Annotated in this window: 49 protein-coding genes and 6 tRNA genes (1 of these 55 running past the window's edge); 30 read left to right on the top strand and 25 right to left on the bottom strand. The window is 51.4% G+C overall.

The window, feature by feature from the left end; genetic code table 11:
• The first annotated feature begins 36 nt into the window (after positions 1 to 36).
• Positions 37 to 948, top strand: coding sequence for a cysteine synthase CysM (gene cysM, locus OGY06_RS10615; protein ID WP_003835014.1), 912 nt, complete (start codon positions 37 to 39; stop codon positions 946 to 948).
• Positions 949 to 1,039: 91 nt separating this feature from the next.
• On the opposite strand, the gene OGY06_RS10610 is transcribed toward cysM, so the two are convergent.
• On the bottom strand, positions 1,040 to 1,756 hold the full coding sequence (locus OGY06_RS10610) for a type 1 glutamine amidotransferase (RefSeq protein WP_063941683.1): 717 nt from the start codon (positions 1,754 to 1,756) through the stop codon (positions 1,040 to 1,042).
• A gap of 13 nt (positions 1,757 to 1,769) precedes the next feature.
• Positions 1,770 to 3,062 (bottom strand): MocR-like B6 salvage transcription factor PtsJ, encoded by a 1,293-nt coding sequence (gene ptsJ / locus OGY06_RS10605; protein WP_125112665.1) that lies wholly within the window; start codon positions 3,060 to 3,062, stop codon positions 1,770 to 1,772.
• An 82-nt stretch (positions 3,063 to 3,144) separates the two neighbouring features.
• On the opposite strand from ptsJ, the gene pdxK reads away from it, so the two are divergent.
• Together pdxK and OGY06_RS10595 are read left to right on the top strand one after the other, a co-directional pair.
• Complete coding sequence (pdxK, locus tag OGY06_RS10600; RefSeq protein WP_003835007.1) at positions 3,145 to 4,011, top strand: pyridoxine/pyridoxal/pyridoxamine kinase; 867 nt, start codon at positions 3,145 to 3,147, stop codon at positions 4,009 to 4,011.
• Positions 4,008 to 4,247 (top strand): hypothetical protein, encoded by a 240-nt coding sequence (locus tag OGY06_RS10595; protein WP_003835004.1) that lies wholly within the window; start codon positions 4,008 to 4,010, stop codon positions 4,245 to 4,247. Before pdxK ends, OGY06_RS10595 begins: the two co-directional genes overlap by 4 nt.
• A gap of 147 nt (positions 4,248 to 4,394) precedes the next feature.
• Here the strand turns inward: OGY06_RS10595 and crr are convergent, their stop codons facing one another.
• The 5 genes from crr to cysZ all read right to left on the bottom strand — a co-directional run bounded on the left by crr (position 4,395) and on the right by cysZ (position 9,255).
• Positions 4,395 to 4,904, bottom strand: coding sequence for a PTS glucose transporter subunit IIA (gene crr, locus OGY06_RS10590; protein WP_000522253.1), 510 nt, complete (start codon positions 4,902 to 4,904; stop codon positions 4,395 to 4,397).
• Positions 4,905 to 4,944: 40 nt separating this feature from the next.
• On the bottom strand, positions 4,945 to 6,672 hold the full coding sequence (ptsI, locus tag OGY06_RS10585; protein WP_003834993.1) for a phosphoenolpyruvate-protein phosphotransferase PtsI: 1,728 nt from the start codon (positions 6,670 to 6,672) through the stop codon (positions 4,945 to 4,947).
• 45 nt (positions 6,673 to 6,717) lie between these two features.
• Positions 6,718 to 6,975, bottom strand: a complete 258-nt coding sequence (gene ptsH / locus OGY06_RS10580; RefSeq protein WP_002913505.1) for a phosphocarrier protein Hpr — start codon at positions 6,973 to 6,975, stop codon at positions 6,718 to 6,720.
• Between the two features lie 383 nt (positions 6,976 to 7,358).
• Positions 7,359 to 8,330, bottom strand: a complete 972-nt coding sequence (gene cysK / locus OGY06_RS10575) for a cysteine synthase A (RefSeq protein WP_003038091.1) — start codon at positions 8,328 to 8,330, stop codon at positions 7,359 to 7,361.
• Positions 8,331 to 8,493: 163 nt separating this feature from the next.
• Positions 8,494 to 9,255 (bottom strand): sulfate transporter CysZ, encoded by a 762-nt coding sequence (gene cysZ / locus OGY06_RS10570; RefSeq protein ID WP_003834927.1) that lies wholly within the window; start codon positions 9,253 to 9,255, stop codon positions 8,494 to 8,496.
• Positions 9,256 to 9,485: 230 nt separating this feature from the next.
• Between cysZ and zipA the strand changes: the two genes are divergently transcribed.
• The 3 genes from zipA to OGY06_RS10555 all read left to right on the top strand — a co-directional run bounded on the left by zipA (position 9,486) and on the right by OGY06_RS10555 (position 12,806).
• The gene (zipA, locus tag OGY06_RS10565) at positions 9,486 to 10,499 is read left to right on the top strand and encodes a cell division protein ZipA (RefSeq protein ID WP_003834924.1); all 1,014 of its coding nucleotides are present in this window, start codon (positions 9,486 to 9,488) and stop codon (positions 10,497 to 10,499) included.
• Between the two features lie 71 nt (positions 10,500 to 10,570).
• Positions 10,571 to 12,586, top strand: a complete 2,016-nt coding sequence (gene ligA, locus OGY06_RS10560) for an NAD-dependent DNA ligase LigA (RefSeq protein ID WP_206159759.1) — start codon at positions 10,571 to 10,573, stop codon at positions 12,584 to 12,586.
• A 1-nt stretch (position 12,587) separates the two neighbouring features.
• Positions 12,588 to 12,806, top strand: coding sequence for a DUF3820 family protein (locus OGY06_RS10555; RefSeq protein WP_003038102.1), 219 nt, complete (start codon positions 12,588 to 12,590; stop codon positions 12,804 to 12,806).
• Here the strand turns inward: OGY06_RS10555 and OGY06_RS10550 are convergent.
• Positions 12,803 to 13,801, bottom strand: coding sequence for a bile acid:sodium symporter family protein (locus tag OGY06_RS10550; protein ID WP_003834916.1), 999 nt, complete (start codon positions 13,799 to 13,801; stop codon positions 12,803 to 12,805). The genes OGY06_RS10555 and OGY06_RS10550 overlap by 4 nt on opposite strands.
• An 89-nt stretch (positions 13,802 to 13,890) precedes the next feature.
• Here OGY06_RS10550 and OGY06_RS10545 point away from each other — a divergent pair, with 89 nt between their 5' ends.
• The 7 genes from OGY06_RS10545 to OGY06_RS10515 all read left to right on the top strand — a co-directional run bounded on the left by OGY06_RS10545 (position 13,891) and on the right by OGY06_RS10515 (position 20,765).
• Positions 13,891 to 14,817, top strand: coding sequence for a LysR family transcriptional regulator (locus OGY06_RS10545; RefSeq protein WP_003834913.1), 927 nt, complete (start codon positions 13,891 to 13,893; stop codon positions 14,815 to 14,817).
• Positions 14,818 to 15,245: 428 nt separating this feature from the next.
• Complete coding sequence (locus tag OGY06_RS10540; RefSeq protein ID WP_003834910.1) at positions 15,246 to 16,337, top strand: YVTN family beta-propeller repeat protein; 1,092 nt, start codon at positions 15,246 to 15,248, stop codon at positions 16,335 to 16,337.
• Positions 16,338 to 16,414: 77 nt separating this feature from the next.
• Positions 16,415 to 16,810 (top strand): DUF302 domain-containing protein, encoded by a 396-nt coding sequence (locus OGY06_RS10535; RefSeq protein ID WP_286605287.1) that lies wholly within the window; start codon positions 16,415 to 16,417, stop codon positions 16,808 to 16,810.
• 230 nt (positions 16,811 to 17,040) lie between these two features.
• Entirely contained in the window at positions 17,041 to 17,310 is a 270-nt protein-coding gene (locus OGY06_RS10530; RefSeq protein WP_003834906.1) for a YdgH/BhsA/McbA-like domain containing protein, read from the top strand.
• A 325-nt stretch (positions 17,311 to 17,635) separates the two neighbouring features.
• Positions 17,636 to 18,469 carry a xanthosine phosphorylase gene (xapA, locus tag OGY06_RS10525; protein WP_003834904.1) on the top strand — a complete coding sequence of 278 codons (834 nt, stop codon included), beginning with the start codon at positions 17,636 to 17,638 and terminating at the stop codon, positions 18,467 to 18,469.
• 56 nt (positions 18,470 to 18,525) lie between these two features.
• Positions 18,526 to 19,782 (top strand): nucleoside permease, encoded by a 1,257-nt coding sequence (locus OGY06_RS10520; protein WP_003834901.1) that lies wholly within the window; start codon positions 18,526 to 18,528, stop codon positions 19,780 to 19,782.
• Positions 19,783 to 19,880: 98 nt separating this feature from the next.
• A complete protein-coding gene (locus tag OGY06_RS10515; RefSeq protein ID WP_149335096.1) occupies positions 19,881 to 20,765 on the top strand; it encodes a LysR family transcriptional regulator in 885 nt (294 codons plus the stop codon).
• Between the two features lie 178 nt (positions 20,766 to 20,943).
• Here the strand turns inward: OGY06_RS10515 and OGY06_RS10510 are convergent.
• The 4 genes from OGY06_RS10510 to OGY06_RS10495 all read right to left on the bottom strand — a co-directional run bounded on the left by OGY06_RS10510 (position 20,944) and on the right by OGY06_RS10495 (position 21,344).
• Positions 20,944 to 21,019 (bottom strand) — tRNA-Lys (locus tag OGY06_RS10510).
• Between the two features lie 4 nt (positions 21,020 to 21,023).
• Positions 21,024 to 21,099, bottom strand: a tRNA-Val gene (locus OGY06_RS10505).
• Between the two features lie 47 nt (positions 21,100 to 21,146).
• A tRNA-Val gene (locus tag OGY06_RS10500) sits at positions 21,147 to 21,222 on the bottom strand.
• A 46-nt stretch (positions 21,223 to 21,268) separates the two neighbouring features.
• Positions 21,269 to 21,344, bottom strand: a tRNA-Val gene (locus tag OGY06_RS10495).
• Positions 21,345 to 21,602: 258 nt separating this feature from the next.
• Between OGY06_RS10495 and gltX the strand changes: the two genes are divergently transcribed.
• Positions 21,603 to 23,018, top strand: coding sequence for a glutamate--tRNA ligase (gene gltX, locus OGY06_RS10490; protein WP_003834898.1), 1,416 nt, complete (start codon positions 21,603 to 21,605; stop codon positions 23,016 to 23,018).
• 55 nt (positions 23,019 to 23,073) lie between these two features.
• On the opposite strand, the gene OGY06_RS10485 is transcribed toward gltX, so the two are convergent.
• Positions 23,074 to 23,466, bottom strand: coding sequence for a MerR family transcriptional regulator (locus tag OGY06_RS10485; protein ID WP_003834896.1), 393 nt, complete (start codon positions 23,464 to 23,466; stop codon positions 23,074 to 23,076).
• A gap of 1 nt (position 23,467) precedes the next feature.
• Positions 23,468 to 23,830, bottom strand: a complete 363-nt coding sequence (locus OGY06_RS10480; protein WP_003028277.1) for a YfeC-like transcriptional regulator — start codon at positions 23,828 to 23,830, stop codon at positions 23,468 to 23,470.
• A 221-nt stretch (positions 23,831 to 24,051) separates the two neighbouring features.
• On the opposite strand from OGY06_RS10480, the gene OGY06_RS10475 reads away from it, so the two are divergent.
• Positions 24,052 to 24,127: transfer RNA gene (locus tag OGY06_RS10475), tRNA-Ala, on the top strand.
• 42 nt (positions 24,128 to 24,169) lie between these two features.
• Positions 24,170 to 24,245, top strand: a tRNA-Ala gene (locus OGY06_RS10470).
• A gap of 150 nt (positions 24,246 to 24,395) precedes the next feature.
• On the opposite strand, the gene nupC is transcribed toward OGY06_RS10470, so the two are convergent.
• Entirely contained in the window at positions 24,396 to 25,598 is a 1,203-nt protein-coding gene (nupC, locus tag OGY06_RS10465; protein ID WP_003834893.1) for a nucleoside permease NupC, read from the bottom strand.
• A gap of 273 nt (positions 25,599 to 25,871) precedes the next feature.
• Between nupC and OGY06_RS23285 the strand changes: the two genes are divergently transcribed.
• Both OGY06_RS23285 and OGY06_RS10460 read left to right on the top strand, forming a co-directional pair.
• Positions 25,872 to 25,946, top strand: a complete 75-nt coding sequence (locus OGY06_RS23285; RefSeq protein WP_418219455.1) for a hypothetical protein — start codon at positions 25,872 to 25,874, stop codon at positions 25,944 to 25,946.
• Complete coding sequence (locus OGY06_RS10460; RefSeq protein WP_003834891.1) at positions 25,943 to 27,181, top strand: Nramp family divalent metal transporter; 1,239 nt, start codon at positions 25,943 to 25,945, stop codon at positions 27,179 to 27,181. The genes OGY06_RS23285 and OGY06_RS10460 overlap by 4 nt, the downstream gene beginning before the upstream one ends.
• A gap of 32 nt (positions 27,182 to 27,213) precedes the next feature.
• On the opposite strand, the gene ypeC is transcribed toward OGY06_RS10460, so the two are convergent.
• Both ypeC and mgrA read right to left on the bottom strand, forming a co-directional pair.
• Positions 27,214 to 27,540 carry a DUF2502 domain-containing protein YpeC gene (gene ypeC, locus OGY06_RS10455; RefSeq protein ID WP_003834889.1) on the bottom strand — a complete coding sequence of 109 codons (327 nt, stop codon included), beginning with the start codon at positions 27,538 to 27,540 and terminating at the stop codon, positions 27,214 to 27,216.
• Between the two features lie 137 nt (positions 27,541 to 27,677).
• Positions 27,678 to 28,667, bottom strand: coding sequence for an L-glyceraldehyde 3-phosphate reductase (gene mgrA, locus OGY06_RS10450; protein WP_286605285.1), 990 nt, complete (start codon positions 28,665 to 28,667; stop codon positions 27,678 to 27,680).
• Positions 28,668 to 28,849: 182 nt separating this feature from the next.
• On the opposite strand from mgrA, the gene OGY06_RS10445 reads away from it, so the two are divergent.
• A complete protein-coding gene (locus OGY06_RS10445) occupies positions 28,850 to 30,502 on the top strand; it encodes an alpha-keto acid decarboxylase family protein (protein ID WP_286605283.1) in 1,653 nt (550 codons plus the stop codon).
• On the opposite strand, the gene OGY06_RS10440 is transcribed toward OGY06_RS10445, so the two are convergent.
• Positions 30,503 to 31,738: an ion channel protein gene (locus OGY06_RS10440; RefSeq protein WP_003834884.1), complete on the bottom strand. Its 1,236-nt coding sequence runs from the start codon at positions 31,736 to 31,738 to the stop codon at positions 30,503 to 30,505.
• A gap of 204 nt (positions 31,739 to 31,942) precedes the next feature.
• Here OGY06_RS10440 and glk point away from each other — a divergent pair, with 204 nt between their 5' ends.
• The 6 genes from glk to ptsP all read left to right on the top strand — a co-directional run bounded on the left by glk (position 31,943) and on the right by ptsP (position 39,356).
• Positions 31,943 to 32,908 (top strand): glucokinase, encoded by a 966-nt coding sequence (gene glk, locus OGY06_RS10435; RefSeq protein ID WP_063942028.1) that lies wholly within the window; start codon positions 31,943 to 31,945, stop codon positions 32,906 to 32,908.
• Positions 32,909 to 33,099: 191 nt separating this feature from the next.
• Positions 33,100 to 33,426 (top strand): PTS fructose transporter subunit IIB, encoded by a 327-nt coding sequence (locus OGY06_RS10430; RefSeq protein WP_003028254.1) that lies wholly within the window; start codon positions 33,100 to 33,102, stop codon positions 33,424 to 33,426.
• Between the two features lie 20 nt (positions 33,427 to 33,446).
• Positions 33,447 to 34,694, top strand: a complete 1,248-nt coding sequence (locus tag OGY06_RS10425; RefSeq protein ID WP_003834874.1) for a PTS fructose transporter subunit IIC — start codon at positions 33,447 to 33,449, stop codon at positions 34,692 to 34,694.
• Between the two features lie 17 nt (positions 34,695 to 34,711).
• The gene (ypdF, locus tag OGY06_RS10420) at positions 34,712 to 35,797 is read left to right on the top strand and encodes an aminopeptidase (RefSeq protein ID WP_149335099.1); all 1,086 of its coding nucleotides are present in this window, start codon (positions 34,712 to 34,714) and stop codon (positions 35,795 to 35,797) included.
• Positions 35,797 to 36,837 carry an aminopeptidase gene (gene ypdE / locus OGY06_RS10415; RefSeq protein WP_003834871.1) on the top strand — a complete coding sequence of 347 codons (1,041 nt, stop codon included), beginning with the start codon at positions 35,797 to 35,799 and terminating at the stop codon, positions 36,835 to 36,837. The genes ypdF and ypdE overlap by 1 nt, the downstream gene beginning before the upstream one ends.
• 23 nt (positions 36,838 to 36,860) lie before the next feature.
• Entirely contained in the window at positions 36,861 to 39,356 is a 2,496-nt protein-coding gene (gene ptsP / locus OGY06_RS10410; protein ID WP_286605280.1) for a phosphoenolpyruvate--protein phosphotransferase, read from the top strand.
• Between the two features lie 77 nt (positions 39,357 to 39,433).
• On the opposite strand, the gene OGY06_RS10405 is transcribed toward ptsP, so the two are convergent.
• The 4 genes from OGY06_RS10405 to OGY06_RS10390 form a co-directional block, all read right to left on the bottom strand.
• Positions 39,434 to 39,622: a hypothetical protein gene (locus OGY06_RS10405; RefSeq protein WP_032934510.1), complete on the bottom strand. Its 189-nt coding sequence runs from the start codon at positions 39,620 to 39,622 to the stop codon at positions 39,434 to 39,436.
• Positions 39,623 to 39,723: 101 nt separating this feature from the next.
• Positions 39,724 to 40,587: an AraC family transcriptional regulator gene (locus OGY06_RS10400; RefSeq protein ID WP_003834867.1), complete on the bottom strand. Its 864-nt coding sequence runs from the start codon at positions 40,585 to 40,587 to the stop codon at positions 39,724 to 39,726.
• Between the two features lie 15 nt (positions 40,588 to 40,602).
• Positions 40,603 to 41,337, bottom strand: coding sequence for a LytR/AlgR family response regulator transcription factor (locus OGY06_RS10395; protein WP_003834866.1), 735 nt, complete (start codon positions 41,335 to 41,337; stop codon positions 40,603 to 40,605).
• Between the two features lie 14 nt (positions 41,338 to 41,351).
• Entirely contained in the window at positions 41,352 to 43,049 is a 1,698-nt protein-coding gene (locus OGY06_RS10390; RefSeq protein WP_136392189.1) for a sensor histidine kinase, read from the bottom strand.
• Between the two features lie 387 nt (positions 43,050 to 43,436).
• On the opposite strand from OGY06_RS10390, the gene alaC reads away from it, so the two are divergent.
• A complete protein-coding gene (gene alaC, locus OGY06_RS10385) occupies positions 43,437 to 44,675 on the top strand; it encodes an alanine transaminase (protein ID WP_003834862.1) in 1,239 nt (412 codons plus the stop codon).
• A 67-nt stretch (positions 44,676 to 44,742) separates the two neighbouring features.
• Here the strand turns inward: alaC and ypdK are convergent, their stop codons facing one another.
• The gene (gene ypdK / locus OGY06_RS10380; RefSeq protein WP_010723117.1) at positions 44,743 to 44,814 is read right to left on the bottom strand and encodes a membrane protein YpdK; all 72 of its coding nucleotides are present in this window, start codon (positions 44,812 to 44,814) and stop codon (positions 44,743 to 44,745) included.
• Between the two features lie 343 nt (positions 44,815 to 45,157).
• Between ypdK and OGY06_RS10375 the strand changes: the two genes are divergently transcribed.
• Positions 45,158 to 45,772, top strand: coding sequence for a lysozyme inhibitor LprI family protein (locus OGY06_RS10375; RefSeq protein ID WP_063942030.1), 615 nt, complete (start codon positions 45,158 to 45,160; stop codon positions 45,770 to 45,772).
• Between the two features lie 41 nt (positions 45,773 to 45,813).
• Here OGY06_RS10375 and lpxP read toward each other — a convergent pair whose 3' ends face one another.
• On the bottom strand, positions 45,814 to 46,734 hold the full coding sequence (gene lpxP / locus OGY06_RS10370) for a kdo(2)-lipid IV(A) palmitoleoyltransferase (protein ID WP_149385262.1): 921 nt from the start codon (positions 46,732 to 46,734) through the stop codon (positions 45,814 to 45,816).
• Between the two features lie 440 nt (positions 46,735 to 47,174).
• Here lpxP and OGY06_RS10365 point away from each other — a divergent pair, with 440 nt between their 5' ends.
• Positions 47,175 to 47,417 carry a DUF2545 family protein gene (locus tag OGY06_RS10365; protein WP_197385654.1) on the top strand — a complete coding sequence of 81 codons (243 nt, stop codon included), beginning with the start codon at positions 47,175 to 47,177 and terminating at the stop codon, positions 47,415 to 47,417.
• A 109-nt stretch (positions 47,418 to 47,526) separates the two neighbouring features.
• Here OGY06_RS10365 and pgtP read toward each other — a convergent pair whose 3' ends face one another.
• Complete coding sequence (gene pgtP, locus OGY06_RS10360; RefSeq protein WP_286605277.1) at positions 47,527 to 48,918, bottom strand: phosphoglycerate transporter PgtP; 1,392 nt, start codon at positions 48,916 to 48,918, stop codon at positions 47,527 to 47,529.
• A gap of 415 nt (positions 48,919 to 49,333) precedes the next feature.
• On the opposite strand from pgtP, the gene pgtC reads away from it, so the two are divergent.
• Positions 49,334 to 50,533, top strand: coding sequence for a phosphoglycerate transport regulator PgtC (gene pgtC / locus OGY06_RS10355; protein ID WP_370628590.1), 1,200 nt, complete (start codon positions 49,334 to 49,336; stop codon positions 50,531 to 50,533).
• Between the two features lie 11 nt (positions 50,534 to 50,544).
• Positions 50,545 to 50,890, top strand: partial view of a two-component system sensor histidine kinase PgtB gene (gene pgtB / locus OGY06_RS10350; protein WP_267397809.1) — the 5' end (the start) only. Its footprint extends 1,649 nt past the window's final position; only the first 346 of its 1,995 coding nucleotides appear in the window; the start codon lies at positions 50,545 to 50,547; the stop codon falls past the right edge of the window.

The following is a 50,890-nucleotide window of genomic DNA, read 5'->3' as shown; positions in this document are numbered from 1 at the left end:
CACAGCGCCACCCGGCATTTTTATTGAGCTGAAAACGTGAACACATTAGAACAAACAATTGGCAATACGCCTCTGGTGAAATTACAACGTCTGGCGCCGGATAACGGCAGTGAAATTTGGGTCAAGCTGGAAGGCAATAATCCCGCAGGTTCGGTGAAAGACCGCGCCGCGTTGTCGATGATCGTCGAAGCGGAAAAGCGCGGAGAAATTAAGCCAGGCGACGTGCTGATTGAGGCTACCAGCGGTAATACCGGAATCGCGCTGGCAATGATCGCCGCGCTGAAGGGCTACCGTATGAAGCTGCTGATGCCAGACAACATGAGTCAGGAGCGCCGTGCGGCGATGCGCGCCTATGGTGCCGAGCTGATTCTGGTCACCAAAGAGCAGGGGATGGAAGGCGCGCGCGATTTAGCCCTTGAAATGGCGCAGCGTGGAGAAGGCAAGCTGCTGGATCAGTTTAATAATCCGGATAACCCGTACGCGCATTACACCACCACCGGACCGGAAATCTGGCAGCAGACGTCAGGTCGTATTACCCACTTTGTCTCCAGTATGGGAACGACAGGCACCATTACCGGTGTGTCGCGTTTTCTGCGTGAGCAAGAAAAAGCGGTCACTATCGTTGGCCTGCAGCCGGAAGAGGGCAGTAGTATTCCGGGAATTCGCCGCTGGCCTGCGGAATATATGCCGGGCATTTTCAACGCCTCGCTGGTGGATGAGGTGCTGGATATTCACCAGAACGATGCGGAAAACACCATGCGTGAACTGGCCGTGCGCGAAGGGATTTTCTGTGGTGTCAGTTCTGGTGGCGCGGTAGCGGGGGCGTTACGTGTAGCGCGCGCGACACCGGGAGCGGTGGTGGTGGCGATCATCTGCGATCGCGGCGATCGCTACCTTTCAACCGGCGTGTTTGGCGAAGAGCACTTTAACCAGGGATTAGGGATTTAGTTTTCAGGCCTGATAATCATAGCACTATCAGGCAAACGTACGGCACGAGCGCCGGATGACGACGTAAAGCGTCTTATCCGGCCTGCCATAATCAATCGTTACGTTTTTCCACAAGCTTATCTAGGAATTGCCACAGCTTCTCATTCATCTGCTGATAATCCCATGCTCGCATCTCTTCAACGGAACGGATGAAGCGCTTGCCTTTAGCTTCCGCCAGTTCTTGTTCGGAGTGTTGAATAAGCCCTTCTATAGCATCAGCCGTAAACTCCATATGGCACTGAAAACCATAAACAAAATTACCGTATTGCACGATTTGTCGTGGGCAGCCCTCGCTGGCAGCAAGAATGGTCGCCTGGTCGGTTAATCCTGGCATGTCGTTGTGCCAGTGACCGACGGTAAGCGGTGAGCCGAAATGGCTGAACAGCGGGTGCTGTTGACCGGCTTCGGTCAGAACGATAGGGTAGTGACCAATCTCTTTTTCCGGACTCTGGCACACCTTCGCACCCAGCGCTTCGCCGATTAACTGTGAACCCAGGCAGATCCCCACCACAATTTTACGTGCTGTAATCGCCTGGTTGATCAGATGCTGCTCGGCCTGAGAATCAAAGTACGGGCACTCTGCCAGCGTGGTTCGTGGTGACTGCGGACCGCCAAACACCACCAACATATCAAAATCATCGGCGTTCGCAGGGACCGCTTCTCCGGCATAAACGCGCGACCAGGTGACGCTATAACCGCGTGATTCGGCCCATGGCAGATACGCGCCAGCAGATTCGAAAGACTCATGAATAACAAAATGAACTCGCACTTTTTCTCTCCTGTTAGCGTTTTAGCGCCTGATGAATATCAGCCGCCAGCTTATCAATGTCGCTGTCAGTTAAGGTTGACAGCGTAATACGCAGGCCGTGGGCAGGCGTATTGACGCCAAACACTTCGCCTTCCCGCACCAGCCAGCCGGACTTCGCCAGCGCAAAAGCGATTGCCTGGCTGTTATTTTCCAGCGGTAGCCACATATTCAGACCGTCACCAACGGGTAACTCAATGCCATGTCGCCGCAGTGCTACCGCCAACGTTTGCTGCTGGGCGGCGTAAAACTGCTGAGTTTGCACCAGTGTGTGTTGATAAGTCTCGTCACTCAGGCAGGCGCAGGCCAAATCCTGCAGCAGATGGCTGACCCACTGACTGCCGGAGTTGAGCCGTAAACGTAGCTTCCCTGAAGTGAGCGGATCGCTGGCCACAATGGCCAGGCGTAAATCCGGACCTAACGTTTTGGACATCGAACGGACAATCGCCCAGTGCGTGGTTTCCTTCGCAATCACCGGATACCAGTGGCAAGCAGATAGCAGCGCAAAGTGGTCGTCGACGATCACCAGCGTCTGCGGATAGCGGGCCAGGATTTCCTGCAATTGCGCCGCGCGGGATGCGTTCAGGCTGCATCCTGTGGGGTTATGCGCGCGCGGTGTCAGAATCACCGCCCGCGCACCTTTCTGTAGCGCGAGTTCCAGTTGGTCCGGCAGCATACCTTCGTGGTCAACATTGGCCGGACTGGCGGAGAAACCAGCATAACGCAGCATGTTGATGCTGCTCAAAAAGCACGGATCTTCTACGACAACGCTATCACCAGGCAGTAAATGGGCGCACAGTAGCCGTTCGATAGCATCAATGGCGCCGCTGGTGATATCAATTTCCCCTTTGCCGGGCATTGCATTTTGCATCCATTGTGATGCCCACGCCTTAAGTCCAGGTGATACAGCGGCATCGCCATACAACCGCGGACTCTTATTTATCTTTGCGAAATAACTACTCAGGTCAGGAAGACGCGAGGGCGCTGGGTTACCGCCGGAAAGATCGATAAGCGGGGTATTCGGATTACCACCCTCCAACGCAACGGGGGCAGTAATCCCCTTAATCACCGTGCCGTTGCGTCCCAGGCTCTGCGCCAACCCGGAGGTGACCAGGCGTTTGTAAGCCGCCGCGACAGTATTGCGGTTCACGTTTAATTCCGTTGCCAGTTCCCGCACTGGCGGCAACGTTTCGCCTGCTGCCAGCGTGCCTGTAGTGACATGTTGACGGATACTGTCAAAAATTTCGTTAGCGGTTTTTCCGTCGATCATTATTGACCTATGACAAAATGAATTTTAGCATATGACGATAATAGTGAGGCGTAGGCCCGCTGTCCAGAGAGAGGAGAAATTTATGGAGCAGGAGAGTGATATCCAGTCAGTGCTCTTTGACGACACGAATCGGGCGTTACAGACCGATATCGTCGCCGTCCAGTCACAGGTGGTGTATGGCAGCGTAGGCAACAGCATCGCCGTCCCGGCCATTAAAGCGCAGGGGTTACGCGTGACGGCAGTACCCACGGTGCTGTTCAGTAATACCCCGCATTATGAAACCTTTTACGGAGGCGTTATTCCGCCCGACTGGTTTAGCGGCTATCTCCGCGCCTTAAGCGAGCGTGATGCCTTGCGCGAGCTAAAGGCGGTGACTACAGGGTACATGGGCAGCGCGGAGCAAATCGCCTTGCTGGCACAGTGGCTGGAAACCGTTCGGGCCACGCATCCGGACCTGTGCATTTTGGTCGACCCCGTGATTGGCGATACGGATAGCGGTATGTATGTCAAAGCCGAAATCCCGGAGGCTTATCGTCAGCACCTGCTGCCGCTGGCTCAGGGGCTGACCCCGAACGTGTTCGAGCTGCAAATGCTGAGCGGAAAGCCGTGTCGTACGCTTGATGAAGCCATTACGGCGGCACAATCACTGCTCACTGACACCCTGAAATGGGTGGTAATTACCAGCGCACCGGGGGATACCGAAGAGATTATTAACGTTGCGGTGGTGACGGCTGAAACGGTTGAGGTGTTAGCCCATCAGCGAGTGAAAACGGATCTGAAGGGGACTGGCGATCTGTTTTGTGCAGAGCTGGTGAGCGGCCTTGTACTGGGGAAAACGCTGACGACTGCTACTCACGACGCCGCGCAGCGTGTACTGGACGTGATGACGTGGACGCACCTGTGCGGCTGTGATGAATTAATTCTGCCACCGGCAGGGGAGGCGCGATGAAGAGTTACCGGCTGGTAGTTCGCCAGAATGGGCGTATGGTTGGACATTTTGACACCAACGGGGCAGCAGCGCTGGAAGATATCTGCGTAGCGCGATCCATGTTTGGTATTGCGGGTGGCTACGACTGTGAATTGTTAGTGGCAGACTCGGAGCGACGGATGCTGGAAAGCGGGCCGGAAGGGATGAAAATCCTGATGCGCGAGGCGTGTTACCGACCAGTCACCTCACAAATTTAACGCCGGATGGCGGCGCATATGCCTTATCCGGCCTACGTTACGGAGTTTGTTGTAGGCCGGATAAGCGTAGCGCCATCCGGCAGGGTTTTGATAACCATCAGATAAAAAAATGGCGCCTGCTGGCGCCATTTTTCTCTGCAAAAAGAATTACTTCTTGATGCGGATAACCGGAGTCTCACCCACTGTCACGCTACCGGACAGTTTGATCAGCTCTTTGATTTCGTCCATGTTGGAGATAACAACCGGAGTCAGGGTAGACTTGGCTTTTTCTTCCAGCAGCGGCAGATCGAATTCAATAACCGGGTCGCCCACTTTCACGCGCTGACCTTCTTCAGCGATGCGTTTGAAGCCTTCGCCTTTCAGTTCAACGGTATCAATACCGAAGTGAACAAACAGCTCAATGCCGCTGTCGGATTCGATAGAGAAAGCGTGGTTGGTTTCAAAGATTTTGCCGATGGTGCCATCAACAGGAGCAACCATTTTGTTACCGGTTGGTTTGATAGCAATGCCATCACCAACGATTTTTTCAGCAAAAACTACATCCGGCACGTCTTCGATGTTGACGATCTCGCCAGAGAGCGGAGCAACGATCTCAATAGTTCCGGTGTCTTTCTTATCATCAGAAACCAGAGATTTCAGTTTATCGAACAAACCCATGATCTTCTCCTAAGCAGTAAATTGGGCCGCATCTCGTGGATTAGCAGATTGTTTTTTCTTCAATGAACTTGTTAACCAGCGTCATTAACTCGTCCGTTGTCGGTTGAGCAAGAGCCTGCTCTGCTAACACCTTCGCATCTTCGAAGTTCGTGTTACGGATAATCTTCTTAATGCGCGGGATAGAAATGGCGCTCATAGAGAATTCGTCCAGACCCATCCCCAGCAACAGAAGTGTAGCACGTTCGTCGCCTGCAAGCTCACCACACATGCCAGTCCATTTGCCTTCAGCATGAGAAGCATCAATAACTTGCTTGATCAGCGTCAGCACAGATGGCGACATCGGTTGGTAAAGGTGTGAAATCATATCATTACCACGGTCAACTGCCAGGGTGTACTGCGTTAAATCATTGGTGCCGATACTAAAGAAATCAACTTCTTTGGCTAAATGACGCGCAATTGTTGCCGCAGCTGGTGTTTCCACCATCACGCCAATCTCAATGCTCTCGTCAAATGCTTTACCTTCGTCGCGCAGTTCCTGTTTGTAGATTTCGATCTCTTTGCGCAGTGCACGCACTTCTTCAACAGAGATGATCATTGGGAACATGATACGCAGCTTGCCGAAAGCAGAGGCGCGCAGGATAGCGCGAACCTGGTCACGCAGGATCTCTTTACGATCCATGGCGATACGCACGGCACGCCAGCCCAGGAACGGGTTCTCTTCTTTCGGGAAGTTCATGTACGGCAGTTCTTTATCGCCGCCGATGTCCATGGTACGGACGATGACCGCCTGAGAGCCACAGGCTTCAGCAACGGCTTTATACGCAGCAAACTGTTCTTCTTCAGTTGGCAGCGATTCACGGTCCATGAACAGGAATTCGGTGCGGTACAGACCCACACCTTCAGCGCCGTTACGCTCAGCGCCTTCAACGTCACGAACGGTACCGATGTTGGCGCAAACTTCAACCTGATGTCCGTCCAGCGTGATAGCCGGCAGATCTTTCAGCTTAGCGAGTTCCGCTTTCTCGGTTGCAACCTGCTCCTGAACGGCACGCAGTTGATCAATAACGTCGTTGGTCGGATTGACGTAAACCTGATTGTTTACGGCATCCAGAATCAGATAGTCGTCGTTTTTCACCTGAGAGGTGACGTTACCCGTACCTACGATAGCAGGCAGTTCCAGAGAACGCGCCATGATTGAGGTATGGGAAGTACGTCCGCCCGCGTCAGTGATAAAACCCAGCACCTTGTTCAGGTTCAGCTGTGCGGTTTCTGACGGGGTCAGGTCTGCGGCAACCAGGATAACTTCGTCCTGGATAGCGCTTAGGTCAATAATTGCCAGACCCAGAATGTTACGCAGCAGGCGTTTACCGATGTCACGTACGTCAGCCGCACGTTCTTTCAGGTATTCATCATCCAGCTCTTCCAGGGCTGTGGCCTGACCTTCGATAACTTCATGCGCAGCTGCATCAGCCGTCATGTGCTTATCTTTAATCAGGGCTATGATTTCCTGCTCCAGCTCCTCATCTTCGAGCAGCATGATATGCCCTTCAAAGATGGCTTCTTTTTCTTCACCGAACGTTTCACCAGCTTTGGTTTTGATCGCTTCCAGTTGCGCAGATGCCTTGGCACGACCGCTCAGAAAACGTTCAACTTCCTGATCAACCTTGTCGGCAGAAATTTTTTTCCGGTCAATGACGATCTCGTCTTCTTTCAGCAGCAATGCTTTACCGAAAGCGATACCCGGGGATGCTAAAATGCCTGAAATCATAACCCTACCTTACTTGTGACTGATATTTAAAAGAACTCGTTGAACTTACTCGAGTTCAGCCATCAGTTTAACCAGATGCTCAACTGCTTTCTGCTCGTCTTCACCTTCTGCGGACAGGGTGACAACGGTACCCTGAGTCAGGCCCAGAGTCTGCAGTTTAAACAGGCTTTTGGCGCTAGCGCTTTTGCCGTTGGAAGTCACAGTAATTTCAGAAGTAAAGCCTTTTGCTTCTTTAACAAACTGAGCAGCAGGGCGAGTATGCAGACCGTTCGGAGCGGTAATGGTAACTTCTTGCTGGAACATTATATTTCCCCAACTTATAGGTTTAGTGTTGTGGAACTAAAGTCTAGCCTGGCGGCTCAACTTTAGCCTGTATTGTTAGCATCGGCGTAAACTGGACGCGACACAAAAGGAGTTCGGTGCAATCCGTTGCTGGCAACTTCTTGCCGCTGACGTTTCGTTCGTCATTAAACATTATGCCGCGAAAGGAAGAGTTGAACCAAATCATAAAATCGATTCAGCTAGCGCTTTTCCTGTAACGATTAATTTCGCGCATCAAAATAATTAGTTTGGTTAAATACCAGTTCCGGCGGGTTGAATCAATGCCAGGCGAGTTGAAACTTTGAAGCAGGCCACAAAAAAGCACCCAAAAGGGTGCTTTTTTACGCGTTTTTAACATGCTGGCACTACTGTTGCAGTTCTTTCTCTGTAAAGAGATCGGCAAACAGTGCTGTGCTCAGATAACGCTCACCCGATGACGGTAGAATAACCACTATATTCTTATTGGTAAAGGTTTCATCTTCCTGGAGCTTAAGCGCGGCAGCAACCGCAGCACCGGAAGAGATCCCAGCCAGAATACCTTCTTCTTCCATCAGACGACGCGCAGTAGAAATAGCTTCATCATTAGTGATGGCAACGACTTTATCGATAAGCTTCAGATCAAGGTTACCCGGAATGAAGCCAGCGCCGATGCCCTGAATTTTATGCGGGCCTGGTTTGAGTTCTTCACCTGCCAGCGCCTGGGCGATAACAGGGGAGTCGGTAGGTTCAACCGCGACGGTGATCAGATCGGTTTTGCCTTTAGTGCCTTTAATGTAACGGGTCACACCAGTCAACGTACCGCCGGTACCAACGCCAGAAATAAAGACATCAACCTGGCCATCGGTATCTTCCCAGATTTCCGGGCCGGTAGTTTTTTCGTGGATTTCCGGGTTTGCCGGGTTGCTGAACTGCTGCAGCAGCAGGAATTTTTCCGGATCGCTGGCCACAATTTCTTCCGCTTTCTGAATCGCGCCCTTCATACCTTTTGCGCCTTCGGTCAGCACCAGGTTCGCGCCCAGCGCTTTTAAGAGCTTGCGGCGCTCAATGCTCATGGTTTCAGGCATGGTCAGAGTCAGTTTGTAACCGCGAGCTGCGGCAACGTAGGCCAGCGCAATCCCTGTGTTGCCGCTGGTTGGTTCGACCAGCTCTACACCCGGTTTAAGTACACCTCGTTTTTCGGCATCCCAAATCATGTTGGCACCGATACGGCATTTGACGCTAAAGCTTGGGTTGCGTGATTCCACCTTCGCCAGAATGCGTCCGTTACCGATACGGTTCAGTCGAACCAGCGGCGTATGACCGATAGTCAGCGAGTTGTCTTCAAAAATCTTACTCATGGCCTGTCCTTAACTGTATGAAATTGGGATACCGCTTCAGCATACCTGTTGAGAAAGTATGGGGAAGTAAGGAATTCGTATATCTATATGCCACCAGGAAATAATGCGTTGCAGTATGGAATAAGAGCAGGCATAAGCCAGCCCGCTTTTACACATTTTTGCATTACTTCCATAACGCGTGCTTAGCACGATAGCAGTCTACCCACATCGCCGTGGCACCACAAACCGCAACTGGCATGATGAACAGATTGAGCACCGGAATCATGGTGAACAGGCTGGTCAATGCGCCAAATTGCATATTGGTGACCTTGCGTGTGCGCAGCGCGACGCGCATCTCCTTAAAAGGCACCTTATGGTTATCAAACGGATAATCGCAGTACTGAATGGCCAGCATCCACGCGCTGAACAGGAACCACAGCACCGGGGCTACGGTCTGACCAATACCCGGAATGAAATAGAGGATCAGCAACACGACGGCGCGCGGGAGATACCACGCCAGCTTTTGCCATTCACGTTTCATAATACGGGGAACATCTTTCATGATGCCGAGAACGCCGGTGTCAGGCGGTGTTGCGCCCGTTAAGCGCGCTTCCAGTTGTTCAGCCAGCAGACCGTTAAACGGCGCTGCAATCCAGTTGGCTATGGTGGAAAACAGGTAGCCGAACACCAGTAGTACGGAGATAGTGACAATCGGCCACAGCAAGTAGCTGAGCCACTGAAGCCAGTCAGGGACGTGACTCATCAGCGCGGGGATCCAGCTATCGAGTTGTGTGAATAGCCACCAGAATGCGCCGCCCATCAGCAGGATATTCACCAGCAAAGGCAGGATGACAAAGCGACGAATGCCCGGTAGGGTGATGAGCTTCCATCCCTGTGAAAAGTAATAAAGGCCGCTGCGAGGTACGACTGCAGATGATGAAACCATGGTCAGGACATACTCCTTGTTATATAAGCTCTGGTAAACTTTGCGTATCTTACCGGGTTGTTGAGCGTTAAGCTGTTCAGAAATGTTCGAAAAAACAGCAAAAAGCACAATTTTGTTCATCTTTATGCCGTGAAAGCCAAGAGTGCACTTGCACTTGGCGTAATCGACAAATACTCTTAGTGAGTAAATGTTTGCCGTGGTGGCAAGGTGTTAGAACAACAGAGAATATAATGATGCAGGATTTGCGTCTGATATTAATCATTGTTGGCGCGATCGCCATAATCGCTTTACTGGTACATGGTTTTTGGACTAGCCGTAAAGAGCGGTCTTCTATATTCCGCGATCGCCCACTGAAACGCATGAAGTCTAAACGTGAAGACGAGGATTCGTTCGACGACAACGTCGAGGAAGACGAAGGCGTGGGCGAAGTTCGCGTCCATCGTGTGAATCATGCTCCCGGTAACGCGCAGGAACATGGTGTTCCTCCTCAGTCGCCGCAACACCAGTACCAGCCGCCTTATGCGTCTGCTCAGCCGCGTCAACCCGCGCCGCAGCCTGCACAAGCGCCGGTACCGCCGCCGCATGCTCAGCAGCAGCCGCAGCCTGTACAACCGCAGCAGCCGGTGCAGCATCAGCCTGTTCAGCAACAACCTGCGCAGCAGCCGATGCAGCATCAGCCCGTTGCTCCGCAGGTTCAGCAGCCCGTGCAGCAAGCACCGCAACCTGCGCCGCAGGCTTTCCAGCCCGCAGAGCCTGCCGTTGAACATCAACCTCAGCCTGAGCCGGTAGTTGAAGAAGCGCCTGTTGCTGAAAAACCGCAGCGTAAAGAAGCGGTCATTATTATGAACGTTGCGGCGCATCACGGTAGTGAGCTCAACGGTGAAGTGCTGCTCAACAGCATTCAGCAAGCCGGTTTTAAATTTGGCGACATGAATATTTTCCATCGTCATTTGAGTCCGGATGGCAGCGGTCCTTCGCTGTTCAGCCTTGCCAATATGGTTAACCCAGGAACGTTTGACCCCGAAATGACGGGTGATTTCAGCACCCCTGGCGTGACTATTTTTATGCAGGTTCCGTCCTACGGTGACGAGCTGCAAAACTTTAAGCTGATGCTGCAGTCCGCACAGCACATTGCCGATGAAGTGGGTGGTGTGGTGCTCGACGATCAACGTCGTATGATGACGCCGCAGAAACTGCGCGAGTATCAGGACCGCATCCGCGAAGTTAAAGAATCTCACGCCTGATTCTCCTCTGGCGTGACATATCCTTGCTAAACCCCCGCCTGTCGGGGGTTTTTTATCATTGATGGTGCGATATGGAATCAATCGAACAACAACTGACAGAACTGCGAACCACGCTTCGCCATCATGAGTATCTCTACCATGTGATGGATGCGCCGGAAATTCCCGATGCGGAATACGATCGCCTGATGCGTGAACTGCGCGAGCTGGAAGCGCAGCATCCGGAACTTATCACCCCCGACTCGCCAACCCAGCGCGTAGGCGCCGCCCCGTTAGCAGCGTTCAGCCAGATTCGCCATGAAGTGCCAATGCTGTCGCTGGATAACGTGTTTGATGAAGAGAGTTTTCTCGCCTTCAACAAGCGCGTGCAGGACAGACTGAAGAGTACGGACAAACTAACCTGGTGCTGCGAACTGAAGCTGGACGGGCTGGCGGTCAGTATCCTGTATGAAAACGGTGTGCTGGTCAGTGCCGCAACGCGTGGTGATGGTACTACGGGTGAGGATATTACCTCGAACGTGCGCACCATTCGTGCGATCCCGTTAAAACTGCGTGGCGATAACATTCCGACGCGTCTGGAAGTGCGCGGTGAAGTGTTCCTGCCGCAGGCCGGGTTTGAAAAAATTAACGAAGAGGCCCGCCGTACTGGCAACAAAGTGTTTGCTAACCCGCGTAACGCGGCGGCCGGGTCATTGCGCCAGCTCGATCCGCGTATCACAGCGAAGCGACCGCTTACTTTCTTCTGCTATGGCGTCGGTGTGCTGGAAGGTGGTGTGCTGCCTGATACCCACCTGGGCCGTCTGCTGCAATTTAAAGAGTGGGGATTGCCGGTGAGCGACAGAGTTACGCTTTGCGACTCTCCGGAGGAAGTACTTGCTTACTATCACAAGGTTGAAGAAGACCGACCGACGCTGGGATTCGATATCGACGGTGTGGTGATCAAAGTCAACTCCATGGTATTGCAAGAGCAACTGGGTTTTGTTGCCCGCGCGCCGCGCTGGGCGGTGGCCTTTAAGTTCCCGGCGCAAGAGCAGATGACCTTTGTTCGCGATGTTGAGTTTCAGGTAGGACGTACCGGGGCGATTACGCCCGTCGCTCGTCTTGAGCCGGTTCAGGTTGCCGGGGTTCTGGTCAGTAACGCCACTCTGCATAATGCCGATGAAATCGATCGTCTGGGGTTGCGTATTGGCGATAAAGTCGTTATTCGCCGGGCGGGCGATGTCATCCCGCAGGTAGTGAACGTCGTGCTTTCCGAACGCCCGGACGATACGCGTGAAATTGAGTTTCCCACCCACTGTCCGGTATGCAACTCTGACGTTGAGCGTGTGGAAGGCGAAGCGGTCACACGCTGTACCGGTGGTTTAATCTGCGGAGCGCAGCGTAAGGAATCGCTGAAACACTTCGTTTCCCGCCGCGCGCTGGACGTTGACGGCATGGGCGACAAAATTATCGATCAACTGGTCGAGAAAGAGTATGTCCACACGCCAGCGGATCTCTTCACACTGACCGCAGGCAAGCTGACCGGTCTTGATCGTATGGGGCCGAAATCGGCACAAAACGTGGTGAATGCGCTGGAAAAAGCGAAAGAAACAACGTTTGCCCGTTTCCTCTACGCGCTGGGTATTCGCGAAGTCGGCGAAGCTACGGCGGCTGGTCTGGCGGCACATTTTGGCACCCTTGAGGCGCTGGAAGCGGCCTCTATTGAAGAGCTACAAAAAGTGCCGGATGTCGGCATTGTGGTAGCGACCCACGTGTTTAATTTCTTTGCCGAAGAGAGTAACCGCGAGGTGATCGTCCAACTGCTGGCGCAGGGTATCCATTGGCCTGCGCCGGTGGTCATCAACGCTGAAGAAATCGACAGCCCCTTCGCGGGTAAAACGGTGGTGCTGACCGGGAGTCTGAGCCTGATGTCACGCGATGACGCCAAAGCGCGACTGACTGAGTTGGGTGCAAAAGTGGCCGGTAGCGTATCGAAGAAAACCGACCTGGTGATTGCCGGTGAAGCGGCGGGGTCGAAACTGGCAAAAGCGCAGGAACTGGGTATTGCCGTGATCGATGAAGCTGAAATGATCCGCTTACTGGGTGCCTGAGATGGAAAAAGAGCAGCTGGTTGAAATCGCCAATACCGTGATGCCCTTTGGCAAATATAAAGGGCGTCGGCTGATTGATGTACCGGAAGAGTATCTGCTGTGGTTTGCCCGTAAAGATGAATTCCCGCCGGGCAAGCTCGGCGAGCTGATGCAAATCACGCTGCTGATTAAAACTGAAGGGCTGACGCAACTGGTGCAGCCCCTGAAACGCCCGCTCTAAGCCTTTGCTGCGCGGCTTTTCTGCTGCGCCTGCAATGCGTCCGTTTGTTGCTTGTAGCGACGTGCCAGCACGGCACACACCATCAGCTGAATTTGATGGAAGATCATCAACGGCAGCACCATCATTCCTATCACTGACGTCGGGAACAGAATATTTGCCATTGGGATCCCATTTGCCAGGCTCTTTTTCGATCCGCAAAAGACAATGGTGATCTCATCGGCTTTGTTGAAGCCGCATTTACGCGCAACAAAGACGTTGATGCCAATCACGATTGCCAGCAATACGATGCTGACCACCACGATAAACAGCAGCGAGCCAATCCCCACTTTGTGCCAGATCCCGTTAACCACGGCTTCACTGAAGGCGGAGTACACCACCAGCAAGATGGATGATTGGTCCGTTTTGGCGATCCATTTTTTATGTCGGGACACCCAATTACCAATCCACGGACGTGAAAGATGTCCCAGTACGAACGGCAGCAGCAGTTGCAGCATGATTTTCCCCACCTGCTCCAGACTGCCTTCTGCGCCGTGCATATTCATTACCAGGCCAACCAGCAACGGCGAGAGAAAAATACCCAGCAGGCTGGAGGCCGAAGCGGAACACACGGCAGCGGCAACGTTACCCCCTGCCAGCGACGTAAAAGCGATTGCCGACTGCACCGTGGCCGGCAAAATACACAGGTACAGGAAACCGGTGTACAGCATCGGGTCAACATTAACCGGCGCCCACCAGGCGAACAGAACACCCAGTACCGGGAAAACAACAAACGTGCTGCACATCACCCATAGATGCAAACGCCAGTGACTACCGCCAGCAATAATGGCTTCACGCGAAAGCTTCGCCCCGTGCATAAAAAACAACAGGGCAATGGCAGCGGTGGTTAAGCCTTCAAAGAAAGGCACAAAGCCACCCTTGGCCGGGAAAAAGGACGCCAGTAATACGACCGTAATCAACGTTATCGTGAACGGATCAAGGATACGAAAAAGTTTCATAAAAGCTCCTGAAATTCGGTAGGAACATTTTGCGTTTTTCTGTTTGAGAAATAAAATTGATTTATTGCATCCATATATGAATCAAATAAATGAATTACTCTCTGCGTCAGCTCCGTATCTTTGTTACCGTCGCTCAGGCCAAAAGCTTTAGCCGGGCGGGGGATATCATTGGCTTAAGCCAGTCTGCGGTCAGCCACAGCGTTAAAGAGCTGGAAGGGCAGACGGGTGTGCGGTTGTTAGATAGAACAACGCGGGAAGTGGTGCTGACGGAAGCAGGGCACCAGTTGGCGGCTCGGCTGGAACGTATTCTGGATGAACTGCACAGCACGCTGCGTGAAGCAGGCCAGGTGGGAACGCAGTTAACCGGAACGGTGCGCGTTGCCGCCAGCCAGACAATATCAGCTCACCTTATTCCACAGTGTATTGCCCAGAGTAATCAGCTTTATCCAGCAATCGATTTTGTGCTGCACGATCGTCCGCAACAGTGGGTGCTGGAGAGTATTCGTCAGGGCGAGGTGGATTTTGGCATTGTGATAGATCCAGGTGCTGTGACCGATCTACAGTGTGAAGCGGTGTTATCCGAACCGTTCCTGCTGTTGTGTCGAGAGGATCATCCGCTAGCCCAACGCGAATGGGTAAATTGGCAGGATTTATATCATGAGCGCTTGGTATTACAGGATTACGCTTCCGGCAGTCGACCGTTGATCGATGCGGCACTGGCCCACTTTTCCATTGAGGCCAATATCGTTCAGGAGATAGGTCACCCTGCCACACTGTTCCCGATGGTTGAGGCGGGGATTGGTATCAGCGTGCTGCCTGCGCTGGCGCTTCCTCTGCCACAAGGCAGCCATTTGCAGGTTAAACGCCTGACGCCGGTTGTGGAACGACAATTGATGCTGGCACGACGTAAAAATCGTTCTTTATCGACTGCGGCCCAGGCGCTGTGGGACGTGGTGCGGATGCAGGCCAGTGAATTGACCGCCGGTCGGGCACGGGATCCTTTGTACCAGCTTTAACGATATGGCTGGTGTTTGTCATGTCGTTAGGTTTGGCTTTCAGTATCGATGAACTGATCGTTAACTTTGATATTTTACCCGGCACCGGACTACCTCTTTATATTTATAAATTCTCCTGCGATATTCTTAGACAATTGCTCAGCTTGCGGATTTTTAAGGCTATTTTAAATTATTACTTTTTTTTCTTGACCTTCCACTTGCTGGAAGGTTGATACTCTTTATACGCAAGTACGGATAGCAGTATCTAATACAATGATGTATAGCGATTGATTAATGAAATGACTAAGCAATTTATACAGTAGCTCGTTATAGGTAGAATTAACACGATCCCGATGGAGTAATATTAGTGACATGTTAAATAATCCTACAATAGCTGGTTGCTGAAACTAATCCGGTAAATATATTTAACTAATGGGGTATTGGCGGTGATGATAAGCAAAAATAAAATTTTAATTGCAATGCAAATTAGTATGCTGGCATGGTCTGGTTATACGTTTGCAGCAGACAGAGTGTATGTAGCAAATGAAGGTGCAGATTCAGTTAATGTACTTGATGCTGCGTCTTTAAAGACTGTAGATAAAGTACATGTTGGTAAAATGCCGCATAACGTTCAGGTGTCACCAGACAATAAAACAGTTTGGGTAACCAACCTTGGTGCTAACGGGACACATTCATCAGGCTCTGAACATATGGATATGAGTAAAGATGCTCATTCTGAGAAAATGGACATGGGCAAAGATTCTCATGCTGGCAAAAAGGAACATGGCGAAGTTTGGGTTATTAATGCCGAAAATGATACGGTTATTGCAAAACTTCCGGTTGGCGCACACCCTGCGCATGTTGTTGTCACCCCTGATGGGAAAATGGCGTATATTTCAAATAGTGCAGATAACACCATCAGCGTGATTGATGCAGAACATTTGAAAAATTTAACGACAATTAATGTAGGTAAATTCCCTCATGGCCTCAGAGTGAGTCCTGACGGTAAAGAAGTTTATATCGCGAATATGAAAGGGGGCTCGGTATCCGTTGTTGATACAGCCAGTAATAAAGAAGTCGCGCAGATCCCATTAGGTAAAATGCCAGCCCAGGTAGGTTTCTCACCGGACGGAAAACTGGTGTTTGTTTCCCTGTCTGGTGAAGATGCTGTAGCGGTGATTGATACAGCAACGCGTAAAGTTGTGAAGAAAATTAATGTCGGTACCGTACCAATCCAGCTGTTTGGCACTCCGGATGGTAAAAGCATGCTGGTAACCAATCAGGGCTCGAAGAGCAAGCCGGGTAACACAATAAACATGATTGATATCGCAAGCCTTACGGTAGCGAAAACCATCACCACTGGCGATGGGGCCCATGGCGTGGTTGTCGATAAAAATGGCAAATATGCTTACGTAACTAACTCATTTGCAAACTCTGTCTCGATGATTGACATTAATGAGCGTAAGGTAGTGAACACGCTTCCGGTAGACAACAACCCAAATGGTATCAGCTGGGGCTCTGTCGAAGTGACGCCTAAATAACTGTGCTAGCATTTATCAATACCCGTCATTCGCTGGCGGGTATTTTCATGAATATTCTATAAATAAAGGAACGACAGATGAGAAAGCCGGAGCGGACAAAAACGCTGCCTAGTAAGTTCAATTTTGATGATACTGTAAACAGACTCGTCAGCGTATTGAATGCTAAAAATATTCGTATTTTTGTGCAGGTTGATCAACAGCAAGCGGCAACGGATGTAGGTCTTGCTCTGCGACCGACTATGTTATTTCTGTTTGGTAACCCAAAGGGTGGTACTCCTGCCATGCAAGCAAATCCTCATGCGGCAATAGAGTTACCCCTACGGGTGGTTATTTGGCAGGATGACAATGGTGATACCCATATAGATTATCAGGATGCAAGTACTGTTCTGGAGTTTGATTATGGTGTTGCACATAATATTGTTGCTCCAGTTAGCATTTTGGCAACTCTTCTTGACGAAGTGGCCGGTAATTAATTGCAAATGGCACTAAATTCCTCGCGGATATTTAGTGTTATTTTTCTGCGTTTATTATGAAAGTATTTAACCCGCTATAATAAACCTATTGAACAATACATATGATGTTCATTACTCTTCAATGTTTGTCGATTCGTCTATTTTATAAATTGAAGGGTTTTTGTTTGCAATATTATGTGGAAAGTATATCTTGACGCTCAAATATTAATATGTAAGTTATGAGGATAGTTATGAAAAAGACATTAGTCACATCATTGGCCGCTTCTTTGTGTTTTCTCAGTCTGTCTGCCTTTGCTGCTACAGAAATCTCGCAACAAGAAGCCAATAGTTTAAAGCATGTCAAGTCAATCACCGTAACGGAAAATACGGTGAATCAATGTATGCACAAAATTTCGAAAATGGCAGATAAAGAAGGTGCTGATTTCTTTGTCATTAAGAACTTCTCTTCTACAGGCAATGGTTCTCAGGCTGTAGTGACCAGCGAACTCTATAAAAAGTAAACAGAAGTTTCCCCCGTTTTGATTATTGATTAGCGAAAGTGCGTTGTTATACCTGCTTTCGCTTATTAATAATCAACAAATGTTTGTCAGTCATTCTCAGGGCGGGCTTTGTCAGCCCACTCGTCTGACGAATTCCAGATATGTTGGTACTCCTTGCCATTTCTGGCAGAAAAAAAATGTGAGTTCAGGCTGATTTAGCACATACCATCTATACCGATTTACTATCGGTAATCGGGATAAACGGTATTGGTAATCGATTGCGTAGTCTCGCTATAACAATGCGGTACGCTACGTTATTTCGATTACTCAGTATTAAGGACATCTCATGAGCCACTCTCTTTTCTCGCAAAATCCCTGGTATAGCGCTGATATCATTCGTGGTTACAAACCGGATTTTACGCCGCGCGTAGCCTTTATCCTCGGCTCCGGCCTGGGGGCGCTGGCGGATCAAATTGAGGATGCGGTTGCCATCTCTTACGAGAAACTACCAGGGTTCCCGGTGAGTACCGTACACGGTCATGCTGGTGAACTGGTATTGGGAAATCTGGCGGGAATTCCGGTGGCCTGTATGAAAGGACGTGGACATTTCTATGAAGGTCGCGGTATGACGGTGATGACGGATGCCATTCGTACGCTGAAGCTGCTGGGATGTGAGCTGCTGTTTTGCACCAATGCCGCAGGCTCTTTGCGTCCCGAAGTCGGACCGGGTAGCCTCGTGGCGCTTAGCGATCACATCAATACGATGCCGGGTACGCCGATGGTAGGGCCAAACGATGAGCGTTTTGGTGAGCGATTCTTTTCATTGGCGAATGCCTATGATGCTGACTACCGTGCGGTCCTGCAAACTGTTGCCGCTGAGGAAGGATTCTCGCTGAGTGAAGGGGTTTTTGTCTCTTATCCGGGGCCGAACTTTGAAACCGCGGCAGAAATCCGCATGATGCAAATTATCGGTGGCGACGTGGTGGGGATGTCGGTGGTGCCTGAAGTTATCTCTGCGCGCCACTGCGGTTTGAAAGTGGTTGCGGTGGCGGCCATCACCAACCTGGCGGAAGGTCTGGGTGATGTTAAATTATCTCACGCGCAGACGCTGGCTGCGGCGGAACTCTCCCGGCAGAATTTCATCAATTTGATCTGCGGATTCTTGCGCAAACTGGCCTGAATAACTAAAAAATGACCCCGCTTGCGGGGTCTTACTTTATGGCAAGGAACGGAAAAATGGGTATCGCATCTCGCTTAAAGCTCATGTCGTTTTTGCAATATTTCATCTGGGGAAGCTGGTTGGTAACCCTGGGTTCCTACATGATTAATACCCTGGATTTTACCGGTGCGAACGTCGGTATGATTTACAGTTCGAAAGGGCTAGCGGCGATTATCATGCCGGGCATTATGGGCATCATTGCCGATAAATGGCTACGCGCCGAGCGCGCCTATATGCTTTGTCATCTTGTATGTGCGGGCGTGTTGCTATATGCCACAACCGTTACCGATCCGCAGACCATGTTTTGGGTGATGCTGGTTAACGCAATGGCGTATATGCCGACGATTGCGTTATCGAATAGCGTCTCATACTCGTGTCTGGCACAATCGGGTCAGGATCCGGTCACCGCGTTCCCGCCAATTCGTGTGTTTGGCACCATAGGGTTTATTGTGGCGATGTGGACAGTCAGTTTGATGGGACTGGAACTGAGCAGCGCGCAGTTGTATATCGCTTCAGGGGCATCGTTGCTGCTGGCTCTCTATGCGCTTACGTTGCCGAAAATCCCGGTTGCTGAGAAGAAAGCAAACACCACGCTTGCTAGCAAGCTCGGTCTGGACGCCTTTGTCCTATTTAAAAAACCGCAGATGGCAATCTTCTTTTTGTTTGCGATGATGCTGGGGGCGGTGTTGCAAATCACCAACGTCTTTGGCAATCCGTTCCTGCATGATTTTGCCCGTAACCCGGAATTTGCCGACAGCTTTGTGGTGAAGTATCCCTCCATATTGCTTTCCGTTTCACAGATGGCGGAGGTGGGCTTTATTCTCACTATTCCGTACTTCCTTAAACGCTTTGGCATAAAAACGGTGATGCTGATGAGCATGCTGGCATGGACGCTGCGCTTTGGCTTCTTTGCCTTTGGCGATCCGTCGCCGTTTGGTTTTGTGCTGCTGCTGATGTCGATGATCGTCTACGGCTGTGCGTTTGATTTCTTCAATATCTCGGGATCGGTATTTGTCGAGCAGGAGGTTAGCTCTAACATTCGCGCCAGCGCGCAAGGGCTGTTTATGACGATGGTAAACGGCGTTGGCGCGTGGGTGGGATCAATCCTGAGTGGTATGGCGGTAGACTATTTTTCTGTTGATGGCGTCAAGGATTGGCAAACTATCTGGCTGGTGTTTGCCGCGTATGCGCTGGCTCTGGCGGTTATCTTTGCATTGTTCTTCAAGTACAAGCATGAGCCTGAACGACTGGCACAGAAATCACCGGCACATTAACACTCCATTGGCGGCGGGATCTGATACCCGCCGTTTCATTTTCTGCGAGGCAATGTGATAACTTTGTGCATTATCCTTATTTCAGGAGCGCATTATCCATGGAACGCACGCACCGCATCGATCTGAAGTTACTGCGTTATTTTCTTGCTGTCGCAGAAGAACTGCATTTTGGACGTGCTGCTGCTCGCCTGAATATGTCGCAACCGCCGCTCAGTACCCATATTAAAGAGCTGGAGCAACAGCTCGGCACTTTGCTATTTATCCGTCATTCCCGCAGCGTGGCGTTAACTCACGCGGGAAAGATATTGATGGAAGAGTCGCGCCGACTGTTATCCAGTGCCAATCAGGCGCTGGCGAGAGTGGAGCAAATTGGTCGTGGTGAGGCAGGGCGAATTGAGCTTGGCGTTATCGGTACAGCGATGTGGGGAAAAATGCGTCCGGTGATGCGGCGTTTTATGAAGGATAATCCCAATGTTGAGGTGCTGTTTCGCGAGAACATGCCCGCGATGCAGATGACGATGCTGGAACGGCGTGAACTGGATGCGGGAATTTGGCGGATGGCTACGGAGCTTTCTCCCGGGTTTACCAGTTTGCGTTTGCATGAGTCCTCTTTTCTGGTTGCCATGCCGGAAGAACATCCTCTTACTGCCTGTGAGTCCATACCGCTGGAGGCGTTGAGAAATGAATATTTTGTCACAATGCCTTCCATTCATACTGACTGGGCATTTTTGCAGCGAGTTTGCCTGAGTGCTGGATTTTCCCCGATGATTATTCGTGAGGTGAAGGAGCCGCAAACGGTGCTGGCGATGATCAGCATGGGGATTGGTATTACGTTAATTGCTGACAGCTATGCGCAGATGAATTGGCCTGGCGTGGTATTTCGACCGTTAGAGGAACGTATTCCGGCGGATTTGTATATTGTGTATGACCAACAGCAGGCGACACCCGCGCTGGAGAAACTGGTAGCGGCATTGACGATGTGATGTCTGTGCCGGATGGCGACTAACGTCTTATCCGGCCTACGCGTGTTGTGTTGTCTGTGCCGGCCTACGTGCGCGGTATTCTCTGTAGGCCTGATAAGCGTAGCGCATCAGGCGATGCAGGTTAGAATCTTATAAATCGCAGATAGCAAAAAGGCGCCTTTAGGGCGCCTTTTTACATTGGTGGGTCGTGCAGGATTCGAACCTGCGACCAATTGATTAAAAGTCAACTGCTCTACCAACTGAGCTAACGACCCGAAGTGGTGGGTGATGACGGGATCGAACCGCCGACCCCCTCCTTGTAAGGGAGGTGCTCTCCCAGCTGAGCTAATCACCCACTTCGGTACTTCAATTTTATTGTAAGAAATCCAGCTGGCGAGAAAGTGGTGGGTGATGACGGGATCGAACCGCCGACCCCCTCCTTGTAAGGGAGGTGCTCTCCCAGCTGAGCTAATCACCCACTTCTCAATTTCTTACTCTACACGGCGGAGACTACATAAAGTAGTTGGTGGGTGATGACGGGTTCGAACCGCCGACCCCCTCCTTGTAAGGGAGGTGCTCTCCCAGCTGAGCTAATCACCCCCGCTGTGTGGAGTCGCATTATAGGGAGAGTTGAAAATGAGTCAACGCATTTTCTAAAGAATTTGTTCGTTCGTCGTAAATTTAAACAAAACGATCGCAAATCAATCCATGCAGCATGATTTGTATACGAAAATGGCAAAGCGTGATGTTCCAACCTGAACAACATTGAGGAATCAGACCACAGTGATAGAATACGAGCCTGATAATCTTCCCAGGATTTGCCGGTTGTCGGCATCTTTATAAACGTAAGGCCATTTCATGAAAATCAAAACTCGCTTCGCGCCAAGCCCGACAGGTTACCTGCATGTCGGTGGTGCGCGTACTGCTCTATATTCCTGGCTTTTTGCACGTAACCATGACGGTGAGTTTGTGCTGCGTATTGAAGACACCGATCTCGAACGCTCCACTCCGGAAGCTATTGAAGCCATTATGGATGGCATGAATTGGCTGAATCTGGAATGGGATGAAGGCCCGTACTTCCAGACCAAACGTTTTGATCGCTACAACGCCGTGATTGATGAGATGCTGGAAGCCGGTACCGCGTATAAATGCTATTGCTCCAAAGAGCGTCTGGACGCACTGCGCGAAGAGCAGATGGCAAACGGTGAGAAGCCACGTTACGACGGTCGCTGCCGCCACGGCCATGAGCATCATGCTGCTGATGAACCATGCGTGGTGCGTTTTGCCAACCCGCAGGATGGATCCGTTATTTTTGACGACCAGATCCGTGGGCCGATCGAATTCAGCAACCAGGAGCTGGACGATCTGATCATCCGCCGTACTGACGGTTCCCCGACCTACAACTTCTGTGTTGTTGTCGACGACTGGGATATGGAAATCACTCACGTTATTCGTGGTGAAGACCATATCAACAACACTCCGCGTCAGATCAACATCCTGAAAGCGCTGAATGCGCCGGTGCCGGTTTATGCACACGTGTCGATGATCAACGGCGACGACGGTAAAAAACTCTCTAAACGTCACGGTGCGGTCAGCGTTATGCAGTATCGCGACGACGGTTACCTGCCGGAAGCGCTACTGAACTATCTGGTGCGTCTGGGCTGGTCCAGCGGCGATCAGGAAATCTTCACCCGTGAAGAGATGATCAAACTGTTCTCCCTTAGTGCGGTGAGCAAGTCTGCCAGTGCGTTCAACACCGAAAAACTGCAGTGGCTGAACCATCACTACATTAATTCGCTGGCACCAGAATATGTGGCAACGCATCTGCAATGGCACATTGAGCAGGAAAATATCGATACTCGCGTCGGTCCGCAGCTGTCTGAGCTGGTTAAACTGCTGGGTGAGCGCTGCAAAACGCTGAAAGAGATGGCGCAGAGCTGCCGCTACTTCTACGAAGACTTTGCTGAGTTCGACGCGGATGCAGCTAAGAAACACCTGCGTCCGGTAGCGCGTCAGCCGCTGGAAGTGGTTCGCGATAAGCTGGCTGCTATCAGCGAGTGGACGGCAGAAAACGTGCACCACGCGATTCAGGCAACCGCTGATGAGCTGGAAGTGGGTATGGGTAAAGTTGGGATGCCGCTGCGCGTAGCCGTAACCGGCGCGGGTCAGTCTCCGGCGTTAGACGTCACGGTGCATGCGATTGGTAAATCACGCAGCATTGAGCGTATTAATAAAGCGCTGGCGTTTATTGCTGAGCGTGAAAGCCAGCAGTAAGATCGATTGAGCTATGAAACAACGGCAGGAGCGCATCCTGCCGTTTTTTTGCCTGTTATTCAGACTCATCAATACCCAGACGGGTAAGAAAAGTGCGAATACCTTCGCGCGAAATATACATAGCCAGCTTTTCTTGTTCCGTTGGGGACATGTTGTCCAGTGCGCTGATTATCTGGCGACAGGCGTGGCTACGCACCACGTGGGTATATTCTGCCAGCGGTTCCTCAGCCTGATAAATTTCAGGGACTTTGCGAAAAGCCGGAATATTGAGCAGAAACGTACGGACGCTGGAGTCGATATGGATCAGCCTTGCACGACCCCCTTTAACGCCGGGAAACTTTTCGGTGGTCCAGTTTTGTTCTCTGATCCAACGATTGACGGTTTGTTTGGCAACCCCGAGACATTCCGCCAGTTCTTCGGTCGTCATTTTGCTGCGTAATTTTTTCATATTATTTGTTGTCGCGGATCCCTAAGCGTTGTAACAAACCCGTAATGCCTTCACGCAGGATCAGTGACGTAAACATTTTTTGTTCTGACGGAGTCATCTCTTTGGCGAGCCTAATCAGTAGAGCTTCGATAGAGGTATCGCCGGATAACGATAAATTATCTGATAAACCTTCGGCTGAACGCTCAGCACTGCGAATGTATTCACGAACTTGTTCGGTGACGTGAACCAGACGCGCTTTACCGCCCTGTACGCCTGGTTTTGGTGATGTAGCCCAACCCTCCTTGCGCACCCATTTATTGATGGTCTGTCGGCTGTATCCGGTCAGATTAGCAAGTTCTTCTGGCGTCATCCGTTCCTTGAACATAACGATTCCCTGAATAGTCGTGGGGTTAATTAGTGGCTCATTTTATAGCACCATTTTAGTAGAAACCGTGACGCGTTTAACTACTGAATGCGAGTTGTTACGCAATGTTCTTCATTTGACTGCTTTTTCAGCGATTGAATTCTATGAGTTAATTTTGCCGTTGACACACGCGAAGGGAATTCATATGATGCCGCCCGTCAACTCGACAAGCTTTACGTAATGGGGCTATAGCTCAGCTGGGAGAGCGCTTGCATGGCATGCAAGAGGTCAGCGGTTCGATCCCGCTTAGCTCCACCAAATTTAATCCCAATAAATTTGGTACGTACGTAATAGCATCGTGGGGCTATAGCTCAGCTGGGAGAGCGCTTGCATGGCATGCAAGAGGTCAGCGGTTCGATCCCGCTTAGCTCCACCAAAATTTAAACCCTCGCTGAAAAGCGGGGGTTTTTTGTTTCTGTTTCCTACCTGTTCTTATCCTGTATCTCTTCGGTTTGCTGAATAGCAGGCATAAAAAAACCGGGGAGAAGAATCTCCCCGGTCTTATCAATACGACGTTGTCTTACGCTTACAGCACCAGTGCGGCGATAGATGCAGACAGTACGCTCACCAGCGTAGAGCCGTACACCAGCTTCAGACCGAAGCGGGAAACCACGTTACCTTGCTCTTCGTTCAGACCTTTAATCGCACCGGCGATAATACCGATGGAAGAGAAGTTAGCGAAGGAGACCAGGAACACGGACAGGATACCTTCTGCACGCGGAGAGAGCGTGGCGGCAATTTTCTGCAGATCCATCATCGCAACGAATTCGTTGGAAACCAGTTTGGTTGCCATGATACTGCCCACCTGCAGCGCTTCGCTGGACGGCACACCCATTACCCATGCAACCGGGTAGAAGATGTAGCCCAGGATGCCCTGGAAGGAGATGCTGTAGCCAAACCAGCCGGTCACGGTGGCGAACAGGGCGTTCAGGGCTGCGATCAGCGCGATGAAACCAATCAGCATAGCTGCAACGATAATTGCCACTTTGAAACCTGCCAGGATGTATTCACCCAGCATTTCGAAGAAGCTCTGGCCTTCGTGCAGGTTAGACATCTGGATGTTTTCTTCGCTGGCATCAACGGTGTACGGGTTGATCAGCGACAGCACGATAAAGGTGCTGAACATGTTCAGAACCAGCGCCGCAACCACGTACTTCGGCTCCAGCATGGTCATGTACGCGCCGACGATAGACATGGAAACGGTCGACATCGCCGTTGCAGCCATGGTGTACATACGGTTGCGAGACATTTTGCCGAGAATATCTTTATAGGCGATAAAGTTCTCGGACTGACCCAGGATCAGGGAGCTGACGGCGTTGAAGGATTCCAGCTTGCCCATACCGTTCACTTTGGATAACAGGAAACCAATCGCGCGGATGATAACCGGCAGAACGCGGATATGCTGCAAAATACCGATAAGAGCGGAAATGAAGACGATTGGGCACAGCACTTTCAGGAAGAAGAATGCCAGTCCTTTGTCGTTCATGCTGCCGAAGACAAAGTTTGTCCCTTCATTAGCGAATCCGAGGAGTTTTTCAAACATCTCGGAGAAGCCTCTCACGAAGCCCAGACCGACATCAGAGTTCAGGAAGAACCATGCCAGTAACACTTCAATAACAAGCAATTGAATAACATAACGAATGCGGATTTTTTTACGGTCACTGCTTACCAGCAGTGCGAGTACCGCAACCACGGCAAGGGCCAGGACGAAATGAAGAACGCGGTCCATATTTGCTCCAAATATGAGGCAGGTTTAGTTTTCGTGCACATTCTATGTAACAACCATAAAGAAAACGAGATCAAACACACACTATAATAAGGACCTGTGACGAGATTCAAAATTAGTGATCGGTGATACACTTCTGTTATGTTTAGTATGGAAGTGAAAAGTTATGTCATTGTGCTAATCTCATAACAATAATTAAACATCTCACCGGTATTTCCAGAATCCTTATCGATCCATAGACAAACGCTATCAGAGAAATCAACTTCACCCATCAAAATGAATTTGATAATCATTCTCAATAGGCGTAGCTTGAAACATAGCAAAGGCTATGTTTCTGAGGCACTAAAATGACTAACGATCGCGTTGAGAGTAGCAGTGGACGGGCAGCGCGCAAGTTGAAGCTCGCATTAATGGGACCTGCGTTCATCGCGGCGATCGGCTACATTGATCCGGGCAACTTCGCCACCAACATCCAGGCAGGGGCCAGCTTTGGCTATAAACTGTTGTGGGTGGTGGTCTGGGCAAACCTGATGGCGATGCTGATTCAGGTGCTGTCGGCAAAGCTGGGTATTGCCACGGGTAAAAATCTGGCGGAGCAAATTCGCGATCACTATCCTCGTCCGGTGGTGTGGTTCTACTGGGTGCAGGCCGAAATTATCGCCATGGCGACAGACCTTGCTGAATTCATTGGTGCCGCGATTGGTTTCAAATTGATCCTCGGCGTGTCGTTATTGCAGGGGGCCGTGCTCACCGGTATCGCGACTTTTTTGATTCTGATGTTGCAGCGTCGTGGGCAAAAACCGCTGGAAAAAGTGATTGGCGGCTTGCTGCTGTTTGTGGCTGCGGCTTACATTGTGGAACTGATCTTTTCCCAGCCGAACTTCGCGCAACTTAGCAAGGGAATGGTTATCCCGAGCCTGCCTAATTCCGAAGCGGTGTTCCTGGCGGCTGGCGTGCTCGGCGCGACTATCATGCCACACGTCATTTATCTGCACTCTTCCTTAACTCAGCATCTGCACGGCGGAACACGTCAACAGCGCTATGCTGCCACGAAATGGGATGTGGCAATCGCCATGACGATTGCTGGATTTGTCAATCTGGCGATGATGGCGACGGCTGCCGCTGCATTTCATTTTAGTGGGCATACCGGTATTGCCGATCTCGATCAAGCATATCTGACACTTGAACCGCTGTTGAGTCACGCTGCGGCGACGGTATTCGGTTTAAGCCTGGTGGCTGCGGGACTTTCTTCTACCGTGGTCGGTACGTTGGCCGGGCAGGTGGTGATGCAAGGGTTTATCCGCTTTCACATTCCGCTATGGGTACGCCGTACCGTCACCATGATGCCATCATTTATTGTGATTTTGATGGGACTGGATCCGACGCGTATTCTGGTGATGAGCCAGGTGTTGCTCAGTTTTGGTATTGCACTGGCGCTGGTGCCGCTGTTGATCTTCACCAGCAACAGTCAGCTGATGGGCGATTTGGTGAATACCCGATGGGTAAAACAGGTAGGCTGGGTGATTGTTGTGCTGGTGGTGGCGCTCAATATCTGGCTGTTGGTAGGAACCGCACTCGGTTTGTAAAAACAAAAGGGCCTGTTGGCCCTTTTGTTACATTAATGATGATGTTTGTGGCCACGCCCGCGACCGCGATGGTCGTCACGATCGTTCCAGCCTTCACGATAACCGCGCTCATAAGCTTTGCGTTTGTCCCAGCCACGATGGTAGCCGTTGTCATGACGCCACCAGCGATTTTTTCGCCACTCATAGTTATGGTGCCAGTAATCCCGGTCGCGCCAGCGGCCGCCATCCCAGTAGTTACCATAGTTATCGCGATCGCCAATTTGTAATTTTATTGATGGCAGCAGGGTGATTTCGCCAGCGTTCGCGGCCAGCGGTGTAAAAGCCAATAAGACTGCCGCCAGAATCAGTGACCTGAACATGTTTTCTCTCCTTCACGATCGAGCCGTAGCCGGCCTGTTAACGTAATATTACGGGGCAGTAAAGCCCCGTTTCATCGCCTTAACTCTTAAATCGCAAGTGAGAGCACTTTTTGTTAATAAATGTGTCTTTATTTCAATCAACTCAGGATAGCATCAATCTCCGCGCACTCTTCAGACGTAAAGTGACGGTTTGCCAGCATGCCGACAGCGTCTTCAATCTGCGCCGTTTTACTCGCGCCAATCAGCACTGACGTGACTTTGTCATCCCGTAACACCCATGCCAGCGCCATCTGGGAAAGCTTTTGCCCGCGTCGTTCTGCCAGCACATTCAGCGCCCGCACTTTTTCCAGTTTTTGTGGAGTGATCTGGTCCGGATTCAGAAAGCGACTGGTGCTTGCCGCACGAGAATCCGCAGGAATGCCGTTCAGATAGCGGTCGGTTAACTGTCCGCCAGCCAGCGGTGAGAAGGCGATACTACCGACACCTTTTTCCTGTAATAGCGACAGCAAGCCGCCTTCGACCCAACGTTCAAACATGGAATATTTGGGCTGGTGAATAAGGCATGGCGTACCTAAATCGTCGAGTATTTCAATCGCCTGCCTGGCAAGATCTGCCGGATAGTTAGACAACCCGACGTACAGCGCTTTGCCCTGACGGACGATGTGATCCAGCGCGCTCATGGTTTCTTTGAGCGGCGTTTCAGGGTCGGGGCGATGGTGGTAGAAGATATCGACATACTCCAGCCCCAGACGCTTCAGGCTTTGATCGAGACTGGCAATCAGATATTTGCGTGAACCCCAGTCACCGTAGGGACCTTCCCACATGGTGTAGCCCGCTTTAGTGGAGATAATAAGCTCATCTCGCCACGGTAAAAAATCTTCCTGCAGGATCCGACCAAAATTCCGTTCTGCCGAACCCGGCGGTGGACCATAGTTATTTGCCAGATCAAAATGGTTAATCCCCAGATCGAATGCGCGCTGTAACAATGCGCGACTGTTCTCGACCTGCGTGGTATCGCCAAAATTGTGCCACAAACCCAGTGAGACAATCGGGAGCTTAAGGCCGCTTTGACCGCAGCGGCGGTACTCCATTGTCTGATAACGATTTTCATCTGCGTGATAAACCATGTCACCCCCCTTCCACAATGCGTGTGTCTTTCAGTGTATACGGTTACACCGCAGATTCTTCAATGAATTTTAACCACCAAAACTGTAAATCCTGCTTTCCACCCCTTCACAGCGACTTTCCTGGACAGTCATCACAGTTCTTCGATACTCAACATGAGGTTACCGTCAGAAGGATAGCTGTCATGCAACCCCCGTATTCCGTTGCTGATTATCTGCTGGACAGGCTGGCAGGCTGTGGCGTCGGCCATCTCTTTGGTGTGCCGGGCGATTATAATTTGCAGTTTCTTGATCACGTGATTGAACATCCCAACGTATGTTGGGTCGGGTGTGCGAATGAATTGAATGCGGCTTATGCGGCAGATGGCTATGCCCGGGTATCCGGGGTTGGGGCGCTGCTCACCACGTTTGGTGTGGGGGAGTTAAGCGCAATTAACGGTATCGCGGGTAGCTTCGCGGAATATGTTCCTGTTTTGCATATTGTCGGCGCACCCTGTCGCGGCGCGCAGCGTCGCGGAGAGTTGATGCATCACACTTTGGGTGACGGTGACTTTCAGCATTTTTACCGCATGCAGCAGGCGGTAACGACGGCCAGCGCGATACTGGATGAACAAAATGCCTGCTATGAAATTGACCGTGTGTTGCGAATGATGCTTACCGAACGCAGGCCGGGCTATCTGATGTTACCTGCTGATGTGGCAAAACAGCCCGCCACACCACCGAATGACATCCTGATTGTTCCTCTGAGCGAGCCGGAAAGTAGCGTGGCAGAAGCATTTCGCTTCCATGCCCGCGAGCGACTGCTGGATAGCCCGCGCGTAGCGCTGCTGGCGGATTTTCTCGCGCTGCGTTTTGGCCTGCAGCCGGTCTTGCAGCGCTGGATGGCGGAAACGCCGATGGCCCATGCTACGTTATTGATGGGCAAAGGACTGTTCGATGAGCGTCATCCGGCGTTTGTTGGCACATACAGCGCCGGAGCCAGCAGCGATTATGTACGTCAGGCGATAGAAGATGCCGATACGATAATGTGTGTCGGCACACAATTTGTCGACACCCTGACAGCTGGGTTTACACAACAGCTACCGCAGGATCGCACCATTGACGTTCAGCCCCATGCGTCACGAATTGGATCCCACTGGTTTAACATCCCGATGGAGCAGGCGGTCACCACATTACGTGAGCTGTGCCTGGAAATGTCGTTTTCTCTGCCGCCAGAACGTCCACCAACTAGGCGTGTTCAGGTTGAAAAGGGCCCACTGACGCAGGAAAACTTCTGGCACACGGTGCAGCAGTTTCTGAAGCCTGATGACATTATCCTCGTCGATCAGGGAACCGCCGCCTTTGGCGCGGCTGCGCTCTCATTACCTTGCGGGGCGGAAGTCCTGGTTCAACCGTTGTGGGGATCTATCGGCTACGCGCTCCCGGCGGCATTCGGTGCGCAAACGGCCTGTCCGGACCGTCGGGTGATCCTGATTATTGGTGATGGCGCGGCGCAGCTCACCATTCAGGAGCTGGGCTCCATGCTCAGAGATGGGCAATCGCCGGTTATTTTACTGCTCAACAATGATGGTTATACCGTTGAGCGGGCCATACACGGGGCAAATCAGCGCTATAACGACATTGCCGCCTGGAGCTGGACGTTGATGCCGCAGGCGTTTAGTCGTGAATGTCAGGCCGAATGCTGGCGGGTGAAGCAGGCGGTACAGCTGGAAGAAGTGCTGGCCCGGCTGTCCCAACCGCAACGACTGTCGTTAATTGAGGTGGTGCTACCGAAAGCCGATCTTCCTGAATTATTGCGCACGGTGACCCGTGCGCTGGAATCTCGCAACGGCGGATAGCTATTTATCGGGGCGCTCAGCGACCATCATCGGTTTGCCCGCCAGCAGCAGCCAGGCGGGCAGCATGACGATGCACAGCAGCGGCAGCAGGGTGGAATCTGGCACCACCACTGCTGCCATAAACAGGCTCAGCCAGGCGTCGCGGGTGACGACCAGCACCAGCCCGAGAATAGAGCAAGAAACCGTGATGGCAGCCGGCACCGCTTCAACATGGGCGTGCAGCATCAGGCCAAGCGCGACGCCAACGAATACCGCCGGGAAGATTCGTCCGCCGCGAAAACCACTCGCCGCTGCAACCACTAATGCCGCCAGCTTAATGACGGCGAGCATGAAATAATCTGATGTCCCCAGCGTTTGGCTAAACGCCATTTGCTGCATTTCGTCTAGTCCCTTAAACAAGGTAAGCGGCCCGCCGATAACACCCAAAATGCCAAGGATAAAACCGCCTGTCCCGAGGATCAGCACCGGGTGTTTTAATCGATGCATTAAATGGTGCAAACGCGGCAGACACCAGACGGCCACCATTCCAGCGGCAATGGCGATGGCAGCAACAACCGCGCCGCTGAGGATATCCGTCAAGTGCATCTGCGTGTAGTGCGCGATGGGCAGTGAAAAATGGGGGTGAAAAAACAGGCTGGTGGTTAGCGAACCCGCGGCGGCGGCCATTAACGGCGCAAACAGGCGATCCCACAAGGGCACATCGTTTGAGCTATTCAGCGTTTGCGAAAATATCAACGCGGCGGCAACGGGGGTACCAAATAGTGCGCCGATGGTGCCGGCAGAGGCGAGAATGGTCCAGTCCAGTTTCGCTATACGGGGAAACATGCGGCTACCAAGTGCTACTGCCAGAGCGATATTTACGGTCATGATGGGGTGTTCCGGACCCAGACTGACGCCACCCGCGAGGCCAAGGATTAGCGCTGCCAGCAGGCCCGGTATTGCTGATGTTGGCACCGGCATGCCAATTAACGGTTCACAGGCCGGATCCGGACCTGCGTGGCCATGACTGTAGCGGATAACTAACCCGACCATGATCCCCGTGAGCGTCAGCATACCGATAATCCAGACCGGAGAGTCCTGGGCTATACCGATGCTAACAGGCAGACGTTCCCACAAAAACTGCTGTAAAACGGAAGCCACTTTCATCACAACGATCAACACCAGGCTGGACGCTATGCCAATGATTAGCGCTGGGGTTGATAGCAAGAGCATCGTTCTGGCTCGCGGATGGAGCATTTTCTATTCCTTAAAACAGAGTCATAGACATAGTTTGCACAGCCTGCCTGACGACATCGCTGCAAATGGTGCTGAAACGATAAAGTAATTGTGTGATCTGGATCGATTTTCCACGGGCATCAGCCTTCAGACCGTTGTTGTTATGTCCCCATGAATTTACAGTGTGGCAAAGATTTATTCTGACTTTAGCGGAGCAGTGGAAGAATGACAAAATATGCTTTAGTAGGGGATGTTGGCGGCACCAACGCGCGTCTTGCTCTGTGCGATATTGCCAGCGGCGAGATTTCGCAGGCAAAAACCTATTCCGGGTTGGATTATCCAAGTCTGGAGGCGGTGGTGCGCGTGTACCTGGATGAGCATAGCGTTAGCGTTGAAGATGGTTGTATTGCCATTGCCTGTCCGATAACCGGCGACTGGGTGGCAATGACCAACCATACCTGGGCGTTCTCTATTGCTGAGATGAAAAAAAACCTGGGCTTCAGCCATCTGGAAATCATCAATGATTTCACCGCTGTGTCGATGGCGATCCCGATGCTGAAAAAAGAGCATTTAATTCAGTTTGGTGGTGCGGAACCTGTGGAAGGCAAACCTATTGCGGTTTATGGCGCAGGAACCGGGCTTGGCGTGGCGCATCTGGTCCACGTGGATAAACGCTGGGTAAGTCTCCCTGGTGAAGGCGGCCACGTGGATTTTGCGCCTAACAGCGAGGAAGAGGGAATTATCCTTGAGGTTCTGCGCGCGGAAATAGGTCACGTGTCCGCAGAACGCGTGCTGTCTGGTCCGGGACTGGTGAATCTGTATCGCGCGATCGTCAAATCTGACGGACGCCTGCCGGAAAATCTGCAGCCGAAGGATATCACCGCACGGGCGCTGGAAGATTCCTGCATTGACTGTCGTCGTGCGCTGTCGCTGTTCTGCGTCATCATGGGACGTTTTGGTGGCGACCTGGCGTTAACGCTGGGCACGTTTGGTGGCGTGTACATCGCCGGGGGGATCGTGCCACGCTTCCTCGACTTCTTTAAAGCATCGGGCTTTCGCGGTGGTTTTGAAGATAAAGGCCGTTTTAAAGCCTACGTGCAGGATATTCCGGTGTATCTGATTGTGCACGATAACCCGGGCCTGCTTGGATCCGGTGCGCATTTGCGCCAGACGTTGGGCCATATTCTTTAATTCATCAATCAGAAATCTGCAAAACCGCGTAAATTACGCGGTTTTTTTATGCCTGCCGCCTACCTTTCCGACCTTCGTCACATTTCCGAATGACGGGATTAATTGTCCAGTAAAAGCATTATTTGTCTGATAACGGTTGTTACTTTCCTCGGACCATAATTTCACTCGTTAACTATTACGAGGAAATGATTATGAGCAAAAAACTGATTGCCGTCTGCGCGTGTCCAATGGGCCTGGCCCATACCTTTATGGCGGCTCAGGCGCTGGAAGAAGCGGCGGTTGAAGCGGGTTATGAAGTGAAAATTGAAACTCAGGGCGCGGACGGAATTCAAAATCGTCTGACGGCGCAGGATATCGCTGAGGCGACGTTAATCATCCACTCTGTTGCTGTTACTCCAGAAGATAACGAGCGTTTTGAGTCGCGTGACGTCTATGAAATTACGCTACAGGACGCGATAAAAAATGCGGCCGGCATCATTAAAGAGATCGAAGAGATGGTTGCCGCTGAACAACAATAATCATCGACAGGGAATTACGTATGGCCATTAAAAAACGCAGTGCAACCGTTGTGCCTGGCGCATCTGGTGCGGCAGCGGCAATAAAAAATCCACCGGCCTCCCGCAATAGCTTCTGGGGCGAACTTCCGCAGCATGTGATGTCGGGTATTTCACGCATGGTGCCGACGTTAATTATGGGCGGGGTCATTCTCGCCTTCTCGCAACTGATCGCCTATAGCTGGCTCGATATTCCTGCTGACACAGGCATCATGGATGCGCTGAACAGCGGAAAATTTACAGGTTTTAATCTCTCATTGCTGAAGTTTGCCTGGCTGTCGCAATCTTTTGGCGGCGTGCTGTTTGGCTTTGCTATCCCGATGTTTGCCGCGTTTGTCGCTAACTCTATCGGCGGCAAGCTGGCATTTCCGGCGGGGTTTATCGGTGGGCTGATGTCCACTCAGCCCACGCAGATACTGAATTTTGACCCCGCGACGCTGCAATGGGCAACCAGTGCTCCTGTTCCGTCAACCTTTATTGGCGCGCTGATTATCTCGATTGTCGCCGGGTATCTGGTGAAGTGGATGAACCAAAAAATCCAGCTGCCTGATTTCCTGCTGGCGTTCAAAACCACTTTTCTACTGCCCATTCTTTCCGCCATTTTCGTCATGCTGGCGATGTACTACGTGATCACACCGTTTGGCGGCTGGATCAACGGCGGGATCCGTACTCTGCTGACGGCGGCTGGCGAGAAAGGGACGCTGATGTATGCGATGGGTATTTCCGCGGCAACGGCGATTGACCTTGGTGGCCCAATAAATAAAGCAGCAGGTTTTGTCGCCTTCAGCTTTACCACCGATCATGTTCTACCGGTAACCGCGCGTTCTATTGCGATTGTCATTCCTCCGATTGGTCTTGGGCTGGCCACGCTTATTGATCGTCGCTTAACCGGCAAACGTCTGTTCAGCGCACAGCTCTACCCGCAGGGAAAAACGGCGATGTTCCTCGCGTTTATGGGCATCAGTGAAGGGGCGATCCCATTTGCGCTGGAAAGTCCCATCACGGCAATTCCTTCCTACATGGTTGGTGCCATTGTTGGATCGACGGCTGCCGTCTGGTTGGGGGCGGTGCAGTGGTTCCCGGAATCGGCTATCTGGGCGTGGCCGCTGGTAACTAACCTCGGCGTCTATATGGCGGGGATCCTGTTAGGCGCGGTGATTACGGCGCTGATGGTGGTGTTCCTGCGCAACATGATGTATCGCAAAGGCAAATTGCTGATTGAAAGTCTCTGATTAAAAGGATTGTGGCCATGAGCTTACTTGCCTCGCTGCGCGACTGGTTAACAGCGCAACATCTTGATGCGATGCTGCTGTCATCGCGGCAGAACAAACAGCCACATATGGGGATCTCCAGCAGTTCAGGGTTTGTGTTTATCAGCCACGAAAGTGCGCATATCCTGGTCGATGCCCGTTACTACACCGATGTCGCCACGCGTACTCAGGGCTATCAGATCCATCTACTCGATGGAACACAGACGCTGTATTCGCAGGTGAATCACATCATTGCGAACGAAAAGCTGCAGACGGTGGGATTCGAAGGTGAGCAGGTAAGCTGGGAAACGGCGAACGCGTGGTCGGGCAAACTGTGCGCCCGATTAGTGAGCGCCGTACCGGACGTACTCCGGCAGGTGAAAACGGCGCAGGAGATAGCTTGCATCCGCGAAGCCTGCCGGATCGCCGACCTTAGCGCTGCACATATACGCCGCTTTATTCAACCAGGTCTCAGTGAGCGCGAAATTGCCGCTGAACTGGAGTGGTTTATGCGCACGCTCGGCGCAGACAAAGCCTCTTTTGACACCATTGTCGCCAGCGGCTGGCGCGGTGCGCTGCCGCACGGTAAAGCCAGCGATAAACGTGTTGAGGCGGGTGAGTTCATTACGCTGGATTTTGGCGCACAGTATCAGGGCTATTGTTCGGATATGACGCGAACCTTTCGCATCCCCGACGCCAACCTGCCAGCGGAAGAAAGCGCGCTGTTTGCCGTGTATCAGATTGTCCTGGCGGCGCAGCGTGCTGCGGTGGCAGTAATTCGACCAGGCGCGCGTTGCAATGAGGTGGATGCCGCAGCCAGGCGGGTTATTACGCAGGCGGGCTATGGCGACGCGTTTGGCCACAATACCGGACATGCTATTGGTATTGAGGTGCATGAAAATCCTCGTTTTTCCCCTAATGACACAACGACTCTGGCAGCTGGCATGCTACTCACCGTTGAGCCGGGTATTTATCTACCGGGGCAGGGAGGAGTACGTATTGAGGATGTGGTGCTGGTTACGCCAGATGGCGGAGAGGTGCTCTACACCATGGCGAAAACATTGTTACACACGGGAGAGGCGTAATGGACTTATCGCTACTGAAAGCGCTGAGCGAGGCGGATGCGATCGCCTCTTCAGAACAAGAAGTGCGTCAGATCCTGCTTGAAGAGGCGGATCGTTTGCATAAAGAGGTGCGCTTTGATGGCCTGGGGTCGGTGCTGATCCGTCTGAATGAATCAACCGGTCCGAAGGTGATGATCTGCGCGCATATGGATGAAGTGGGATTTATTGTACGTAGCATTTCCAGCGAAGGAGCTATCGATGTATTGCCGGTGGGAAATGTGCGTATGGCGGCCAGACAATTGCAGCCGGTGCGGATTACCACCCGTGAAGAGAGCAAAATTCCCGGTCTGCTTGATGGAGAGCGCAGCGGTAATGAGGTCAGTGCCCTGCGGGTAGACATTGGTGCGCGATCTTGTGACGAAGTACTGCAGGCCGGAGTACGCCCTGGCGATCGTGTCACCTTTGATACAACTTTTCAGGTTTTGCCGCATCAGCGAGTCATGGGCAAAGCCTTTGATGACCGACTTGGATGTTATTTGCTGGTGGCGCTACTGCGCGAATGGCATGACGCAACTCTCCCTTGTGAGGTCTGGCTGGTGGCCAGCTCCAGTGAAGAAGTAGGACTGCGCGGAGGACAAACAGCAGCACGCGCAGTCGCACCGGATGTGGCAATCGTGCTGGATACCGCCTGTTGGGCCAAAAACTTTGATTATGGTGCGGCCAACCATCGGCAGACTGGTAAAGGCCCAATGCTAGTGTTAAGCGATAAATCGCTGATTGCACCACCAAAGCTGACTGCGTGGGTGGAAAGCGTGGCCGCTGATGCGGGGATTTCCTTGCAGCTCGACATGTTCAGTAACGGCGGCACCGACGGTGGGGCTGTGCATGTAAGCGGCACGGGGATCCCAACGGTTGTCATGGGGCCCGCCACGCGGCATGGGCACTGCGCGGCATCGATTGCTGACTGTCGTGACATCATTCAGACCCAGCAGTTGTTGTCGGCTCTTATTTCACATCTAACGTGCGAAACCGTGGCTCATCTGACGGATTTCAGGTGCTGATTTCGCGCTAATCAGGAGTTGTTATGCTAACGATTCAATTTCTTTGCCCGTTACCCAATGGTCTGCATGCACGTCCGGCGTGGGAGCTGAAAGAGCAGTGCAGCCAGTGGCAAAGTGAGGTGATATTTATTAACCATCGCCAGAATGCGAGGGCGGATGCGAAAAGCTCGTTGGCGCTGATTGGCACCGGGACGCTGTTTAACGACAGCTGTAGCTTAACCATCACCGGTCGCGATGAAGAACAGGCTCGGCGAGTGCTGGAGGAGTATCTCCAGCACCGGTTTATTGACAGCGATAGCGTTCAACCGACTCCGGAGGAACTGGCGGCGCATCCGTTGCCGCGTTCGCTGATTCGCCTCAATCCAGACCTTCTTTATGGCACTATGCTGGCAGGGGGCGTGGGGGCAGGTACGCTCACGCTTTGGCAGAGCGATAATCTGGAAAGCTATCGCGCCATTGCAGCGAGTGCGGAAGACAACACCCGGCTGGAACACAGTCTGGCGACGCTTGCCGAACAGCTCAATCAACAGCTGCGCGAGCGTGACGGTGAGAGTAAAACCATCCTCAGCGCGCATCTGTCTCTGATTCAGGACGACGAGTTTGCCGGGAATATTCGCCGCTTAATGCTGGAGCAGCATCTGGGGCTAGGGGCCGCAATCGTCGCCAATATGGAACAGGTGTGCGATAAGCTGTCGGCCTCCGGTAGCGATTATCTGCGCGAGCGTGTCAGCGACATCCGTGATATCAGCGAACAGCTGCTGCACATCACCTGGCCTGAAAGACGTCCGCGCAATGCGCTGGTGCTGAATAAGCCGACGATTCTGGTCGCTGAGGATTTGACGCCCAGCCAGTTTTTAAGCCTCGATTTGCAGCATCTGTCTGGCATGATCCTGGAGAAAACAGGGCGTACCTCGCATACCCTGATTCTCGCTCGCGCATCCGCTATTCCGGTGCTTAGCGGCTTGCCGCTGGAGGCTATTAGCCGCTATGCAGGGCAGCCTGCGGTACTGGATGCCCGTTGTGGGGTACTGGCCATCAATCCGGACGATGCGGTTCGCGGCTATTACGCGATAGCGCAGAAGCTGGCCGATGAATGCCAGCGGCGGCAGGCGCTTGATGCCGCCCAGCCCGCGTTGACCAAAGATAATCAGCGTATTGACGTTGCGGCGAATATCGGCACCGCGCTCGAAGCGCCGGGTGCATTTGCCAATGGTGCGGAAGGGATCGGGCTGTTTCGTACTGAAATGCTGTTTATGGACCGCGACAGCGCTCCTGACGAGCAGGAACAGTTTGAAGCCTACCAGCAGGTTTTATTGGCCGCAGGCGACAAGCCGGTTATCTTTCGCACCATGGATATCGGTGGTGATAAGAATATCCGCTATCTCAATATTCCGCAGGAAGATAATCCGTTTCTCGGCTACCGTGCGGTGCGTATTTATCCGGAGTTTGCCGGACTGTTTCGTACCCAACTGCGTGCCATCCTACGCGCGGCGACCTTCGGTAACGCACAGCTGATGATCCCGATGGTGCACAGCCTTGACCAGATTTTGTGGGTAAAAAGCGAACTGCAAAAAGCGCTGGTGGCGCTGAAAGCAGACGGTTTACGTCATGCCCCGACAATCTCATTGGGGATTATGGTTGAAGTCCCTTCGGTGTGTTACATCATCGACCATTTCTGCGATGAGGTGGATTTCTTCAGTATTGGTTCAAATGACATGACCCAGTACTTGTACGCCGTCGATCGCAATAATCCACGCGTTTCGCCGCTGTACAACCCGATTACGCCGTCGTTCCTGCGTATGTTGCAGCAGATTGTTCACGTGGCGCACGAACGTGGTAAATGGGTGGGTATTTGCGGAGAACTGGGCGGCGAAGGACGCTATTTACCGTTGCTGCTGGGTTTAGGACTCGATGAGCTGAGTATGAGCAGTCCACGCATTCCGGCGGTAAAAAGTCAGCTTCGTCAACTGAACAGCCAGGCATGCCGCGAACTCGCTATGCAGGCCTGCGAGTGCCGTAGCGCTCAGGAGATTGAAGATCTGCTGAATCAGTTTGCACCGCAAAAAGATGTGCGTCCGCTGCTGGCGCTGGAGAATATCTTTGTTGGTGAATCTCTGAGCAACAAAGAGCAGGTGATCCAGTTTCTGTGCGGCAATCTTGGGGTAAACGGACGCACTGAACATCCGTTTGAGCTGGAAGAGGATGTCTGGCAGCGCGAAGAGATAGTTACCACCGCCGTCGGTTTTTGGGTGGCAATCCCTCACACGAAATCCCAGTGGATCCGCCATTCCAGCATCAGCATTGCCCGGCTTGCTCAGCCCGTTGACTGGCAGTCTGAGATGGGCGAGGTGGAACTGGTGATCATGCTGACGCTGGGTGCCGATGAAGGCATTAACCACGTGAGGGTCTTCTCGCAGCTGGCGCGTAAGCTGGTGAACAAGCAGTTCCGCCAGTCGTTGTTTGCCGCTGAAGATGCCGAGAGCATTCTGGCGCTGCTGGAGGCGGAACTGACATTTTAAGCTTCACTGAAAGAACGCTATCCAGCCTGCTACGTTGTGGTTGCAGGCTGGGTAAACGCTACCGGAAAGTGAAATCATCAATGCGGCGTGTTGTGCCCCGGCAGTTTCCCGGCTCTTAACAGTTTCATCTCTTGCTTGCAGAGCAGAACCACCGCCTGACGACCTTTAACTCGGCGGGAGGTGAGGGCTCTTTTCACGGTCTGACGATCCGCACCTGATTCCAGCATTTGAAAACACATCAGGGAGAGTGCACGTCTGTTTTTCATCGCATATTCACTTTATCGAGTAAGCCAGTAGGATTTGGCTAAAGGCCGCTATTTTACAACGAGGCAAACGGATATTACTAACAGCGTTGGTGTTGTCTCACTTAACGCGCCGACTGAAAGCGTGCGCCGTACTCTCCGGGCGTCAGGCCAAACTGACGTCGGAAGAGGCGGCAGAAATAATCACTGTCCTGATATCCACACCGTTGTGCGACTTCGCTAATCGACAGATGGTATTTCTGTAAGATGATGCGTGCCTTCGCCATTCTGACCCACCGCAGATACTCGACGAACCCCATGGTACCGTGCTGGGCAAACACTTTTGACAGGTGATTGGGTGTGATATTAAAAAAAAGCGCCACGCTTTCCCGGGTCAGCGGTTGAGCATAGTTATCCTGTACCCAATTACACATACTGTGATAGAGAAATTCAGCGCGCGGACGCTCTGCGTCAGGGCGGGTATTGACCACACTACGACACAGATGCAGCAGGCTAAGCACCAGCGGCTGAATAATATCCTGGGCCTGAGGAGAGCGGCTTAAATGGGTTAATGCAGTGAGCATCGCCTCGCCTTCGCCACGTTGCGGATGCGGTAGCTCAATACGGCGAACTGGACGTAACAGCGATGCGGTTCGGTTATCGTAAAAAGAGAGTCCCAGCCATGCCGGGGAAAACACCAGGCTAAGCAGCATCACAGGTTTATCGCTGCCGGGCAGATTCGCCGCTTTCGCCGGGATAAACAGCATGTCGCCTTCCGCCAGACTATGCTGCTGTTTTTCCAGCCGGTTGCTGTATTCCCCACGTAGCACGATATCGAGGCGCGGGAGGTCAATACATAAACTACCGGTCGGTAGCGTGGTTGGCTGGGTTGCGAACCACACGCGCCCCAGGCGCTGCGGGTTTAACACCAGGCCGCTGAACAGATCGGCGAAAAACTGTTGGTCTGCGGGTAGGCCTGGCTCTTTCATCGTTCTTTCTCTGCGCTATAAGTGCATTAACTGTCTGAACTCTTTCACTTTACTCCGACTAACCGGGATTTCAAATTCCAGATCCTTTAAACGCAAAATATAAGTGTTGTTAAACCAGGGTTCGATCTCGCGGATTTTATTCAGATTTACGCAGAACGAGCGGTGGCAGCGGAAGAAATGCGAAGCCGGCAGCTTGCTGCAAAATTCGCTGATGTTCATCGGCATGACGTATGATTCTCGTCGCGTATAGACGAACGTCATCTTTTCATGCGCTTCAGCGTAGTAGATGTCGTTGATTGGGGTCACGATGATCCGCTCATCTTTGATCAGGTTGATCGTATCGTTTTCGCGGGCCACCGGACTTACAGGGGACGTTCCCGTTTGCTGTTGCTGCCAGGCGGCTTCCAGCTTTTGCAGCATGCTGACAATGCGTGATTCTTGGTACGGCTTCAGAATGTAGTCAAAAGCTTCCAGTTCGAAGGCTTCAACAGCATGCTCTTTCCACGCGGTAATAAACACAATAAAGGGTTTATGTGCGAACTGGCTGATATTTTGTGCCAGCAATACGCCGTCCAGCGAGGGAATATTAATATCCAGAAAAATGGCGTCAACGCGGTTGTGCTGGAGATATTTCAGCACGTCCAGACCATCGTCAAACGTGCCGACAATCTCCATCTGGCTGTGCTCTTTTATCAGCCAGCTCAGTTCCTGTTGGGCCAGGAATTCATCTTCAACAATGATGACTTTCACGACTTCACTCCTGGTTAAAGCAATAATGTGGCCGGTGCGGCAGCGGGCGAGTGCTGATTAGGCACATAAAAGGCAATCTCTGTTCCTGGCTCCAGACGGCGGATATGTAATCCCTCACCGTAGAGCAGCTTAACGCGATGGTGCACATTCAACAGACCAATTTTATTGCCCGGCATTTCATTGGACTCGACCCGTTCAATCACTTTTGGGTCGATACCATGACCCGTATCTCGTACGGCAATCCGTACCCGGTTGCCGCACTCCGCAACGCTGATGGTGACCACACCTTTCCCTTTGCAGGGCTGGATCCCATGGACGATAGCGTTCTCGACCAACGGCTGAATCAGCAGGCTGGGAATAAAACAGCTTACCTCTTCATCGATATCATAAATAACGGTCAGCTTGTCGCCAAAGCGGGCCTGTTCGATGGTGATGTAATCCTTGATTTGATACAGCTCTTTCTTGATGTCGATCTGCTCATCGTCTTTTAATTCAATATTATAGCGAAGATAGCGCGACAAATTAAAAATGAGCTGACGTGCGGTGTCCGGGTTAAGCCGCACCGACGATGAAATCGCGTTCAGGGCATTAAACAGAAAATGGGGATTTATTTTGCTTTGCAGCGCGCGTAGCTCTGCCTTATTTGCCATTTCTCGTAGTTGCTCTGCGCGGGAGACTTCAAGCTGGGTGGAGATGATTTGCGACAGACCGATCGCCATTTCCTGTAACGAGGAAGTGATTTGATGAGCGTGACAGTAGTAGATCTTCAGCGTGCCGGTCACGACGCCTTTCTCCCAAAGCGGGATCACCAGCATGGAGTGAATTTCCGGGGTGCGATGCGCTTCATCATTGTTTTTTATGATGATTTTACCGTGATTTATGGCTTCCTGCGTGGTGGGGCTGACGAAGTCATCGTTATCGCGGTAGTTGATCTCTCCAACGCCAACATAGGCCAGAACGTGCTGAGTATTGGTGATGGCAACCGCGTCAGCGTGGATATCGTGGCGAATAATTTCGCACACCTGACGTAACGACTCGCTGTTGACCTGACGAAAGAGCGGCAGCGTTTTGTTGGCGATATCCAGCGCCAGCTTGGCCTGTTTTGCAGCGCTGGCTTCTTTCTCACCTTCAACGCTTTGTACCAGCATCACGATAAAACCAATACAGACGCTGCCGAGGATCATCGGGATACCGATTTTTGAGACAATATCCAGCCCCAGTTCGGTGGTGGGTGCCCAGGCGACGACGAGGATCATGGTCAGTGATTCGCACAGCATTCCGCCTAAAATACCCGCGCGCCAGTGCTGTGCTTTGGGGATCTTTCGGTTGATCCACCCGGCAATGCAGCCAGCCAGAATGCTGGTAATAAAGCAGGGTAGGGCAGTTACGCCGCCAATATCGATCAGGTAACGGTGGGTGCCTGCGATCAGCCCTGTAATAATGCCAACCCATGGACCGAACAGGATCCCTCCTGACATGACCGCGATAATACGCACATTGACCAGAGAACCTTCTACCGGTACGCCTGACCAGGTACTGAACAGGGCAAACATGGAGAAAATCGCGGTAACTGCGAGCAGCTCTTTTGGGGAGTGGGCTGACTTGTGCAACAGTTCGCGAAACAGGCGGATACGAATCAGGAAAAACAGACAGAACAGCATCAGTGCTGCCCGGTCAAATACCGCCAGCAGCATATTGAATATTTCGTGCACGGGTGACTCTTGCGCAAGGGTTAAACCACTATGATAGGTAACCTGAGGCAGGATGACCAGCACCCCCGCAGTTCAGAGCTAATGGGGAAAAACCATAACATTAAAAGGGGATTGTTGCATGATTGTTGTATTTACAATGCCTGTCCTGTGAGTGCTGCGTTCAAGGTAATGTATTTAACAACAAAATGTTAAATGATGGTAATTTTAAGCGAGTTGTGAAAATGAATATTTCCTCATTTTACTCAGCTGTTCCTCTTTTTCGTCAGGAAAAAATATTTTGTTTTGCCTCTCGACAGAAGGAAATTATTCAGGCTATTTTCTAAACGTGCCACCATCGTGGCAGCGTCGCTCGGACGGTCCGGGCGCTAACGTTAATCTGAGGATATTATGGCTGACTCCCGCCCTGAACGTCGCTTTACGCGTATTGATCGCCTTCCCCCGTACGTTTTTAACATCACCGCTGAACTGAAGATGGCTGCGCGTCGGCGCGGCGAAGATATTATCGATTTCAGTATGGGGAACCCGGATGGGGCCACGCCTCCTCACATTGTTGAAAAACTGTGTACCGTGGCGCAGCGCCCGGATACTCACGGTTATTCCACCTCACGCGGCATTCCGCGTTTGCGTCGGGCGATTTCCCGCTGGTACCAGGAACGCTATGACGTTGAGATCGATCCTGAATCCGAAGCCATTGTGACCATCGGTTCCAAAGAGGGGCTGGCGCACCTGATGCTGGCTACGCTCGATCACGGTGATACGGTCCTCGTGCCCAACCCAAGTTATCCCATCCATATCTATGGCGCGGTGATTGCCGGCGCGCAGGTGCGTTCAGTGCCGCTGGTTGAGGGTGTCGACTTCTTTAATGAGCTGGAACGCGCAATACGCGAAAGTTACCCGAAGCCGAAGATGATGATCTTAGGTTTCCCATCCAACCCGACCGCGCAGTGCGTCGAGCTGGAATTCTTTGAGAAAGTGGTGGCCCTGGCTAAACGCTATGACGTGCTGGTGGTTCACGACCTGGCCTACGCTGATATTGTTTATGACGGCTGGAAGGCACCATCGATTATGCAGGTACCCGGCGCTCGCGACGTCGCTGTTGAATTTTTCACCCTGTCGAAAAGCTACAACATGGCGGGATGGCGTATCGGGTTTATGGTGGGCAACAAAACGCTGGTGAACGCGCTGGCGCGAATCAAGAGCTATCACGATTACGGGACCTTTACGCCACTGCAGGTTGCGGCAATTGCCGCGCTGGAAGGCGATCAGCAATGTGTGCGGGATATCGCTGAGCAATATAAACGTCGTCGTGATGTGCTGGTCAAAGGACTGCATGAAGCAGGCTGGATGGTCGAGATGCCAAAGGCCTCAATGTACGTTTGGGCGAAAATTCCAGAGCAATACGCCGGGATGGGGTCACTTGAGTTTGCCAAGAAGCTGCTGAACGAAGCGAAGGTATGCGTTTCGCCAGGGATTGGGTTTGGTGATTATGGTGATACGCATGTGCGATTTGCGTTGATTGAAAACCGTGACCGTACCCGCCAGGCTATTCGCGGCATCAAGGCGATGTTTCGCGCAGATGGCCTGTTACCGACCAGTGCAAAATCGGCTTCTGAAAGTACCGACTGACAGAATGATTCCCCAAAATGCAAAACAGGAGCCTGATGGCTCCTGTTTTTTTGCTGCGTCTTTTAATTTAGATCATCAGGGCGAAAGTACCGGCCCAAACGATGACCATAAAAGAAATGCCCATAAAGAAATATTTCACTTTTCATCTCTCCGCGTACCTGGGGTACGTCTAAATGAACATATGCTTACCTGACAGAGAGCTGATGCACTCGCGAACGAAAGGGAGAATACCCCTCATTTGCTTGGCTGCATCACCTCAGAATTCTGAGCTTTAATGCTCCAGACGGCGCTAATGTACGCCTAAAAATGAGGAGAGACAAGAGGCATTTTTTTATTTAATTTTAATAACTTACAACTGTCGTGATTCGGCGACAGTTTAATTTCTGCCGGTAATAAATTGTTATTGAGCGACGGAATGGTTACTCGGAGAATTCTCATATCGCCATGATGTTAATGCGGTTAATTTTTCGCGGAATGAGATAATGAAAAGGTTAAAAATGACCAGATTAATGATGTTAGCACTCGTTTTTACGCCATTGACGTCGATGGCGGCCTCACCGTTGGCGTTTAATTTCAGCTGCGCAAGTATTGGTGGGGTGAATAGTGATGGTAAAGGCAATGTTTGGATTGATGGCTCGAAGGCGACGGTGAAGGCCTTCAATGAAAATTACTGGGAAGCCAAAAGCGGGAACAATACGGTTTCTATTTCTCGTAAAGATGACGGAAATCCGGACGTTTCCTGGAGTGGGCCGAATCGAAAGCACGGGGTATGCCTGCCTGAAGATAATATTGACTTTTCTGGGGCCAAAAAATCGACCAGCACGGGACCCTCTTTTTCATGCGCTGCGGTTGCAAAAGGCAGTATCGAAGAGATTATCTGTCAGAGTCCTTCGCTCTCAGAAATGGATTTAGCCTTAAACGGGGCCTACAAGCAGGCGCTGGTTAAATCGAGCAATAACCCGACGCTGAAAGCAGAGCAGCGCGGTTGGGTGAAAGGGCGTAACGAGTGTTGGAAGGAACAGGATAAATCAGCCTGCATCGCCCGCAACTACAGCGAGCGAATGGCTGAACTGCACAGCAAATGGGGCGTTAAGTAATTCAACCGTAGAAAAAAAGAAAGGCCTTACGGCCTTTCTTTTTAGATATACAACGAAGCTTCACCCATCGGGCGAGTTTTGAAGCGACGGTGGATCCAGAGATACTGCTCGGGTGCACGCATGATCTCTTTTTCGATAATTTTGTTCATATACGCCGCAGCCTGGCTTTCATCTGCCGGGTAACCTTCCATTTCCGGGGTGATGAACAGGCGGTAACCGGTGTTATCTGCTTTTCTCACCATGGTTACGGTCAGCATTGCTGCGCCCGATAATCGTGACAGTACGTAGGTACCGTTGGTGGTCGCCACGTCTTTGACTGCGAAGAAGGGGGCGAATGAACTCCCTTTACGACCATAGTCCTGATCGGGGGCAAACCACACTGCCTCGCCTTTTTTCAGGGCACCGACAATACCACGCAGATTATTTCTGCCGATCATCGCCTTGTTGGAGCGCATACGACCGCGGGTTTGGATCCACTCCATCAACTTATTATTGTGCGGGCGATAGGTTGCCATCATTGGCTGGCAAAGCCCCATTACGCGACCACCCAACTCGAGCGACATAAAGTGTACGCCAACGACCATCACGCCACGGTTTTGCATCTGAGCGCGCTTCAGGTTGTCCAGCCCTTCTACATCAAACCATTTACGCACCCGACGGTCCGGCCAGAACCAGGCCATACCTGTTTCAAGCAGCCCCATGCCGAGCGAACGGAAATTCTCATCGACCAGTTTGTCTCTTTCTTCCTGCGACAGATTTGGGAAACAGAGTTCGAGATTTTTACGTGCAATAGATTCACGGCGTTTTAAAAATGGACGAGCCAGCGTTCCTGTACGGGTACCAAGAAAACACAATACGGGATAGGGAAGCTGTACCAGCAACCAGAGCACACCAACACCAAACCATGTGAGCCAGTAGCGCGGATGCAAAAACGCGCGTGAAAATTTACTTTGGGGGAACATAAGCACCTGTTGTTGATACGAAATAGATGTATCGCGAAGATTCTTTGCCTGTCGCTTTACACTCTGCACTGATCTTTAGGCCGCCATGAACGACATTGGTTCCTGTAAAGAGTGTAAAACTGAGTCAGGACAAAACCACGAGGGGGCATGAATGATCGGACGCACAATGTACACCCGAAAATTAATGTCAGCCAGAAATAATTACTCAAGATTCGTAAATGTTTTTAGGGCGATTAAGGGCAAAATTTCGCCTATATATAATTCGTTGTTTTTATGATGATTAAATAAACGACGGAGAAACAGTGTAATAGTAAGCGGTCGAATGATCTTTGTGAATAAAATGTTGCTCAAATTGCATGCGGATAGGAATTGTCTTAGAATATAAAGTTAAGGGAGTGTAAGGACTTACGTTAAGTTTACGGCAGACAGGAGGTATCGCTATGCTCTATTTCTGGATCTTTCTCATACTGAGCATTCTGTGCGTCAGTTGCTATATCTGGCAGGTTATAGGCGCTGCGGCATCAATTAGCGCTTTTCTCGGCATGGCCATCCTTACGGCATTAATTTACGTTTTTACTATGCGGCTGACCAATGGCAACGAAATGGTAACTGGATTATTCCTGTTTCTTGCCCCGGCATGTGGTTTGATCATTCGCTTTATGGTCGCAGACGGTAAGCAATAATTTGGAATGTTACGTTTAGCAATAAATTATCACCTTAAGTTATTTATTATTTGTCTGAGTTTATTGAAGTGCCAGCATCGCTGGCACTTTTTTGTGAGACCGAAATGAATTACCGGGCATCCGCCAACTGGAGTGATGCTTCTTCTTGTTGAGCATTTTTTCGCTGTTGTTCAAGTTCCAGCGCACCGCGATGAGAGAGGTAGCAGAACAGGATGCAGCAAACAATACCCCCCATCAGCAGATAGAAGCCGCCGTGCCACCCCATTTTGTCGACCATTACGCCAAACAGACTGGTGCCCAGCGATGCGCCAAAAATGTAGCTCATAAATCCGCGCAGTCCTACTGCAGAACCTACTGCGAAGCTGGGAACGATTTCCATCGTCTGAACAGAAGCGAGGAACTGTGGAACATAGATCAGGCAACCCACAATGGCGGCAAAAATAGTGACCATCAGCAGGGATTCACTTTTCCAGTAGCCGATCAAACAGATGAAAATCAGCGCCATACAAATCATGGCCAGCGGCATGCGACGGCCTTTAAACAGTTTATCGGTAAGCCAGCCCGCCAGTAATGTGGAAGGGATTGCCGCCCATTCAAAAAACAGAAAAGCGATGCTCATTTGCTCTTTCGAGAAATGTTTTTCGGTTAACAGATAAATAGGCAACCAACTAATCATGCCAAAACGCACCATATAGACGAAGACATCTACCAGTGAAACATACCAGGCATTCTTATTACGCAGCACATAGGTGCAGAAAATCTGGAAGGCACTCATATTTTCTGGTGCCTGGACAGCGTGTCGGGAATTTAATACTACTTTTTCTTCCGGCATCATTTGTTCCAGAGCCGGTAAGCCTTCCTGGCGCGGTGAACCTTTCCCCAGCATCAGCACAATAAAAGCAAACAGTACGGCAACACCGGCCGGGACAATATAGCTGGCGCTTTGCCAGTGCTCGCTCCCTAAAATGGCAAAGGCGGCACCAACAATCGGAGCGACAATACCACCGCCAACGTTGTGAGAAATATTCCAGAATGCGCCGACGCGTCCACGTTCTTTACGCGGAAACCAGTTGGCAATGGTAATAAATGAAGGACCAACGCCCATTCCCTGGAACAAGCCATTGAAAACGACCAGAGCGGCAAAAATCCAGAATCCGGTACTGAATCCTAAACCGACGTTTACGATGGCGCACAGAACCAGGCCGCATGCCATAAAGACCTTAGGGCTGGCTTTGTCTGCCAGACTACTCATAATGCCTTTACTGATCCCATAGGCAATAAGCATACAACTGCTGAGTAGACCAATTTGCGTGGCACTGAGATCCAGATGTTCTTTCAGGTACGGTGTTGAGAGCGTGAAGTTATTGCGCACAATATAGTATGCGAGATAGCCAAGAAATACACTGAGTAATGCCTGAATGCGGTATCGGCCATAAGTTTCCTGGACTTTCTCCGCCGGGACTTTATTTGCCGCTGGCCCTGTCTTAAATATGGATAACATATCATCACCTAAATTTATATTGATGTGAATATCAGGATTTTTCGCAGTGAAGAGTGAAATAGACGGCAGAGAAACTCAAGTTGATGAAATGAGTCACTATTGACACAATTTGTGGATTGCGTGGCTGATTTTGACTCTTTTTAAATAATGGATTTTCAATTCTATTCTTTTACGGATGCTTTTATCATCGGCGTGTGCGGATATTAACAAATCCAGACTGCGTTTTCGGGTATTCTTCACCGATGTCGTCACTTTCCGTTTGGTTATTCTACGAATAACCTTATTCTTCCCCCAGTCGGTGATAAACGGGTAAGTTTTGTCTCAATATTATTTTTTGCACATGTTGGTATTTATGAACGGGATCACAAACAGACTTTTGGGCCGGGGGCGTTGTTGGGCGATCTCGCTCTGTTTTATGTCGTTGTCGGTGAGTTGCCAGGCGCAGGGTAAAGAGCTGGTAATGGCGACAACCTTTTCACCGGGGGCAACGGCCTGGATTATTCAGCGTTGGCAGACTGAACCGGGGTCGGTGATGATTCGCACGTTAAACCGGACCAGCAGTTCGTTGGAGCAACTGCTGGATACCGCGAATGCGGAAAATGTTGATCTGATTTTGACCTCATCCCCTATGCTGTTGCAGCATCTGCAGGAACATCAGAAGCTGGCGCCCTTCGACAATGCGTTGCCGGAAAGCCAGCGGCTGGTGCCAGACTCTATCCGTTCGACCTCCGTGGCAGTGGCGATATCTGGTTTTGGTCTGTTGATTAATCGTTCTGCGCTGGCGGCACGACATCTGTCGCCTCCTGCCGACTGGGGGGACTTAACGCTGCCCAAATATCAGAACGCGCTGTTGATGAGTAGCCCATCGCGTTCGGATACCAACCATCTGATGGTTGAGTCATTGCTACAGCAAAAAGGGTGGGAAGCGGGGTGGGCGACGCTGCTGGCGAGTGCTGGAAATCTGGTAACGATTTCATCACGCAGTTTTGGCGTAGCCGACAAAATTAAGAGTGGCCTGGGCGTGGCGGGGCCGGTCATTGATAACTATGCCAACCTGTTGCTTAACGATCCTCACCTGGCTTTTACCTATTTTCCACGCTCGGCGGTATCGCCAACCTATGTGGCTGTTCTCAAGAACAGCCAGCACCCCAATGAAGCGCGTCGTTTTATCCGCTATTTGTTAAGCCCGGAGGGACAGCGGATCCTTGCTGATGCGAATACGGGAAAATATCCGGTAACGCAGCTCGCATCTGATAATCCCCGCGCTGCTCAGCAGGCTATTTTAATGAACCAGCCTCCGCTTAATTATCGGCTGATCCTTAGGCGGCAACAGTTAGTGCAGCGGATGTTTGATACCGCCATCAGTTTTCGTCTTGCGCAACTGAAGGATGCATGGCGGGCGCTATACAGTGCGGAAGCGCGCCTGAAACGCCCGCTACCCGAAATCAGAGCCTTACTGACCAGCGTTCCGATAGATGCCAAAAGTAGTGAAGATGAAGCCTGGCTTGCGCAGTTTGATAATAAAAGCGTTGCCGAACAGCAGATGATGGAGTGGCAGCTCTGGTTTCTTAAAAATCAGCGTCAGGCGATATCAAAACTGGAAGAATTAAAATGAAAGGTGGATCGATACTGCAACGCCTTCGCCAACTCAGCATCAGCAGCAGCCTGCGGGGAGCCTTTCTAACGGGCGCATTACTGACGTTGAGCGTCAGCTGCGTCAGTTTGTACTCCTGGCATGAGCAGAGCTCGCAGATACGCTATTCGCTTGATGATTACTTCCCGCGCGTGCATTCCGCTTTCTTGATTGAAGGAAATCTTAACCTGGTTGTGGACCAGCTAAATGAATTCCTGCTGGCTCCCAATACGACGGTAAGGCTGCAACTGCGCAATCAGATAATCTCGCATCTGGATAAAATCGAAGTGCTGAGCAGGGGGTTGCAATCAGCAGAGCAGCAGCAACTGGCGGTGATTT

The organism is Citrobacter sp. Cpo147 (assembly GCF_030332405.1).
Taxonomy (GTDB): domain Bacteria; phylum Pseudomonadota; class Gammaproteobacteria; order Enterobacterales; family Enterobacteriaceae; genus Citrobacter; species Citrobacter portucalensis.
Note: the sequence above shows the minus strand (reverse complement) of the source record. Positions and strands in the feature narration are given on the sequence as shown.

What these genes read in the sequence shown, in the direction of transcription:
- ptsJ (WP_125112665.1), bottom strand. Translation starts at nt 3,062, where the DNA reads ATGATCGACGGAAAAACCGCTAACGAAATTTTTGACAGTATCCGTCAA.
- pdxK (WP_003835007.1), top strand. Translation starts at nt 3,145, where the DNA reads ATGGAGCAGGAGAGTGATATCCAGTCAGTGCTCTTTGACGACACGAAT.
- OGY06_RS10595 (WP_003835004.1), top strand. Translation starts at nt 4,008, where the DNA reads ATGAAGAGTTACCGGCTGGTAGTTCGCCAGAATGGGCGTATGGTTGGA.
- crr (WP_000522253.1), bottom strand. Translation starts at nt 4,904, where the DNA reads ATGGGTTTGTTCGATAAACTGAAATCTCTGGTTTCTGATGATAAGAAA.
- ptsI (WP_003834993.1), bottom strand. Translation starts at nt 6,672, where the DNA reads ATGATTTCAGGCATTTTAGCATCCCCGGGTATCGCTTTCGGTAAAGCA.
- ptsH (WP_002913505.1), bottom strand. Translation starts at nt 6,975, where the DNA reads ATGTTCCAGCAAGAAGTTACCATTACCGCTCCGAACGGTCTGCATACT.
- cysK (WP_003038091.1), bottom strand. Translation starts at nt 8,330, where the DNA reads ATGAGTAAGATTTTTGAAGACAACTCGCTGACTATCGGTCATACGCCG.
- cysZ (WP_003834927.1), bottom strand. Translation starts at nt 9,255, where the DNA reads ATGGTTTCATCATCTGCAGTCGTACCTCGCAGCGGCCTTTATTACTTT.
- zipA (WP_003834924.1), top strand. Translation starts at nt 9,486, where the DNA reads ATGATGCAGGATTTGCGTCTGATATTAATCATTGTTGGCGCGATCGCC.
- ligA (WP_206159759.1), top strand. Translation starts at nt 10,571, where the DNA reads ATGGAATCAATCGAACAACAACTGACAGAACTGCGAACCACGCTTCGC.
- OGY06_RS10555 (WP_003038102.1), top strand. Translation starts at nt 12,588, where the DNA reads ATGGAAAAAGAGCAGCTGGTTGAAATCGCCAATACCGTGATGCCCTTT.
- OGY06_RS10550 (WP_003834916.1), bottom strand. Translation starts at nt 13,801, where the DNA reads ATGAAACTTTTTCGTATCCTTGATCCGTTCACGATAACGTTGATTACG.
- OGY06_RS10545 (WP_003834913.1), top strand. Translation starts at nt 13,891, where the DNA reads ATGAATTACTCTCTGCGTCAGCTCCGTATCTTTGTTACCGTCGCTCAG.
- OGY06_RS10540 (WP_003834910.1), top strand. Translation starts at nt 15,246, where the DNA reads ATGATAAGCAAAAATAAAATTTTAATTGCAATGCAAATTAGTATGCTG.
- OGY06_RS10535 (WP_286605287.1), top strand. Translation starts at nt 16,415, where the DNA reads ATGAGAAAGCCGGAGCGGACAAAAACGCTGCCTAGTAAGTTCAATTTT.
- OGY06_RS10530 (WP_003834906.1), top strand. Translation starts at nt 17,041, where the DNA reads ATGAAAAAGACATTAGTCACATCATTGGCCGCTTCTTTGTGTTTTCTC.
- xapA (WP_003834904.1), top strand. Translation starts at nt 17,636, where the DNA reads ATGAGCCACTCTCTTTTCTCGCAAAATCCCTGGTATAGCGCTGATATC.
- OGY06_RS10520 (WP_003834901.1), top strand. Translation starts at nt 18,526, where the DNA reads ATGGGTATCGCATCTCGCTTAAAGCTCATGTCGTTTTTGCAATATTTC.
- OGY06_RS10515 (WP_149335096.1), top strand. Translation starts at nt 19,881, where the DNA reads ATGGAACGCACGCACCGCATCGATCTGAAGTTACTGCGTTATTTTCTT.
- gltX (WP_003834898.1), top strand. Translation starts at nt 21,603, where the DNA reads ATGAAAATCAAAACTCGCTTCGCGCCAAGCCCGACAGGTTACCTGCAT.
- OGY06_RS10485 (WP_003834896.1), bottom strand. Translation starts at nt 23,466, where the DNA reads ATGAAAAAATTACGCAGCAAAATGACGACCGAAGAACTGGCGGAATGT.
- OGY06_RS10480 (WP_003028277.1), bottom strand. Translation starts at nt 23,830, where the DNA reads ATGTTCAAGGAACGGATGACGCCAGAAGAACTTGCTAATCTGACCGGA.
- nupC (WP_003834893.1), bottom strand. Translation starts at nt 25,598, where the DNA reads ATGGACCGCGTTCTTCATTTCGTCCTGGCCCTTGCCGTGGTTGCGGTA.
- OGY06_RS10460 (WP_003834891.1), top strand. Translation starts at nt 25,943, where the DNA reads ATGACTAACGATCGCGTTGAGAGTAGCAGTGGACGGGCAGCGCGCAAG.
- ypeC (WP_003834889.1), bottom strand. Translation starts at nt 27,540, where the DNA reads ATGTTCAGGTCACTGATTCTGGCGGCAGTCTTATTGGCTTTTACACCG.
- mgrA (WP_286605285.1), bottom strand. Translation starts at nt 28,667, where the DNA reads ATGGTTTATCACGCAGATGAAAATCGTTATCAGACAATGGAGTACCGC.
- OGY06_RS10445 (WP_286605283.1), top strand. Translation starts at nt 28,850, where the DNA reads ATGCAACCCCCGTATTCCGTTGCTGATTATCTGCTGGACAGGCTGGCA.
- OGY06_RS10440 (WP_003834884.1), bottom strand. Translation starts at nt 31,738, where the DNA reads ATGCTCCATCCGCGAGCCAGAACGATGCTCTTGCTATCAACCCCAGCG.
- glk (WP_063942028.1), top strand. Translation starts at nt 31,943, where the DNA reads ATGACAAAATATGCTTTAGTAGGGGATGTTGGCGGCACCAACGCGCGT.
- OGY06_RS10430 (WP_003028254.1), top strand. Translation starts at nt 33,100, where the DNA reads ATGAGCAAAAAACTGATTGCCGTCTGCGCGTGTCCAATGGGCCTGGCC.
- OGY06_RS10425 (WP_003834874.1), top strand. Translation starts at nt 33,447, where the DNA reads ATGGCCATTAAAAAACGCAGTGCAACCGTTGTGCCTGGCGCATCTGGT.
- ypdF (WP_149335099.1), top strand. Translation starts at nt 34,712, where the DNA reads ATGAGCTTACTTGCCTCGCTGCGCGACTGGTTAACAGCGCAACATCTT.
- ypdE (WP_003834871.1), top strand. Translation starts at nt 35,797, where the DNA reads ATGGACTTATCGCTACTGAAAGCGCTGAGCGAGGCGGATGCGATCGCC.
- ptsP (WP_286605280.1), top strand. Translation starts at nt 36,861, where the DNA reads ATGCTAACGATTCAATTTCTTTGCCCGTTACCCAATGGTCTGCATGCA.
- OGY06_RS10405 (WP_032934510.1), bottom strand. Translation starts at nt 39,622, where the DNA reads ATGAAAAACAGACGTGCACTCTCCCTGATGTGTTTTCAAATGCTGGAA.
- OGY06_RS10400 (WP_003834867.1), bottom strand. Translation starts at nt 40,587, where the DNA reads ATGAAAGAGCCAGGCCTACCCGCAGACCAACAGTTTTTCGCCGATCTG.
- alaC (WP_003834862.1), top strand. Translation starts at nt 43,437, where the DNA reads ATGGCTGACTCCCGCCCTGAACGTCGCTTTACGCGTATTGATCGCCTT.
- OGY06_RS10375 (WP_063942030.1), top strand. Translation starts at nt 45,158, where the DNA reads ATGAAAAGGTTAAAAATGACCAGATTAATGATGTTAGCACTCGTTTTT.
- lpxP (WP_149385262.1), bottom strand. Translation starts at nt 46,734, where the DNA reads ATGTTCCCCCAAAGTAAATTTTCACGCGCGTTTTTGCATCCGCGCTAC.
- OGY06_RS10365 (WP_197385654.1), top strand. Translation starts at nt 47,175, where the DNA reads ATGCTCTATTTCTGGATCTTTCTCATACTGAGCATTCTGTGCGTCAGT.
- pgtP (WP_286605277.1), bottom strand. Translation starts at nt 48,918, where the DNA reads ATGTTATCCATATTTAAGACAGGGCCAGCGGCAAATAAAGTCCCGGCG.
- pgtC (WP_370628590.1), top strand. Translation starts at nt 49,334, where the DNA reads ATGTCGTTGTCGGTGAGTTGCCAGGCGCAGGGTAAAGAGCTGGTAATG.